Origin of the sequence: Paracoccus haematequi (genome assembly GCF_900631945.1) — a bacterium.
GTDB lineage: Bacteria > Pseudomonadota > Alphaproteobacteria > Rhodobacterales > Rhodobacteraceae > Paracoccus > Paracoccus haematequi_A.
On sequence record NZ_UZWE01000079.1, the window covers coordinates 1 to 48,700 of the forward strand.

40 protein-coding genes are annotated in these 48,700 nt (G+C 65.3%); 20 read left to right on the forward strand and 20 right to left on the reverse strand.

Annotation, left to right across the window (positions count from 1 at the left end; translation table 11 throughout):
- Nucleotides 1-100: 100 nt before the first annotated feature.
- From PARHAE_RS20100 to PARHAE_RS20115, 4 genes are all read right to left on the reverse strand, one after another.
- Nucleotides 101-1,438 carry a DUF481 domain-containing protein gene (locus tag PARHAE_RS20100; RefSeq protein WP_126156281.1) on the reverse strand — a complete coding sequence of 446 codons (1,338 nt, stop codon included), beginning with the start codon at nt 1,436-1,438 and terminating at the stop codon, nt 101-103.
- A 5-nt stretch (nt 1,439-1,443) separates the two neighbouring features.
- Nucleotides 1,444-2,046, reverse strand: a complete 603-nt coding sequence (locus PARHAE_RS20105) for a polysaccharide biosynthesis/export family protein (RefSeq protein WP_126156282.1) — start codon at nt 2,044-2,046, stop codon at nt 1,444-1,446.
- Nucleotides 2,047-2,196: 150 nt separating this feature from the next.
- Nucleotides 2,197-4,782: a tetratricopeptide repeat protein gene (locus PARHAE_RS20110; RefSeq protein WP_126156283.1), complete on the reverse strand. Its 2,586-nt coding sequence runs from the start codon at nt 4,780-4,782 to the stop codon at nt 2,197-2,199.
- A 71-nt stretch (nt 4,783-4,853) separates the two neighbouring features.
- A complete protein-coding gene (locus PARHAE_RS20115) occupies nt 4,854-5,525 on the reverse strand; it encodes a sugar transferase (RefSeq protein WP_126156315.1) in 672 nt (223 codons plus the stop codon).
- 427 nt (nt 5,526-5,952) lie between these two features.
- On the opposite strand from PARHAE_RS20115, the gene PARHAE_RS20120 reads away from it, so the two are divergent.
- The 3 genes from PARHAE_RS20120 to PARHAE_RS20130 are packed head-to-tail and all read left to right on the forward strand — an operon-like array spanning nt 5,953 to nt 9,262.
- Entirely contained in the window at nt 5,953-6,867 is a 915-nt protein-coding gene (locus tag PARHAE_RS20120) for an ExeA family protein (RefSeq protein WP_241232912.1), read from the forward strand.
- On the forward strand, nt 6,864-8,384 hold the full coding sequence (locus PARHAE_RS20125; RefSeq protein ID WP_126156284.1) for a GumC family protein: 1,521 nt from the start codon (nt 6,864-6,866) through the stop codon (nt 8,382-8,384). The genes PARHAE_RS20120 and PARHAE_RS20125 overlap by 4 nt, the downstream gene beginning before the upstream one ends.
- A 20-nt stretch (nt 8,385-8,404) precedes the next feature.
- A complete protein-coding gene (locus PARHAE_RS20130; RefSeq protein ID WP_126156285.1) occupies nt 8,405-9,262 on the forward strand; it encodes a CpsD/CapB family tyrosine-protein kinase in 858 nt (285 codons plus the stop codon).
- A gap of 18 nt (nt 9,263-9,280) precedes the next feature.
- Here the strand turns inward: PARHAE_RS20130 and PARHAE_RS20135 are convergent, their stop codons facing one another.
- Nucleotides 9,281-10,240 (reverse strand): glycosyltransferase family 2 protein, encoded by a 960-nt coding sequence (locus tag PARHAE_RS20135; RefSeq protein WP_126156286.1) that lies wholly within the window; start codon nt 10,238-10,240, stop codon nt 9,281-9,283.
- A complete protein-coding gene (locus PARHAE_RS20140; RefSeq protein WP_126156287.1) occupies nt 10,231-11,703 on the reverse strand; it encodes a hypothetical protein in 1,473 nt (490 codons plus the stop codon). Before PARHAE_RS20140 ends, PARHAE_RS20135 begins: the two co-directional genes overlap by 10 nt.
- 284 nt (nt 11,704-11,987) lie before the next feature.
- Between PARHAE_RS20140 and PARHAE_RS20145 the strand changes: the two genes are divergently transcribed.
- Nucleotides 11,988-12,977: a polysaccharide pyruvyl transferase family protein gene (locus tag PARHAE_RS20145; protein ID WP_164555334.1), complete on the forward strand. Its 990-nt coding sequence runs from the start codon at nt 11,988-11,990 to the stop codon at nt 12,975-12,977.
- 32 nt (nt 12,978-13,009) lie between these two features.
- On the opposite strand, the gene PARHAE_RS20150 is transcribed toward PARHAE_RS20145, so the two are convergent.
- Nucleotides 13,010-13,948 (reverse strand): glycosyltransferase family 2 protein, encoded by a 939-nt coding sequence (locus PARHAE_RS20150; RefSeq protein WP_241232913.1) that lies wholly within the window; start codon nt 13,946-13,948, stop codon nt 13,010-13,012.
- Between the two features lie 333 nt (nt 13,949-14,281).
- Here PARHAE_RS20150 and PARHAE_RS20155 point away from each other — a divergent pair, with 333 nt between their 5' ends.
- Both PARHAE_RS20155 and xrtD read left to right on the forward strand, forming a co-directional pair.
- Nucleotides 14,282-14,863: a VPLPA-CTERM sorting domain-containing protein gene (locus tag PARHAE_RS20155; protein ID WP_126156289.1), complete on the forward strand. Its 582-nt coding sequence runs from the start codon at nt 14,282-14,284 to the stop codon at nt 14,861-14,863.
- A 197-nt stretch (nt 14,864-15,060) separates the two neighbouring features.
- Nucleotides 15,061-16,662: a VPLPA-CTERM-specific exosortase XrtD gene (gene xrtD, locus PARHAE_RS20160; protein ID WP_126156290.1), complete on the forward strand. Its 1,602-nt coding sequence runs from the start codon at nt 15,061-15,063 to the stop codon at nt 16,660-16,662.
- 4 nt (nt 16,663-16,666) lie between these two features.
- Here xrtD and PARHAE_RS20165 read toward each other — a convergent pair whose 3' ends face one another.
- The 3 genes from PARHAE_RS20165 to PARHAE_RS20175 are packed head-to-tail and all read right to left on the reverse strand — an operon-like array spanning nt 16,667 to nt 20,384.
- Nucleotides 16,667-17,974 (reverse strand): glycosyltransferase family 4 protein, encoded by a 1,308-nt coding sequence (locus PARHAE_RS20165; RefSeq protein WP_126156291.1) that lies wholly within the window; start codon nt 17,972-17,974, stop codon nt 16,667-16,669.
- Nucleotides 17,971-19,179 carry an exopolysaccharide biosynthesis GT4 family glycosyltransferase EpsE gene (epsE, locus tag PARHAE_RS20170; protein WP_126156292.1) on the reverse strand — a complete coding sequence of 403 codons (1,209 nt, stop codon included), beginning with the start codon at nt 19,177-19,179 and terminating at the stop codon, nt 17,971-17,973. Before epsE ends, PARHAE_RS20165 begins: the two co-directional genes overlap by 4 nt.
- Complete coding sequence (locus PARHAE_RS20175; RefSeq protein ID WP_126156293.1) at nt 19,176-20,384, reverse strand: glycosyltransferase family 4 protein; 1,209 nt, start codon at nt 20,382-20,384, stop codon at nt 19,176-19,178. Before PARHAE_RS20175 ends, epsE begins: the two co-directional genes overlap by 4 nt.
- Before the next feature lie 140 nt (nt 20,385-20,524).
- On the opposite strand from PARHAE_RS20175, the gene PARHAE_RS20180 reads away from it, so the two are divergent.
- The gene (locus PARHAE_RS20180) at nt 20,525-21,616 is read left to right on the forward strand and encodes a glycosyltransferase family 2 protein (protein ID WP_126156294.1); all 1,092 of its coding nucleotides are present in this window, start codon (nt 20,525-20,527) and stop codon (nt 21,614-21,616) included.
- A 30-nt stretch (nt 21,617-21,646) separates the two neighbouring features.
- Here PARHAE_RS20180 and PARHAE_RS21270 read toward each other — a convergent pair whose 3' ends face one another.
- Nucleotides 21,647-21,823: a hypothetical protein gene (locus tag PARHAE_RS21270; protein ID WP_164555335.1), complete on the reverse strand. Its 177-nt coding sequence runs from the start codon at nt 21,821-21,823 to the stop codon at nt 21,647-21,649.
- A 281-nt stretch (nt 21,824-22,104) separates the two neighbouring features.
- Here PARHAE_RS21270 and rffA point away from each other — a divergent pair, with 281 nt between their 5' ends.
- The 3 genes from rffA to PARHAE_RS20195 are packed head-to-tail and all read left to right on the forward strand — an operon-like array spanning nt 22,105 to nt 24,711.
- The gene (gene rffA / locus PARHAE_RS20185; protein WP_126156295.1) at nt 22,105-23,247 is read left to right on the forward strand and encodes a dTDP-4-amino-4,6-dideoxygalactose transaminase; all 1,143 of its coding nucleotides are present in this window, start codon (nt 22,105-22,107) and stop codon (nt 23,245-23,247) included.
- A gap of 11 nt (nt 23,248-23,258) precedes the next feature.
- The gene (locus PARHAE_RS20190; RefSeq protein ID WP_126156296.1) at nt 23,259-23,831 is read left to right on the forward strand and encodes an acyltransferase; all 573 of its coding nucleotides are present in this window, start codon (nt 23,259-23,261) and stop codon (nt 23,829-23,831) included.
- Nucleotides 23,821-24,711: a hypothetical protein gene (locus PARHAE_RS20195; RefSeq protein WP_126156297.1), complete on the forward strand. Its 891-nt coding sequence runs from the start codon at nt 23,821-23,823 to the stop codon at nt 24,709-24,711. Before PARHAE_RS20190 ends, PARHAE_RS20195 begins: the two co-directional genes overlap by 11 nt.
- 13 nt (nt 24,712-24,724) lie before the next feature.
- On the opposite strand, the gene PARHAE_RS20200 is transcribed toward PARHAE_RS20195, so the two are convergent.
- From PARHAE_RS20200 to PARHAE_RS20215, 4 genes are all read right to left on the reverse strand, one after another.
- Nucleotides 24,725-26,149: an oligosaccharide flippase family protein gene (locus tag PARHAE_RS20200; RefSeq protein WP_126156298.1), complete on the reverse strand. Its 1,425-nt coding sequence runs from the start codon at nt 26,147-26,149 to the stop codon at nt 24,725-24,727.
- A gap of 179 nt (nt 26,150-26,328) precedes the next feature.
- Complete coding sequence (locus tag PARHAE_RS20205) at nt 26,329-27,291, reverse strand: glycosyltransferase family 2 protein (protein ID WP_126156299.1); 963 nt, start codon at nt 27,289-27,291, stop codon at nt 26,329-26,331.
- A gap of 42 nt (nt 27,292-27,333) precedes the next feature.
- Nucleotides 27,334-27,912 carry an isopropylmalate isomerase gene (locus tag PARHAE_RS20210; protein WP_126156300.1) on the reverse strand — a complete coding sequence of 193 codons (579 nt, stop codon included), beginning with the start codon at nt 27,910-27,912 and terminating at the stop codon, nt 27,334-27,336.
- Nucleotides 27,913-28,917, reverse strand: coding sequence for a replication initiator protein A (locus tag PARHAE_RS20215; protein WP_126156301.1), 1,005 nt, complete (start codon nt 28,915-28,917; stop codon nt 27,913-27,915).
- 442 nt (nt 28,918-29,359) lie between these two features.
- Between PARHAE_RS20215 and PARHAE_RS20220 the strand changes: the two genes are divergently transcribed.
- Together PARHAE_RS20220 and PARHAE_RS20225 are read left to right on the forward strand one after the other, a co-directional pair.
- The gene (locus PARHAE_RS20220; protein ID WP_126156302.1) at nt 29,360-30,736 is read left to right on the forward strand and encodes an AAA family ATPase; all 1,377 of its coding nucleotides are present in this window, start codon (nt 29,360-29,362) and stop codon (nt 30,734-30,736) included.
- Nucleotides 30,737-30,769: 33 nt separating this feature from the next.
- A complete protein-coding gene (locus PARHAE_RS20225; protein ID WP_126156303.1) occupies nt 30,770-31,738 on the forward strand; it encodes a ParB/RepB/Spo0J family partition protein in 969 nt (322 codons plus the stop codon).
- 36 nt (nt 31,739-31,774) lie between these two features.
- On the opposite strand, the gene PARHAE_RS20230 is transcribed toward PARHAE_RS20225, so the two are convergent.
- On the reverse strand, nt 31,775-34,711 hold the full coding sequence (locus PARHAE_RS20230) for a right-handed parallel beta-helix repeat-containing protein (RefSeq protein ID WP_126156304.1): 2,937 nt from the start codon (nt 34,709-34,711) through the stop codon (nt 31,775-31,777).
- Nucleotides 34,712-35,474: 763 nt separating this feature from the next.
- On the opposite strand from PARHAE_RS20230, the gene PARHAE_RS20235 reads away from it, so the two are divergent.
- The 6 genes from PARHAE_RS20235 to PARHAE_RS20260 all read left to right on the forward strand — a co-directional run bounded on the left by PARHAE_RS20235 (nt 35,475) and on the right by PARHAE_RS20260 (nt 42,914).
- Nucleotides 35,475-36,452, forward strand: coding sequence for a glycosyltransferase (locus PARHAE_RS20235; RefSeq protein WP_164555336.1), 978 nt, complete (start codon nt 35,475-35,477; stop codon nt 36,450-36,452).
- Nucleotides 36,453-36,460: 8 nt separating this feature from the next.
- Entirely contained in the window at nt 36,461-37,750 is a 1,290-nt protein-coding gene (locus PARHAE_RS20240) for a glycosyltransferase family 2 protein (protein ID WP_164555337.1), read from the forward strand.
- 163 nt (nt 37,751-37,913) lie between these two features.
- Nucleotides 37,914-39,152, forward strand: a complete 1,239-nt coding sequence (locus PARHAE_RS20245; protein WP_126156307.1) for a class I SAM-dependent methyltransferase — start codon at nt 37,914-37,916, stop codon at nt 39,150-39,152.
- Between the two features lie 42 nt (nt 39,153-39,194).
- Nucleotides 39,195-41,867 carry a glycosyltransferase gene (locus PARHAE_RS21950; protein WP_126156308.1) on the forward strand — a complete coding sequence of 891 codons (2,673 nt, stop codon included), beginning with the start codon at nt 39,195-39,197 and terminating at the stop codon, nt 41,865-41,867.
- 58 nt (nt 41,868-41,925) lie between these two features.
- Entirely contained in the window at nt 41,926-42,606 is a 681-nt protein-coding gene (locus tag PARHAE_RS20255) for a hypothetical protein (protein WP_206437038.1), read from the forward strand.
- Between the two features lie 50 nt (nt 42,607-42,656).
- The gene (locus PARHAE_RS20260) at nt 42,657-42,914 is read left to right on the forward strand and encodes a hypothetical protein (protein ID WP_126156309.1); all 258 of its coding nucleotides are present in this window, start codon (nt 42,657-42,659) and stop codon (nt 42,912-42,914) included.
- An 88-nt stretch (nt 42,915-43,002) separates the two neighbouring features.
- Here the strand turns inward: PARHAE_RS20260 and PARHAE_RS20265 are convergent, their stop codons facing one another.
- From PARHAE_RS20265 to PARHAE_RS20275, 3 genes are all read right to left on the reverse strand, one after another.
- Nucleotides 43,003-43,446, reverse strand: coding sequence for an RbsD/FucU family protein (locus tag PARHAE_RS20265; protein ID WP_126156310.1), 444 nt, complete (start codon nt 43,444-43,446; stop codon nt 43,003-43,005).
- 65 nt (nt 43,447-43,511) lie between these two features.
- A complete protein-coding gene (locus PARHAE_RS20270) occupies nt 43,512-44,777 on the reverse strand; it encodes a hypothetical protein (protein WP_126156311.1) in 1,266 nt (421 codons plus the stop codon).
- An 11-nt stretch (nt 44,778-44,788) separates the two neighbouring features.
- Entirely contained in the window at nt 44,789-45,934 is a 1,146-nt protein-coding gene (locus PARHAE_RS20275; RefSeq protein WP_126156312.1) for a UDP-galactopyranose/dTDP-fucopyranose mutase family protein, read from the reverse strand.
- A 163-nt stretch (nt 45,935-46,097) separates the two neighbouring features.
- On the opposite strand from PARHAE_RS20275, the gene PARHAE_RS20280 reads away from it, so the two are divergent.
- Together PARHAE_RS20280 and PARHAE_RS20285 are read left to right on the forward strand one after the other, a co-directional pair.
- Nucleotides 46,098-47,003 carry a DUF4422 domain-containing protein gene (locus PARHAE_RS20280; RefSeq protein WP_126156313.1) on the forward strand — a complete coding sequence of 302 codons (906 nt, stop codon included), beginning with the start codon at nt 46,098-46,100 and terminating at the stop codon, nt 47,001-47,003.
- On the forward strand, nt 47,000-47,905 hold the full coding sequence (locus PARHAE_RS20285; protein ID WP_126156314.1) for a glycosyltransferase family 2 protein: 906 nt from the start codon (nt 47,000-47,002) through the stop codon (nt 47,903-47,905). Before PARHAE_RS20280 ends, PARHAE_RS20285 begins: the two co-directional genes overlap by 4 nt.
- Before the next feature lie 6 nt (nt 47,906-47,911).
- Here PARHAE_RS20285 and PARHAE_RS20290 read toward each other — a convergent pair.
- The coding region (locus PARHAE_RS20290) for an ABC transporter permease (RefSeq protein WP_338142941.1) at nt 47,912-48,700 on the reverse strand (789 nt) is incomplete at its 5' end.

The window sequence follows — 48,700 nt, forward strand, 5'->3', positions numbered from 1 at the left end:
GGTCTTGTAGGTCGGGGCTGTCGGTCTGCTCATGCCCATCAGCTATCAAGCTGAAGTCACAAGATGAATCCCCTCAGGCCGGTTTGTGCAACAGAGCCGATCAGCGCAGGAAGCTGAAGCTGCGGTTCACGCCCAGATAGACCCGTTCCTCGTCGTCGTGGGTGCCGTCGCTGTCCTTGCTGCGGATCACGTTGGCGCCCGCGACCAAGGAAAAGTCGTTGGGCAGCGCGCGGCTGTAATCCAGCCCGAAGGAAACCGAGCGCGCATCCTCTCTGTCGCCCGATTGCACCTCGCTTTCGCGATAGCGGATATTGGCGGCGATGCTGGACACGGCCGAGATCTGGCGGCTGTAATTGGCGGTGATGTCGGTGTTCAGCGCCTCGTCGCCGTCGTTGTCGGTGACGGCCGCCCGGCGCAGCGACGCCTGCACCTGCGACATTTCGGTAAGCTTCTGGTTGTAGGCGATCTGGAAGATCGGGTCGTAATTGTCCTGGAACCGCGTCACGCCGACCTGGCCCGTCAGGGTGAAGCGGCGCAGTTCCAGCGTCCGGCCGATGTTGAAATTCTCGCGCCGCCCGGCGGTGCCGGGATCGGATCCGAAGGACAGCGACCAGTCCCCCAGAGGCCGCGACCGGGTCAGGCCCAGGCGCAGCGACGGGCCTTCGGCCTGTTCCACCGTGCCGTCGCCTTCCTCGCGCCGGATATGGGTGCGGGCCAGTTCGACATCCAGGTTGGTCAGCTTGTCCACCTGCAGGGACGCGCCCACGCCATAGCGGTCGGACCGGCTGTCGTTGACCTCGCCGTCGGTGCGGCTGGCCTCGGCCAGGATGCGGGCGCGGACCAGCGGCGTGGGTTCCAGGTAGAAGGCCACGTTGCCGCTGCGGGTTTCGCTGTCGTCCAGGTCGGGATCGGTGGTGCCGCTGTAATCGCGCCTGATCCAGGAAAGGCCGAATTCGCCGCCCAGCTTGGCCTCGCGCCCGAAGACATAGGTCAGGCGGGCATCGGTCTGGGCCACGCGGCCGCCGTCCAGGGTGACGAATTCGTTGCTGAGGTCGTCGAACAGGATTTCCTCGTCCAGGTCGTTCTCGCGATAGCCCAGTTCCGCCTCGATGGCGGAGTTGCGGGCGCCGCGCCGCAGCAGCAGCCGGGCCTGCGGATCGCCCAGGGCGAAGGACTTGTCCTCGTCGGGATCGTGCAGCCGGAAGGGCGCGGACAGCGAGAACTGGATCGTCTGGACGCGGCTGCCGGTGCGCAGGTTCAGGTCCAGCGGCGTGATGCCGATCAGGTCGCCGTCTTCCACCGCGATCTGCTGGCCGATGGTCAGCCGCGCCTCGGGGGCGGAAGGGTCGGTTTCCTGGGACTGCGCGCCAAGCGGTAGCAGGGCCAGAAGCCCCGCGAGGCCCGCCGCCGCAGTCGTCGTTGCCGTCCCGCGCCGCATCGTCGTCACTCGAACAGGCCGCGTTCGGGGACGATGATCACGTCGCCTTCGGCCAGCACGGGATCCATGTTCATGCCCGCGCCGCGCATGATCGCGGCATAGTTCACGGTGATCACCTGCCCCGGCATCGAGGCGCGGCGCAGCTGGATGCGCTTGGTCGCGGCAAAGGGCGTCAGCCCGCCCGCCTGGGACAGGGCTTGCAGGAAGGTGGTGCCCGGCGGGACCGCCTTGGCGCCCGGCGCGCTTGCCTCGCCCATGATGTAGATGTTGACCACCGCAGCCTCGACCGGGGCGGCCGGTTCGATCAGCGGGGTGGCGGTCACGAAGACCGTGGGCGGGGACGCCAGGACGCCCGCAAGGGCCTGGCTGATCCGGCTGCCCACCGCCGCGGGCGACTGGCCCGCGACCCGGATGCTGCCCGCATAGGGAAAGTCGATGGTCCCGCCCGGCAGCACCACCAGCGTGCGGTTCAGCGATTCATCCTCCAGCACCTCGACCGTCAGGCGGTCGCCGGACTGGATGCGGTATTCCTGCGCCAGGGCGGCGCGGGGAAAGGCCAGCGGCAGCGCCAGCAGCGCGGCCAGCATGAAACGCAGCAGGATCGTCATGGGTCAGTCCTTCAACACTGTTTCCCGTCAGGGCGCGCATCGCGGCGCATGTCCGTCAGGGTTTGCTTGTTACCACAATGCCATGAGCCAAAAGTGAACGGAGAGAAAAATTCGCCCCCCCTGTCACCCCGGGATCACAGCCGCCGCCCGTCAGTTGGTGGCCTGGCCCGCCGCCGGGGCGGCATCGCCTAAGGGCTCCCCCGCCGTGCCGCCGGTCGTCCCTCCGGTCGTTCCATTGGAGGCCGCCTCCCCCGCCTGGGCGGGGGCGTTCAGCCGGGCCAGGGCCTCGCGCGCGGCGGTGATCGACTGGCCTTCCTGGCCTTCGGGCAGCATTTCCAGGCCCTTTTCCAGCTGCGCCTTGGCGGCGTCGGTCTTGCCCAGGGCGGCCTGGACCACGCCCAGGTGCAACTGCACCACGGCATCCTGGGTCAAGGCGGCGGCGGCGCCTTCCAGATAGGGCAGCGCGGCGGCGCTGTCGCCGTTCAGGTGCTGGATCCAGCCATAGGTATCCATGAAGGGCGGCACGGTGGTGTCCTTCAGCCGCCGCGCCACGGCCGAGGCGCGCGCCACCGCCGCCGGATCGTCGGATTTCCAGGTCGCCAGCAGGCTTGCCAGGTTGTTGGCCACGATGATCGAGGTCGAATCGCGCGCGTAAAGCTGGTCATAGATGGCGATGGCGCCGTCGATGTCGCCCTCGCGTTCGGCCAGCCCGGCCTTGGACCACAGCAGGTCGGGATTGTCGGGAAGGGCCGCCAGGCCCTGTTCGGTCAGGGTCCGGGCCTCGTCCAGCTTGCCTTCCTGCGTCGCCAGCCGGATCAGGGCCAGGTGGGGCGGCAGGTCGTCGGGCTTTTCGGCGATCAGCGCGGTGAAGATCTCGCGCGCGGCGGGCAGGTCGTTGTTGGCCGCCTGGGTCATCGCCAGGGCCATGCGCGCGGCGCGGCTTTCGGGGTCGGCGGCGACCATGTCCTGCGCCAGTTTCAGCGCGGCGGGCGCCTGGCCCGAGGCAAGCTGCGCGCGGATCAGGCTCAGCTTGGCGCCGATATCGGCGTCGGCCGCATTGGCCTGCTGTTCCAGATAGGCAAGCGCGGCGGCCTCGCCCTCCTGGTTGGCGAGGCGGGCCAGATCCAGCCGGTCGGCGGCGGCCGTGGCCTGGTCGGTGCCGATCTCGCGCAGGCGGGTGATCACGCCTTCGGCGCGCGGCAGGTCGGGCATGGACAGATAGATCCGGCCCAGGGCCCCCAGCAGGTCCAGGTTGTCTGGGGTCCGGCGCAGGGCGGGCAGGATCGCGTCCTCGGCCGGGCGCCAGCGTTCCTCGGACATCAGCCGGTCCGCCAGGCGCAGCGTCTCGGCCGGCGCGTTGTTCGACGCGGCCGCCGCCTGCGACAGGTAATCGCGCGCCAGATCCGGCTCGCCCGCCCGGTCATAGGCGTCGGCCATCAGGCTCATCGCCTCGGCGTCCTGGGGGGCCTGGTCCAGGACCGAGCGCAGGGCCAGCACCGCGTCGTCCGCCCGGTCCTCCTGGATGTCCCAGAGGGCCTTGAGCTTCAGCGCGCCGGGCTGGCTGGCATTCTGGGCCAGCACCTCGTCGACCTGGGCTCGCGCGCCCGCCGCGTCGCCGGTTTCAACGAGCATCCGGGCCAGCTGGACCTTCACGTTCAGCGAGGTTTCCGTGGGTTCGGTCACGCCGTCCAGCACGGAGCGGATCTCGGCGATCGCCTCGGCCTGCTTGCCGTCGCGGAAATCGAAGCCCGCGCGCAGGGTGCGGAACAGCAGCGGATCGCCGCCCTCGGCGATGATGCGGTCCAGCTCAGCGCGGGCGGCATCCGCGCCGCGCTGCATCTCAACGAAGCGGACCAGGTCGGCGCGCGGCGCGGGATCGTCGGCGGGCGCGGCCTCGGCCAGGTCGCGCAGGAAGGCCTCGGCGCGGTCGGGCTGGTTCTCGGACATGTAGAACCGGACCAGATCGGCCTTGGCCTGGTCGTTGTCGGGGAATTTCGCGATGGTGGCGCGCAGATGCGCCTCGATCGCGGGCTTGTCCTGGCGTTCCGCCAGAAGCGCCAGCCGCTGCGCATAGCGTTGCGGATTGTCGGGTTGCAGTTCCAGCAGGCGCGCGGTCAGCCGGTCGGCCTCGTCCAGATCCCTGGCATTGGCCGCCCGGTCCAGCAGGATGCCCATCAGCATCGGATCGTCGGGCCGGGTCTGGGCCATCCGGGCCGCTTCCTCGCCCAGCGAGGCGCGGGCCTTGTCGTCCTCGGCCAGGGTGGCCTCGCGATAGCGGCGGGTCAGATCCAGCACCTGCACCTCTGCGTCCTGGGGCGCGATTTCCTGGGCGCGGGTGGCGTGGCGGACGAATTCGTCCGCCTGCTGGCTGTCGAAGGCCAGCCGCGCCAGGGCGATGCGGGTCGCCAGGTCGTCGGGATATTGCTCGGCCAGCCGCAGGTACTGGCTATAGGCCTGGCCGATGTCGCCCTGGGCGCGATAGGTGTCGGCCAGGGTCTTGCGGGCCTCGTAATGGGTGCCCTCGATGTCGAAGACGTTGCGGAACTGCACGATGGCGCGGTCCACGTCGCCCTGCTCCAGCAGCTGCAGCCCGGACTGGTAATATTCCTCGGCCTTTTCGGCCGATGTCTTGCAGCCGGCCAGCGACAGGCCCAGCCCCAGGGCCAGGGCCGTGGACAAAAGGAAACGCGCGCCCCGGCGGGGGGAAAGGCGGCTGGAGGAAACGTCGGCAGTCATGATGAATCACGGTCTCGCGGCTTGGGCGCGGCGGGCGGCGTTCTGACGGCCGCCGCGGGGAACACGCGACCTTAGTACCCGGTGCCGCGCAGAACGACCATCACTGTGCGCACCAAAATCTTCAGGTCAAGCCAGCCGGACAAATCCCGATGATATTCTTCGTCATAGCGGACGCGGGCCACGAATTCCGATTCGTTGCGTGCCGAGATCTGCCACAGCCCGGTGATTCCCGGCCGCAGGCGGTAATAGGCCCGCCCGTAATACAGATGCCGCTGGCCCACCATCATCGGGCGCGGGCCGACCAGCGACATGGTGCCGTTCACCACGTTCAGAAGCTGCGGCAGCTCGTCCATCGAGGTCTTGCGCAGCAGCCGCCCGACGCGCGTGACGCGCGGATCGCGCTTCAGCTTCTGGGTGCTGTCCCATTGGTGCCGGGCCTCGGGATCCTGGTCCAGATGCGCCTTGAGATGGCTTTCGGCGTCCACCACCATGGTGCGCAGCTTCCAGATGCGGAACACCCGGCCGTTGCGGCCCAGGCGCTTCTGCACGAAGAAGGGATTGCCGCCGTCGCAGGCCACCAGCAGCGCCATCAGCAGGATCAGCGGCACGGTGACGGGGGCGGTCAGCAGGATCAGCAGGGTTTCGAAGGCCCGCTTGGCGCCGTTGCGGTAAAGGCCCCGGTCCCGGTCGCTGTCGGGAAAGCCTACATCCGGCAGCACGAGATCGGGTTTGAAGTCGGTCATACGCGTATTGATCGTCAAAATTCCCTCCATCGAGGAAACAACCATGAAAAAAATGCCCCGAGGCGCGGCGCGGACTTTCGGCGCGGTCCATGGCAGCCAACCCGCTGCGGAAACGCCATCCCCGTGAACAAGGCCACGCTAGCACGCCGCAGCGGCGATCTGAATGTTTAGATTAAAAATTAGTTAAATTTTGACGCGTTTTTGCCGACTCCCCCGGACGTTCGGCGGCGTTGCGCCATCCTGGATGGCAAGACCGTGCAGGGGGCGCAATCGAGGGTTGAAATCCCCCGCCGCCTCTGCCCCGGCCGATCCGACTCAGATGATTTGTCCTCACTTTTAGGCAATCGGCCGGGCGCGGCGGGGCGCCGGACTGGCAAATGCCTGTCTGGGCGGGTATATCGTCCTCATCTTTCCCGGAGCGCGCCGTTTGAGCCAGTTCTATCTCGATCATTACGGCTTTTCGGTCCGTCCCTTCTCGATCCTGCCGGATCCCGCCATGCTGTTCTGGTCGGACCGGCACAAGAAGGCCTTCGCGGTCCTGGAATACGGGCTGATGACCCGCGCGCCCCTGACCGTCGTCACCGGAGAGGTGGGGGCGGGCAAGACCACGCTGATCCAGGCCCTGCTGCGGCGCACCGGCCCCGACATGCGCATCGGCCTGATCTCGAACGCGCGGGGCGACCGCGGCGACCTGCTGCGCTGGATCCTGAACGCCTTCGACATCGCCCCCCCGCCGGGGGCCGATTACGTCGACATGTTCCAGACCTTCCAGGATTTCGTGCTGTCCGAATACGCGGCGGGCCGGCTGGTGGTGCTGATCTTCGACGAGGCGCAGAACCTGGGCGCCGACACCCTGGAAGAGCTGCGGATGCTGACCAACATCAATTCGGGCACCGACGAATTGCTGCAACTGGTCCTGCTGGGCCAGCCCGAGCTGCGCGACATCATCACCCGCCCCGAACTGCGCCAGTTCGCCCAGCGAGTCAGCGCGACCTTCCACCTGGGCAGCTTCGACCCCGACACCTCGGCCGCCTATATCCGCCACCGGCTGCAGAAGGCCGGCGGCACGGGACAGGAAATCGACGCCGCCGCGATGGCCCGCATCCATGCGGAAGCGCGCGGCGTGCCCCGGATGATCAACAAGATCGCTGACCTGGCCCTGGTCTATGGCGCGGCGGCCGACCGCAAGACCGTCGGCGCCGACATCGTCGACGAACTGATCCGCGACGGGCTGATCCTGACGGCCGCCCCGGAACCCACCCTGCCCGAACCCGCCCCGGCCGACCGCCAGGCGCGGCTGGTCCTGGCCCATGAGCAAGAGGTCAAGCGGGACGCGACATGATCGACCTGCGATTTTACTGGTCCCTTCTGATGCGGCGCCTGCCGGTGATGCTGGCGCTGCTGATCATCTGTTCGGTCTTCGGCGCGGTCTGGGCGATCCGCGCGCCGTCCACCTATTCCACCTCGGCCCGGCTGCTGGTGGAAAACCCGCGCATCCTGGAAAGCCGCGACACCAGTGCCGATTCCGCCAATGAGATGCTGCAGGTGATCGAACAGCAGCTTCTGACCCGCGCCAACCTGATCGACGTGGCCAACAAGCTGCATGTCTTCGGCCAGGACAGCACGCTGAGCGTGGACGAAAAGCTGGACGAGATGCGCGCCAACACCCGCATCACCCGGACCGGCGGGCGGGACGAGGCGACGATGATGCTGGTCAGCTTCACCTCGCAGGATCCGCGCACGGCCGCCGCCGTGGTCACCGAATTCACCACCCTGATCCTGGGCACCAACACCCGCAACCGCGTGGGCCTGGCCGAGAACCGGCTGGCCTTCTTCCAACAAGAGGTCGACCGGCTGGGCCAGGATCTGGACGCGCAGAACGCCCGGATCCTGCAATTCAAGCGCGAGAACTCGGCCGCGCTGCCGGAAAACCTGCAATACCGCCAGGATCGCCAGTCGCTGCTTCAGGAACGCGTGGCCCGGCTGGAAAGCGACCTGGCCGTGTTGCAGGCGCAGCGGTCGGAAATGGTGCGGCTGTTCGAACAGACCGGCAACGTGCCCGCGAATGCCACGCCCCAGACCCCCGAGGAACAGCAGCTTGCCGCCCTGCGGGCCGAGCTGAGCGGGGTTCTGGGCGTCTATGCCGAGGACAGCCCCCGCGTCCGTGCGCTGAAGAACCGCATCGCCAATGCCGAACGCGCGGTCCAGGCGCAGGGGGTGCCCGCTGACACCGGCAATACCGGCAATTCGCTTCTGGACGTGAACCTGTCCCAGATCGACAGCCGCGTGACCATGCTGGAAAACGAACGCGCGCAGGCCGGGCAGGAACTGGAAGACCTGTCCGCCTCGATCAGCGCCACCGCCGCCAATGCCATCGCGCTTGGCGCCCTGGAACGCGACCAGCAGAACATCCAGGCCCGCTACAACGCCGCGGTGGCCAGCCTGGACCAGGCCCGGCAGGTCGAGCGGGTCGAAACCTCGGCCCAGGGGCAGCGCATCACCGTGATCGAGGCGGCCAGCGTGCCCAGCCAGCCCTCGGGCCCGAACCGCAAGAAGATCGCCCTGGCGGGCATCGGCCTGGGCCTGGGCCTGGCGGGCGGGTTCTTCGTGCTGATGGAGCTGTTGAACAACACCATCCGCCGCCCGGCCGAATTGCGGTCGCGCTTCCAGGTCACGCCGCTGGCGGTCATCCCCTTCATCGAGGGGCGGCGCGAACGGCGCCACCGCCAGGCGGTGCTGCTGGCCGCGATCCTGGCGGTGGTGATCATCATCCCCCTGGGATTGTGGGGGCTGCACACGCAATACATGCCGCTGGACATCTTGGCGCAGAAGATCGTCACCCGGCTGGGCCTGGGCTGAGGCGCGAAGGAAAGTCCGTCATGGAAAAGCTGCAAGCCGCCATCGAGATCGCCCGCAAGATGCGCGAGGCCGAACGCGGGGCGCCCCTGTCCCCCGCCCCGTCCCTGTCCCCGTCTTCCGCGGCATCCCCGGATGCCGCGATCCCCGCGCCGGTCCTGGATACCGATGCCCGCTGGCAGGCGCTGCCGGAAATCGGCCTGGATCCCGCCGCCCTGATCCGGTCGCGCATCCTGTCGCAAAGCGCGTCCCAGGAATCGACGCCCTTCGACGTGCTGCGCACCAAGATCCTGTACCAGATGCGCCAGAACGGCTGGCGGCGTCTGGCCATCACCTCGCCCCTGCCGAGATGCGGCAAGACCACGACGGCGGTGAACCTGGCCCTGGCGCTTGGCCGCCAGCCGGAACTGCGGTCGATGCTGTTCGATTTCGACCTGCGCGGGCCCTCGGTCGCCGGCAAGCTGGACCTGCCGCAGCCGCCCTCGATCGCGCCGCTGCTGCGCGGCGACCGCGATTTCGCCGACCACGGGCAACGGATCGGCCCGAACCTGGCCCTGGCCCTGTCGGGCGAGGCGCAGACCGACCCGACCCGGCTGCTGATGGCCGAGGCCACCCGTGACACCCTGGCCCGGATCCAGGGCGATTACGCGCCCGACATCATGATCTTCGACCTGCCCTCGATCCTGATCGGCGACGATGCGCGGGCCTTCCTGCAGCATGTCGACTGCGCCCTGATCCTGGCCCGCGCCGACCAGACCCGCTATGGCGATTTTGACAGCTGCGAACGCGAGGTCGGCGAATACACCAATGTCCTGGGCGTGGTCCTGAACGGCTACCGCCACGGCGGCGGGATGGCCGATGCCGAGGGGGGGAGCGCCTGAGAGCCAGGCGGGCCTGCCTTATTTGTATTCGATCAGCCCCGCCTGCCGGCCCGTCAGCCGCTTCAGCCGGAATTCCAGCACCCCAAGCGCCTCGGGCAGCTTGCCCAGGGTGGTAAAGACCGCCCGCAGCAGATCCCCGTCGCGGCGCCACAGCCGGACGACCTGAAGCGGCCAGGCCAGCAGCAGCGCCAGCAGCAGCGGATGGACGAATACCGCCCCCAGGATCGCGGCCAGCGGGATGCCCAGGCCCCAGGCCAGGGCGCGGCGGGTCTGCGCGACATTGTGCCGTTCCGGCGCCCGCCCGTGCAGGGCCGCGCCCAGGGCATAGGAATAGCCCGCCCGCCGGGTCCGCCGCCACCATTGCCCGAAGCGGTGCATGGCCGCGTCGTGGCGCGCCATCTCGGCGTCCAGGCGCCAGATCTGCCAGCCCGCCCGGCGCAGGCGCAGGCACAGTTCGGGCTCCTCGCCCGCGATCAGCGCCGGGTTGAAGCCGCCGGCCTCGTGGAACGCCCCGGCCCGGATCAGGGCGATGCCGCCGCAGGCGCCGACCTGCCCGACCGGGGTGTTCCATTCGTGGTCGATCAGCCGGTTGTAGAGCGATGCCTCGGGGGCGATCTCGCGCAGCCGGCCGCAGGCCACCGCCGCCTGCGGGTTGTCCGTCAGGAACCGGGACGCCAGGGGCAGCCAGCCGGGATCCAGGACGCAATCGCCGTCGATGAACTGGATATGGTCCGCAGGCGGCCCCTCCAGGGCGGCAACTCCGGCATTGCGCGCCCGTGCCGCCGTGAAGGGGCGGGCAATGTCCAGCCGCACCACTGTCACGCCTCGCGCGCGGGCCTGGGCGACGCTGTCGTCGGTGGACCCGGAATCGACGTAGACGATCTGCCGGAACCCGGCGGCCAGCAGGCTGTCCAGGCAGCGGACCAGCCGCTGGCCCTCGTTGCGGCCGATGGCCACGGCATCGTCTGTCACGGGCATGCCGCCGCCTCCTGCCGCAAGGCGGCCGCCTGGGCCGGATGGCGGCGCGTCTGCCGGGTATAGGCGCTGCGGCGGACCGGCTCCGCCGGGCCGGGCTGGTCCGCCGGGTCGGCGACGCGGCCCAGTTCCAGCCGTCCTGCCAAGGCTCCGGCCAGAAGCCATGTCACCGGGGTCAGGGTCGCGTTCGGGATCAGGTCGATCATGTTGGCCGTCAAGGCCATGGTCAGGCCGGCCGTCGCCGGGGTCAGGGCCAGCTGCTTCCAGCGCAGCCCCAGGAAGATCATCGGGATCAGCAGCAATCCGAACTGGGCCAGGTACCCGATCCAGCCCTGGGTGCCGATGACGATGATCCAGTAGCCGTCGGTGACGCTGAGATCCCTGCCCTCGGCGTCGAAGACCCGGTTGCGCCCCCAGCCCCCCCAGCCGAAGGCGGGGCGGTGATTGGCCTTGTCCAGCAGGATGTCCTCGTTGTCGAAACGAGTGCGCAGGGACGCTGCCCGGTCGGAATTGATGCCCTCGGCAAGGGAAAGCGCGGTGTCGGTGGGCACCAGGTTCGCCCCCCGCAGCATCGGAAAGACCAGCAGGGTCGCGGCCAGAACCGCGGCGCCGATGACCTGAAGGCGGACCGGCAGGAACAGGATCATCGCCCCCAGCAGCAGCCCGATGCCCAAGGCGCCGACCCCCTTGGCCAGGACCAGCGTCATGAACAGCCAGCCCGAGGCCGCAAGCCACCGGATCCTGTCCTTGCCCGAACTGCTGCGCCACAGGGCCATGGCGGCCAGGAAGGATCCGCAGAAGAGGATCGCCAGCCACAGCCCGTGGTGCAGGAAGACCACCGGGCGAAAGCCCCCGGCGCGGATGTGCTGCTTCCAGTCATGGGGGAAATAGCCATAGATGTTGCGGCTGAGCTGGGGCGAAAAGCGCACCTCGTACAGGGCGGGCAGCGAATAAAGCACCCCCGCCACGACCAGCCCGACCAGCAGGGTTCTTTGGGCATCGGGGTGGGCCAGGTACTTCCGCGCCAGCAGAAAGGGCAGCAGGGTGAACAGGGTGGTGCCCAGGAAGGATGCCGCATCATAGGGCCGCAGGGCGGGCAGGATCGTCGACCCGTATCGCAGCGCGTCGCCATTCGTCAGGACGGTGGCCACCGCGCCCGCCAGCATCATGATCGACAGGATCCGCACCACCCGGCTGCGCGGCCAAAGGCCCGGCAGCACCATGTCCGGCGCAAGGGCCTTGTGCGGCATCGGCCTGGCCATCGTCGCGGCGGCCAGGACCGCCGCCAGGGCCGGAATGGAATCCTTGTTCAGGCTGGGAACCGCCGGAAGCTCAATCGAGAAATTCCGGGGCAGCAGCAGATAGGCCCCCAGGATGGTCGCCGTCACCGCCGTCGCAGGCGTCCGGCTGGCGAAAAGCCAGAACACCACAACAGGCCAGGACAGGACGGCAATCATCGAGATCATGGCTGCTTCCTGCCACAACCCGCCCGGCGAGGCCACGGGGATCTGTACCGGCCATGACCGTGCGGAATCCGGGCGGATCTAGTGTTGCAAATGGCTCTGCCCGCCGCTGGGCCTAAGCGTATTCCTGTGGATCAATCCGTACCATGCGCCTCGGCTGCTCTGCGGCAGCAACCCTGTCCATAGGGATAGAAGCAGGGATAGAAGCCGTGTAACCCGGCTGGAACAGGCCCCAGGACGCTGGTATGGCTGCCCGAGCGCCAAGGCAGCCAAAGGAAGGGCGGGTGATGCGGCTTTATTATTCGGTGTCATCGTCGGGAAACTTCGGCGACGATATGAACGAATGGTTCTGGGACGGGCTGCTGACTGGCTGGCGGGACGCCGAACCCGATGTCACCCTGTTCGGGATCGGCACCATCCTGGGCCAAAAGATTCTGGCCGATCACGGTCGTGTCCTGGTCTGCGGAAGCGGCGCGGGCTATGGCGGCATCAACGGAATCGACCGCAGCAGGGTGGATGTGTCCTGGGTGCGCGGCCCCCGGACCGCCGCGATGATCGGGCTGGACCGCGCCCTTGCGATCACCGACCCGGCCTGCATGGTCACGACGATGCCTCGCTTTTCCGGCCTGCCCCAGGGCAGCGGCGGGGCGATCTTCATTCCGCATCGGTCGACCGCGCGGCTGGATCTGGATTGGGGCAGGATCGGCCGCCATGCGGGCTTGCGGGTGGTTCTACCCTCGGGCCAGGCGCAGGAGGTGATTTCCGAAATCGCTGCTGCGGACCTGGTCGTCACGGAATCCATGCATGGGGCGATCCTTGCCGATGCCTTCCGGGTGCCCTGGGTGCCGGTCAGGATCTCGAACGAGTTCAACGATTTCAAGTGGCATGACTGGGCCGAGAGCGTCGAGGTCCGGATGCAGGTCCAGGACGCCCTGCGCCTGCCCCGGCATGTCTGGCTGCTTCTGAAGGGCGCCAAGGACAGGATGCGGGCGCTGCGGAAAGGGCAGATTTTCCTTCCGAAGGATGCCGCCGTTTCCCCCGGCCCCGCACAGGCGGCCGCGACGGATCTGGGCGAACAGGGGCGGCGGCGCGTGAAAAGCCTTGCCAGAACCTTCGCCCCGGCGATCGAAGTCGCCCTGGGCCGCGACCTGAAGCGCGTCGCCCGGACGGCCCCCCATCTCAGCCGCGATGGGGTGGTGGCGGACAGGATCGACCGCATCCAGGACAGGCTTGCCCTGGTCCAGCGGCGGATCGACCGGGATCTGGGACGAGCCTGACCGCAGGGACAGGACCGCAGGGGCAGGGACGGTCAGGACGGGGGCTGCCAGGCCCCGGCGCGGTCCGCCTCGATCTCGGCCACGGCGCGGGCCTTGCCGGCGATCAGCGCGCGGCGCTGATAGGCGCGGATGAAGCGGCGCAGCTCGGCGTCGCCATGCTGCGTTTCGCGGCGCAGCCAGGCGCCCAGATAGCCCTGGATCGTCGCCAACCCGCCCAGCACATAGGGCGGATGGGCCATGCGATACAGCCCGGTGGCGATGAAGTACAGCGGATCCGATCCCATGTAATACTGGCCGAAGCCGTGCCGCCTGCGCCCGGTGAAGACGCTTTTCTGCGACGATCCCATGGGGCGCAGGTGTTCGAAGCGCAGGTCGTCGTCGTTCCAGCTGACCGCGATCCAGCCAAGCTGGCGGGCCTTGTGGCAGTCGATGGCGTCCCACATCACCTCGCGCACGAAGCCGCCGATCTGCCGGAAGCATTCGCGGCGATAGAACTTGGTCATGCCGACCGACATCTCGTCGCCGCATTTTTCCGAAATCCAGCGGCCGGCGGCGTTGCGGAACCAGGGCTTGCCCGAACAGGTGCCGATCCGGGGGTTTTCCTCCATCCGCGCCATCAGGATCTCGAAGTAGCGCGGCGGCAGATCCAGATCCAGATCCAGCTTGCACAGATAGGGATAGGCGTCCGCATCCACCTGATCCAGGCCGTAATAGAAGGCCTCGATCACGCCGGGTCCGACGGCGCGGTGGCCGCGATCGGGCTTGGTGACGACCTGGATATAGGGATAGCGTGCCGCGTATTCGGCCAGGATCGCGGGGGTATCGTCGGTGGATCCGTCGTCGACGATGACCCATTTCGCCGGCGGCACGCTTTGCTGGGTCACGCTGTCCAGCGTGCGCCGCATGTAGTCGGCTTCGTTGCGGCAGGGCGAGACCAGCAGATAGGCCCTGTGCGGGATCGAGGAAGACACGGCAAACCTTTCGGCGGGAATCGACGCCCCGACTTCTGCCTTTCCGCACGCCGAATCACAAGCGGATGGGGATATGCCTCCGACCAGCCGGAAGTCCTGCGGCCTGGATGGTCAGAACCGACCGCTCAGTCCGCAGAATTTCGCGCATAAAGTGCAGCGGCTTCGGGAATACAGCCCGTAGGAAGGCTCTGCCTGGAAATTTTCGGGAAGTAACCATGATAATTGTCAATAAGGCTGTATTAACCCTTTTTAAGTCTTGTTCGGCATGCTGGGGAAATGATAAAAATTTTAAGCAATGTCGGCCTGTGCCGATAACTAGTGAAAGGTGTACCCATGAACGCTTTTAAGACCCTCCTGGCCGGCTTGGTCCTTGCTGCTTCCACCGTCGGGGCCAATGCCGCGACCTACTACGCGGACAAGGTGATCAACGTTAACCGCGGTAGCTGCACCGGGAGCGATTATGGCTGCTCGGTCAACGACCGCCAGAATGTGAACAATGCCGTCGACGACAGCGACAGCACGTTCTATGCGCTCGGCTTCGGCGGCGACATCACTGTCGGCTTCCCGATCCCGCTGCTGTCCCAGCAGACCATCTCGGCCTTCGAGATCACGTTCAACCGTCAGGTTGGCCATGACGAAGCCGCCAAGGTGTTCTCGGTCCTGAACGGCGTCGAATCGTATCTGGGCACGATCACCAACTTCGAAGGCGAAAACAGCGTCGTCGCATCCGGCCCGTTCCAGTACATCAAGCTGCTGGACGTGTCGCTGAGCGTGTTCCCCAACACCACCAGCTATGACGGCTTCGACCTGGGCGCCATCAAGGTTTCGCCGGTTCCGCTGCCGGCTGCCGGTGTCCTGCTGCTGGCGGGCCTGGGTGGTCTGGCCGCCGTGCGCCGCCGCAAGACCGCTGCCTGATCCACAGGCTGCCTGAATCGCGAAAGCCCGCCCGTGCAAGGCGGGCTTTTTGCTGCCCGGCCCGCCGATGGCGCGGATCCGCAAAAAATTGACCGACCTGCCCGCATGGACAGCATGAATTCGTCATCGGAATCGGGCATGGTGGCGCTATAACGCCGGCAGGCGCCATTAAGCGGTTCGTAAAGGTATTTCAGGTCATGGCTTCCAGCGAAAATTTCACAGCCGTCCGGGACCGGATGTCGTTCAACGCGGCCGGGATGTTCCTGCTGGCCTTGGCGACGGTCGCCGCAGGCTGGTTCTTCATCGACGGGCTGGATGCGCTGCTGCTGGCCTGGCAGACGCCGGAATACAGCCACGGCCCTTTGATCCCGATCCTGTCGGGGCTGATGTTCCTGCGCGAACTGAAGCAGTATCCGCCCCAGGACGGCCCGGTCCCCGACCGCTGGCCTGGCGTCGCCGTGATCGCCCTGGCCTTTTTCTTCGGCGCCCTGGGCAAGCTGGCGCAGGTGGACGACATCGTCGCCTATGCCACGATCATCTGGGTGGGCGGCATCATCCTGGTGACGATGGGATGGTCGCGGGGCTGGCATTTCTGGCCCTCGGTCCTGCATCTGGTCTATATGCTGCCGCTGCCCGCGACGCTGTATTACAAGGTGTCGATCTGGTTGCAGATGGTGTCGTCGGAAATCGGCGTCGGCATCCTGAAGCTGCTGTCGGTGCCGGTCTTCCTGGAGGGCAACATCATCGACCTGGGCGTGATGCGCCTGCATGTGGCCGAGGCCTGTTCGGGCCTGCGCTACCTGTTCCCGATCATGTCGTTTTCTTACATCTTCGCGGTGCTGTATCGCGGGCCGAAATGGCACAAGGCGGTGCTGCTGCTGGCCGCCGTGCCGATCACCGTCTTCATGAACTCGGTCCGCATCGCCATGGCCGGGATCATCGCGAACTCTTACGGCGTCGAATGGCTGGAAGGCTTTACCCATTTCTTCGAGGGCTGGGTGATCTTCATCATCTGCATCGTGCTGCTGTTCGCCCTGGCGCGGCTGATGCTGCTGTTCCATCCCGGACGCCCGACGCTGGCCGATGCGCTTGACCTGGAAACCTCGGGGCTGCTGGCGCAGGCGGGACGGATCCGGCAGATCCGGCCCTCGGCCGCGATGGCGGCTGCGGCGGTGCTGGGACTGGCGGCGCTTGGCGCCTGGCAGCTGGTGCCGCAGGATCGCGGCCATCAGGTCACCCGCAGCGCCTTCGCGATGTTCCCCACCCGCCTGGGCGACTGGCAGCAGCGCGGTCCCGAACAGCGGCTGGAGCCCGATATCGCCAAGGCGCTTGGCGCGGACGATTACCGGCAGGTAACGATGGCGCGCGACGCGGCGACCCCCACGGTCGGGCTGTTCATGGCTTTCTATCACGACCAGTCCAAGGGCGGCGTCCATTCGCCCGAGATCTGCCTGCCCTCGTCGGGCTGGGAAATCGCCAAGCTGGAACGGGTGGACATCGCCCCGCGCCTGGGCGTGGACAGCCAGTTCATGCTGAACCGGGCGATCATCCAGAAGGGTGAATCGCGGATGATGGTCTATTACTGGTTCCAGCAGGGCGAACGCCGCGTGGCCTGGGATGTCGCGGCCAAGTTCTATCTGCTGGCCGACGGCATCCGCACCGGCCAGACCGACGGCGGCATCGTGCGCCTGACCACCCCCATGGGCGCCCAGGAATCCGAGGAATCGGCCGAAGCCCGGCTGCTGGAAATGACCCGAGAGGTCATCGCGCCGCTGCCGAAGTTCATGCCCGAGGAATGATCCGTCAGGGAACCGGGACCGGGGCCACCCCCGGCTTGCCCGCCAGGATCCATGCATAGACGCGGGCGATCTGGCGGGCCTTGGCGTCCCAGGTGAAATCCCGCAGCGCCCGGTCCCGCCCCGCCCGCGCTATACCCGGCAGGACCGAGGGATCGGCCAGCACCCCTTCCAGGGCGGCCCGCAGATCCGCCACGATCCCGTCGCGCGGCCCGATGGGGATCTTGAAGCCGGTGGCCTCGGTCACCAGTTCGCCCGGCCCGGCGTAATCGACCACCATCGGCACCACGCCGAGCGCCATCGCCTCCAGCACCACGCCGCCGCCGAATTCGCGGATCGACGGAAAGGTCAGCAGGTTGGCCTGCGCCGCGACATCCTGCACCGCCTGATGCGGCAGGTTGCCGTGAAAGGTCACGGCGTCCTCGATGCCCAGCTGCCGGGCCTGGTCCTGCAAGCCCGCCCTCATCGGCCCGTCGCCGATCACGTCCAGCACCAGCCGCCCGGCCTGCGCCAGGGGGGCGATGGCGTCCAGAACCATGTCCGGCCCCTTGTAGGGGACCAGCCGGCCGATGAAGCAGGCGCGCAGCGGGCCGGACAGATCCTGCGGGGCCAGCTTGTTGAAGCGGGCCGGGTCGATGGCGTTTTCGGGCAGCCAGATCGTCTTGTCGCGATAGCGGACGGGGATTTCGGATTCGGTATGGCGCGACCCGGCCAGGATCGCCGCCGCCGCCGCCAGACTGCGCCCGCGCAGCGGGTTCAGCTTGTAGGCGCCGCGCAGATAGGACAACCATTCGCGTTCCCGCCGCCGTTCGGCGTCGAACCCCTTGGGCCAGGGCACCCCGCCGTTCAGCGGGCCCAGCACGAAGGGCACCCCGGCGGCGGCGACCTTGGCGGCGATGGGCGAGGCGACGGTCGGCGACAGGGGCGTCACCCGATGCACCAGGTCGTATTCGCCCCCCCGGATACGGTCCCCGAAACGCTGCCAAGCCAGACGTTCGAAATAGGGATAGGACAGCGCGTTGATGGCCGTGGTCATGGTCCATCCCTTGCCCTTGCCCATTCGCAGGACTTCGGCCAGCCGGTGCAGGGGTTTGGCGATCGCCTCGCTGTCGATGGCGGTGAAATCCCGGCCCTCGACCAGGCCGGCGCGCAGGATCGCCTCGCGGTTGCGGATCTGGGTGACGATATGGACATCGGCCACCTGCCGCAGGGCATTGGCCAACGACCAGCCGACCAGCGGGACCGAGACCCATTCGGGATTGGCCGCCTCGGCGATGACCAGGACGCGGGGGCGGGATGGAGGCTGGGCGGTCATGCCCGGTCCCCAGCCAAGGCCGCGGCCAGCGCGTCGGCGCTGCGCCGGGCACTGAAATCCGCCACGATCCGCTGGCGGGCGGCCTTGCCCAGCGTCCGGCGCAGGGTCGGATCATCCATCAGTCTCTCCATCGCATCGGCAAGGGCGTGGGGGTTCTCGGGCGGCACCAGAAGTCCATCGCGTCCGTGGGTTATCAGTTCCTTGACGCCGCCTGCATCAGTGCCGATCACTGGCAGTTCGCAGGCCATTGCTTCCATATAGGCAACACCCAAGGCTTCATTTCGGCTGGGCAGGACAAAGCCATCCGCCGCATCGAGTTCTTGGCGCAAGAGAACTTGGTTGATCGAGCCAAGCAGGGTGATTCTGTCACTGACATCAGATCGAGCCAGAGCAGCCTCGACCTCGCGCCGGTATCCGGTGCCGCCATGGTCGTCCTCTCCGGCGATACGGATTCGAAAGCCCAGCATCGGATGCCGACGATGCAGGATTGAGGCAGCCTCGATCAGAATATCATATCCCTTGATCCGATTAAGCCTGCCGCATGAAAGCCACAGGAAAGGATCGGGGCTGTCCGGGCGCGGGGCTGCGGGCGGGCTGAACTGGTCGGTGTTCACCCCCATCGGCACCACCCGCACCTTGTCCATCATCGCGGGCATCACCTGCGCCACTGCAGCCCGCAGGGTTTCGGTGATGACGAAGACGAAGGCCGCGTCCTTCCATTTGAACGGCTGGTCCGGCCCGTAATCCGACAGCGGCCCGTGCAGCACCAGGCTGTAGGGGATGCCAGAGATCCGGTGGCACAGCGCGGCGATCAGGGCGAAATTCGCGCAGGAATGCACATGCAGATGCGAAAGCCCCCGCGCCCGGCAGATCCGCGCCAGGCGCAGGGCCATCAGCACGAAAGCCCAGGCCTTGGGCTGGCGCAGGATCCGGCGGGTGTCGGGATCCGCCGCAAGGCGCGGCAGGGTCCGGGCCAGATCCGGCAGCAGCCGGGCCAGTTCCGCCTTGGGAACCGGGTAAAGCTGGATCGCCCCCGCCTGTTCCACCCAGTCGTGCCAGACAGGCTTGGGCGCCAGACGGGTCGAAACGATCTGCGCGCCGATCCCGTGAAAGGCGTCCAGGGCCTCGATTTCGCGCCAGAAGAAGGAATGGGTCTGGCCCGGAAATTCCGGGATCAGGACGGCGATCTTGCGAGGGGCGGTCATGCGGAGCTTCCTTCCCGGAACAGCGCGGCCAGCTTTCCGGCCTCTTGCGCGATGTCGAATTCGGCCAAGACACGTTGCCGCCCGGCCGCACCCATGTCCGCCGCGCGGGCGGAATCGGCCAGGATGGCGCAGACCGCCGCCGCAAAGGCTGCCGCGTCGCCCGGCGGCACGATCCGGCCCGAGGTGCCGTCCTCGACCAGTTCGGGGATCCCGGCGATGCGGGTCGCGACCACCGGGCGGCGCGCGGCCATCGCCTCCATCAGCACGACCGGCACGCCTTCGGCGAAGGAGGGCAGCACGAAGACCGCCGACCGGGCCAGGGCAGCGGCCACCTCGTCCTGGCTTTGATAGCCGGTGAAGCGCACCGCATGGGCCAAGCCCAGCTGCCGCACCCGGTTCTCCAGCAGGGTGCGGTCCGGCCCGTCGCCGATCAGCGTCAGGTGCGCCTGCGGATGGGCCGCCAGGATCGGCGCCATCGCCTCGATTAGGATCGGCACGCCCTTGGCCGCGGCCAGCCGCCCGACGAACAGCAGCCCCTGCCCTTCCGCAGGGGGCGCGTCATAGCGGGCGGGTTCGACCCCGCAATGGACGATGTGCAGTTTCGGCCAGTCCCGGACCGGGCTGGCCAGCATCGCCTGCGACCGGCAGTAATGCGAGATGCAGGCGACAAAGACCGCATCGGCGATCTTGGCATCCAGCCGCCACCGCGCCGGATCGGTGAAATCGGCAGGCCCGTGCAGGGTGAAGCTGAACGGGATGCCCGCCAGCCGCGCCGCCAACAGCGCCACGGTGCCGCTGGCCTGGGCGAAATGGTTGTGCAGATGGGTGACGCCCTGGGCCTTGAGATGCTGCGCCAGGACGGTGGCTTCCAGGAAATAGAACAGCTGGTACAGCGCCGCCCGCAGGCCCGGCCCGCGCATCGACCAGGCCTTGCGCAGGGTGCGCAGGTAAAGGCCGGGCCTTTTCAGCGCCGCGACCTGGGCGCCGATCAGGCGGCGCGGGTTCTTCGCCGCCTCCAGGATGTTGAAGGTCGCCTGCGCCTCGGCCCGTTCGGCGGGACCGCGATGCTGATCAGGGGGGGATCTCCGGACCGAACAGGTCAGGATATCAAGCCCCTCTGCGCGCAGCGCCGCTACCTCCCGCAGAATAAAGGTATGCGAGACGGTCGGATAGGAACCGACCAGATAGGCGATGCGGGGTGGCATGAGGTGGCGACAACTCTTGAAAACCATTCGGCGGCATCTAAGCGGAAAATGCGCGGCAAGGCCATGGTTGCCAGGAGAAGGGATTATCCCCAAGGTCCACGACGCTGGTGAAAGGCGGCCCGACAAGCCATAGTCGCGGCATGTCCCGCATCAAGAGTTCGCCCATGCCGACCTGGTCCCTTGTGATTCCCACCTATAATCGCCGCGATGTGCTGCTGCGGGTGCTGCCGCTGGCCTTCGGACAGACAGTGCCCCCGGTCCAGGTGGTGATCGTGGATTCCTCGCAGGACTGGGAAGTGACGCGGCAGGCGGTGCAGGATCTGGCAGCGGATTATCCTGCTATAAGGCTGGACTACCTTCAGGCAGAGACGCCGTCCTCGGCCACGCAGCGCAACCAAGGGGTCGAGGCGGCTCTCGGCGATATCGTCGTGATGATCGACGACGACAGCTTCCTTTACCCCGATTATGTCGAACGGATCCTGGCGGTCTATGCCGCCGACAGCCGAGGCGTGCTGGCGGGGGTCAATGGCGTGAACGTCCCTGTCATGCCCGATGCCCGAGCCGCGACGGGCCTGGCGCGCAAGGCCGACAGCCAGGCAAAAGTTACGGGGCTGCGCGACCGGGTGATTCGTTACCGCCTGGGCCGTTGGATCAGCACCCGGATCCTGTTCCAGGACATGCACGCGCTGTTCCTGAAATACGAGGGCGAGCGGCCCTTGTCGGTCCCTGCGGATTTCGCACATCTGGATGTCACTCCGATGACCTTCATGTCGGGCCACGGTCTCAGCGTGCGGCGCGCCGTCGCCCTGGCCGAGCCCCTGGATCGGTCGCTGCGCTATTACGCGGCATCAGAGGATCTGGACGCCTCCTATCGCTATGGCCGGCACGGCATCCTGCTGCGCGCCAACGACGCCCTGTTGCACCACTTCGAGGTGGCGGGTGGCCGTGTGAAACGCCGGACCGCCACGACCTTCCAGTTGCTGAACATGCTGGTCTTCATCAAGCGCAACGCGGATCGGCCCGACGCCTGGCTGGGACCCTATCGTCGGATGCTATGGCGCCGCCTTCTGGGCGAGGCGATCAAGGACGCCCTGTCACGCCGCTGGAATTTTCCGCAGGCGCGTGGCGTGCTGACCGCCATGCGCAACTGGCGCAGGGTCTGGAAAACCCCCGTCGAGGAACTGGACGGGTGGTATCCCGGCCAGCAGCGCGCGATCCTGGACCGGCTCTGACCTCAGCTTGCGCGGACCAGAGTGCCGCCCCTATTGCGAACCTGTCATGCGTTTTTGAAACTGGTCCTCGGTCAGGCGCTCGATCCCGAACCGGTCCAAAGCTTCGAGGACGATCTCGGACGGGGTCTTGCCCGCCTCGCCGGCGGCAATGTCCAGGCCGCGACGAACATCGTCGGGCAGATCGATGGGGGGTGATGCGCTTTGCATGGGCAGGATCCTTCCGGGTTCTGCTATCGAACAGAGCTTGGAGCAACAGAGTTCCGCCCGATGGGCGCGTCCGGTCGCCGCGCGTCAGGAGGCAGGACAGCAAGCTTTTTCATGCTGCAAGCGGTTCGTGGCTGGCGCTTTGCGACAGGGACCGGATACTGTGGAAGTCTCGGCCCGAAGTTCCGCGACGAGCTGCTGAACGGCACCATATCTACCCGCTTGCCGAACCGCCGGATGGATTTTAAGGACTTGAGCTGCCCCAGGAGGTAAGTGGGATTAGTATGATAAACCGTATTCCTTTCAACAAGCCTTCGGTGGTCGGGCGCGAGTTTTCGTTTCTTGAGGAAGCTCTCGAACGGGGCCAGCTGTCCGGAGACGGCCACTTCACCAAGCGTTGTAACGAACGCATCGCCGAACTGGCTGGTTCGCCCGCTGCGCTGCTGACCCACTCTTGTACCGCCGCACTCGAGATGGCGGCCATCCTGTGCGACCTGAAGCCAGGGGATGAGGTCATCATGCCCTCGTTCACCTTTGTCTCCACGGCGAATGCCGTTGCCTTGCGCGGCGCCACGCCGGTATTCGTGGATATCGATCGGCGCAGCCTGAATATCGACCCCGACAAGATCGAGGCCGCAATCACGCCGCAGACCCGTGCGATCTTCGCCGTCCATTATGCCGGCTTCCCGGCCGAGATGGACCGCCTGAACCAGATCGCACAGGCCCACGGCCTGATGGTGGTCGAGGACGCGGCCCAGGCGCTCGGCTCGACCTACAAGGGACGGCCGGCCGGCAGCCTGGGAGACATCGCCGCCTTCAGCTTTCACGAGACCAAGAACATCATCAGCGGCGAAGGCGGCGCCCTTACGGTGAACCGCCAGGATCTTGCCGAACGGGCCGAGATCATCAGGGAGAAGGGCACGAACAGGTCGCGCTTCCTGAGAGGCCAGGTGGACAAGTATACCTGGGTCGATATCGGCTCGTCCTTTCTTCCCGGCGAACTGGTCGCGGCCTTCCTGTTCGCCCAGCTTGAACAGGAAGAAACGATCCGCCGGACCCGCCTTGGCCTTTTCGACCGTTACCGGAACGCTTTCGCCGATCTGGCGCAGCAGGAGCGGGTCGTCCTGCCCTGGCACCCTGACGACGTGACCGGCAACGGCCACATGTTCTATCTTCTGATGCGGGATATCGACGACCGCGATGCGCTGATCGGGCATCTGCGCGAGGCCGGGATCATTGCCCCGTTCCATTATGTCCCCCTGCACAGCGCGCCGGGCGGACGCCGGTTCGGACGCGCCGAGGGCGAGTTGCCCGTGACCGACGACACCTATTCCCGCCTGGTCCGCCTGCCCCTGTATTTCACGCTGGGCGACGAGATCGACCGCGTGATCGATGTCACGCGAAGCTGGCTAGGCGTGAATGCCTGAGGTCTGAAGAAATGGCTTACCTTTCGGAAGATGCGCTGCGCGCGATGGGCTTCGCCGAGCTTGGCGTGAACGTGAAGATCAGCGACAAGGCGGCCATCTATGGGGCCGAGCAGATGCGGATCGGCGACAACAGCCGCATCGACGATTTCTGCGTGGTGTCGGGGACGGTGACGATTGGGCGGAATGTCTATATCGGGCCCTTCGGCCTGATCGCCGGCGGCATGCCCGGCCTCATCTTGGAGGACTTTGCCACGCTCGCCTATCGCGTGCAGGTGTTCACGCAGTCCGACGACTACAGCGGCGAGACGATGACGAACTCCACTGTCCCGAAGGACTACAAGAAAGAGATTTTTGCGTCGGTTCGGCTGGGAAGGCACAGTATCGTCGGCGCGGGGGCGACCATCATGCCCGGCGCCGACCTTGCTGAGGGAACATCGGTGGGCGCCGCGGCACTGGTGCTGAAGCCTACGGAACCATGGTCCATCTATGTCGGGAACCCGGCGCGAAAGCTTCGCGACCGCAAGCGTGATCTGCTGGAACTGGAACGTGAATATCTGGCCAAGGAAAATCAGCTTGGCCGATAAACGAAACTACATCGTCTACACGTTTCCCTGGGACGAAAAGAATGGCGGCGTCATCTTCATGCACAATCTGGTGCATGAGCTGAACCGGATGGGGGAACGCGCTTTCCTGTGGAAGGCGGCGTCGATCTCCAAGCAGGGTCGCCGTCAACGCCTGCGCAACTGGCTGCGCCCGGAACCGATGGTTACAAACCCGCTTCTGGACACGCCGGTCGCGCAGCGGCGGGATCTGTCCGCAGACTCGATCGTCATCTATCCCGAGCTTGTGCAGGGCAATCCGCTGAAGGCGCGGCACGTCGTGCGATGGCTTCTCTACAAGCCAGGCCTCCTGCATCCTTTTGATTTCGGACCCGACGAGATGTTCTTTCGTGTCGGTCCGATAACGGACCTGCCGGGGATCACCGGGGGCGCACCGGACCTGCTCATGTGGAAGATCAATCCGGCTTACCGCAACGAGAACCGCCCCGACCGCAAGGGCGTCTGCTACATGGTGCGGAAGGGAAAGGACAAGCCACGCATCCCGGAAACGGAAGCGCCTGATGCAATCCGGATCGATGGCCTGTCCCATGCCGAGATCAACGACATCTTCAATCGCTGCGATACCTTCTATTCCTATGACGAAGCGACGATGTATTCGCAGTTCGCCGCGATCTGCGGCTGCACCAGCGTGGTCGTGCCGGGCATGTTCGCTTCCAGGGAGGAATGGGCAGGACAGCATCCGAACGGAAGGCTTGGCATCGCCTATGGGACCGATCCCGCCGAACTCGACCATGCCCGCGCCACCCGCCATCTGCTTCTGCAGGACCTGCAGCGGAAAGAAGAGGAAAGCCTCGAGACCGTCCGCAATTTCGTGACCCTGACCCGCCGACGCTTCTGGGCATAGGGCATCGGCCTTATCATCTTCCGTTCGTCCCGAACACGTCTTGCGCCGTCCAGACATCCGTCAGAGCGGGCGCCGTCGCGCGCGACATCAGGACGAAGTCGCGCAGCACTTCCCAGTTCGCCCAGATCGCCAGAGCGGCGAAGGCGAGACCGACCAGGGCAAGGACCGCATCCCGGCGCAGGTCGGTGCCGTTGTGGCGGCTGAGGAAGAATTGTTGCAGGGGATAGATGGTGATCACGATCAATCCGCTGACCAGCAGGATGCCGAACAGCCCCAGCAGCCAGAAGCCCACCAGCATATAGACAAGGGTCAGCACGGCCTGGATCACCGTCAGGGTCGCGAAGTCGCGCGAATTCCCCTCGGCCAGCAGAAGCTGCGCGTTGCCCCTGATCAGCGCGCCGGGAAAGGCCATGATCGACAGGATGACCATCATCGGCCCGGCGGCGGCATAGCGCGGGTCGTAAAGCAGCCCGATCAGCCAATCGCCGATCACCGCCAGGCTGCCCGACATGACGATCAACGTGCCTGCCAGCAGCATTCGCGCCCGCCCGATCCGGCGACGGCTCAATTCGCTCTCGGAAGGGCGGATTTCGCGATAAAGGGGGAACAGGATCCGGCTGGCCAGCATATCGCCCAGCATCCCCGGAAAGCTCGCCATGAAGAAGGCGATGTTATAGACCCCCAGATCGCCGAAACCGACCAGCTTGCCCATCAGCACCTTGTCGCTCTGGTTGACGATGAAGCCTGCCAGCGTGCTGAGGAAGATGTAGCGGCCGAACGACATCAGGGCCCGCGCGGCCGACGGATCCCACCGCAGCCGGTTCGGCACGCCCGGCATGAAGACATGTCCGGCCAGCATCCCCAGCAGGCCGCTGAACAGCGAGCCGATCACCAGTGCCCAGACCGAGGGCCAGATCCAGGCAAGGGTCACCATGACCAGAATGCCGACGCATTGGGTGGCGAGGCTGATCACGGACTGCTGCCCCAGCCGGAGCTGGCGGTTGGCCACCACGGTCTTGGTGGTCTGGAAACCCGCGATAAGCGCCGTCAGCCCCACGGCCGGCATCAGCGACAGCAGTTGCGGCTCGTTGTAGAATTGGGCTGCGGGCCAGGCCAGCGCGCAGGCGCACAGCCACAGGATCACGCCCCGTCCGATCTGGATCGTCCAGGCGGTATTGAGGAAATCCGGATCCTCGCCGCGCCGGTTCTGGATGATCGAGGGGCCGATGCCGATGTCGGAAAACATCGCCAGCCCGGTCATGAAGGTCTGGACCAGTGCCATCAGCCCGAATGCTTCGGGAAACAGCAGCCGTGTCAGGATCAGGTTCGAGCCGAGCCGGATCAGCTGCTGCGCGACCGTGGTTCCCAGGCTGATGGCGACGCCGCGCATCGCACGGCTGCGCAGCCCCTCGCCCTGAAAATGTCTCGACAGTTTCAATATCTAAACCCTAGCCGCGTTTTGCGTCCGACATACCACCAGGCCGGCGGGTTCACAGCCTTCTTGAGCCTGGCAAGCAGGATTTTTGGCGCTGCCGGCTCAAATGAGCGATTCCCTCGTTCCGTCCACGGGGCAGGCGATCGCCCAGAGGCCGATACCCCGCGCCCGCCGGGTTCTCGTCATGCAAACAGCAGCGGGCGTATGACCAGCCGGATGAAGTCGCGGAAAAAACCCTTCGGCGCACAAAGCCTGTGGCCGCGCAACGCCGCCAGCGGCGCATTCAGTCCTGCCCCTGCCATCCAGGCCAGGCCTGCCGCGACGGCCCCGGAACGGCCGCGGGTCTTGAGATAGTAAAATCGCCAGGAATCGTACCAATAGGCGGGCTTGGCCTTGCGGACAGGACCGCTCCGAACATCGGTGGCCATGCCTTCGGCATGCCTGACGCGAGCGGCAGGAACATACAGAACCTCATGCCCCGATTTTCGCATGCGAAACATCAACTCGACCTCTTCGTAATAGAGGAAGAAATCCGGGTCGAAGCCATCCAGGGACCGCAGCACCGGCAGGCGCATCATCACCGCCGCGCCCGAAACCCAGTCGACCGGACCGTCGGAATGATCGGCAGGCAGGGCGACCTTGCTGTCCTGGAACAGCCGGGTCAGAGGGCCGAAATTCACCGCCTCGACGAATTCGCTGCGCGCCGAGGGAAAGCGGAAGGCGGCCGAGACCGGCACGCCCGAAGGCAGGGCGATCCCCGCCCCCGCCGCTGCCGCCTGCGGTTCCGCATCCAGGCGGTCGGCCAGGATGGCGATCGCGTCGTTTTCTAGTTGCGCGTCGGGGTTCAGCAGGAAGACGTAATCGGGCGGTGCCGGGCTGTCCCACAGCGCGCGCAGAACAACGTTGTTGCCGCGCCCGAAACCGTGATTTTCCTTTTCCAGCCACAGGGTGACGCGCGCGCCCCATCCGCGCGCGGCATGGGCCTCGGCCAGCACTGCGCCGTCCCCGCCGGGCGAGGCGTTGTCCAGCAGATGAACCTGGACCGGATGGGCGCCGTGATCGCGCGCCAGGACGCTGTCCACGGCGGCGATGGCCAGATCGGCGGTTCCATAATTGACGACGATGACGGCGACGGAAGAAGGCATGATGACGGCTATCGGAACAAGGGCAAGGAACGGGCGGAGGACTTAGCGCCCTGATAGCCGAAAAATCCGCACGGCTCCCAGGGAAATCAGCGCCGGTCCGGACCATTCCAGGGCGGTATTGGCGCGCAGGCTCAGGACCGGCAGGCCCATGGTCAGGCCCAGAAGCCGGTCGATATGGTGAAAGCCCACGGCGCGCATCAGCACGAAGGTGCAGACAAAGACAATTCCCAGGGCCGGCAGGGCGCTGCGCGGCCAACTGCCGCGAAGCATCCGCAAGAGGACCGCCAGGAAGACCGCCGCCAGCAGGGCCAGCACGATCAGGAAGCCCAGTTGCAGCAGGCGCCGCTGCCCGTACCAGCCCTGCGCCAAGGCCAGGCAGCGCCCGGCCGCCGTGACGGCCGATTGCAGGTCAAGCTGCTTGTTGACGGCCAGCGCCAGCAATAGCAGCAGGGTCAGGCCCCAGAAGGCCCGTTCCCGCGCCCGCGTGGCGGGGGGAAAGCTTGCGCGGCCGGCCCGGAAGGCCAGGGCGGCGGCGGCCAGGTAAACCAGCACCGTCGCCCAGCCTTGCCAGGTCGGATCGCCGATCGTCGGCTGCCACCGCGCGAAGACGCAATCCAGCATTCAGGCGCCCTTCGTCCTGACCCAGCCCAGGAACGCCCGGTCGGCACTGCGCAGCCGGGCCCTGCCGGTCGCCGCCCACCAACCGCGCCATTCCGCCTGAAGCGCATGGACATCGGCGCCGGGCATCAGGGCGCGGACCTGGTCCAGGGTCTCGGGGCGCAGATGCGGGCCTTCGCCCGGCTCGATCACCGAAGCGCGGGGGATGACGCGCAGGATGTCGCCCGGCTCTTCGGACAGGAGGTAATCGGGCAGGCGGTTCTCGCGGATCATCTCTCGCAGCATGGCGCGGAAAACGCGGGTCGGGCTGGTCGAGCCGGTCTTCTTGGCCAGGGTGACGACGGACACGGACCATTCCGCCTGGCGCCCGCAATGCTTGCGCGCCAGTTCGTAGATCCGCCGCTCGAGCGGTTTTCGCATGCGAAAATAATCGCGGCTCAGCGTCAGGACCGACCGGGACAGGACCGCATTGAACAGCCATTCCGACAGGGTGATGGTAACCGAGATCATCCGGCCCGCGCGGGTCTTGCGGACGATCTCCCAGGCCTCGATCAGGCCGAAGCCATGGGTGATGTCCTGACCGCCGGTAACGATGTTGGTGGTGATGCGGGTGCCCGCCAGCCGTTCGAAGGCATCGCGCAGCCGCTTGTAGCCATCGCCCGAGGTTTCGCGTTGGGTGGCCTGCAACAGGTCATGGGCGGTCAGCGACAGCCGGCGCGACACGGCCCGGCCCTGGTTCAGCGCGGCCATCAGCTGGCTGATGCAGAAGATCAGGATATCGGCATCGAAGATCGTCGCCCGGCCCTTGACGCTGGGGGTCACGGTCAGGGTGGCGCCGTTATGTTCATAGCTCACCACCCGACGGTCGGGCCGCGTGGACAGCGAAAAGATCGGATGTTCCATCGAGGCAAGGTCGTGCTTGGGCACTGCGGCAAAGAAATCGCAGACGAAGAAATCCTGGACAAGGCCCGTCCCGGCCAGTGCCGACGCCTGGGATGATCCGGCCATGCCTCCTTGCCCTTCCTGTCCCATTCCGCGGCCAAGGCCCCCAGCCCGACCGGCTTCGTCGTTTCATTGACGTCATCCTAGTTATCCACAAGCGGCCCGTCCAGCGAGTGCCATCCCCAGGGCGGCGATTGTTTCGGGGGATCGGATTCGCCGCGACGTGGGATCAGAGTCGCCTTATCGTGGGATCGGATTCACCAAAGACCGAAAGAGCCTCGAAAACCGTCCATAAAATCAGCAGGATGCACAGGATCGGGACAAAGTTTCCCCAAGCTTAACTTAATAATAACTGGATTCTAACACGTCAGGACTGGTGAAATTGCAACAGAGCCGCAGGAAGATGCGGGGTTTTTCCTGGAAAACAGCAAAGAGATTGCGAAAATCCGTGCATGTATCGACTTTACGGGTATGATACCGAAAAACCGGCACATGAGGCGGATCTGCGATGAGCGGCCAGGACGTTCCCCCCTATTTCAACATCTCGCCCGATCGCGCCCTGTCGATGCTGGACGAGCCGACCGGCACCGAAGGCCTGGCCCGGATCGCCGCCAATTATCGCCGCGGTCGTCAGGATCTGGTCGGCCGCGGCCTGGAGGAAAACGGCGCCCGCAAGCTGCGGCTGTTCTCCACCTGGGAGATCACGCGCTATCTGATCCCGGTCGCGCCGCAGCATTTCCGGCGCGTGCTGCGCCAGAATCCCGACCTGCCGCAGGGCCGGTCCGAGACCGAGGGCGGCGCCAAATGGTTCACGCTGGACGAGGTGCAGCGGCTGCGCGCCCATTTCGGTGCCGAAGGGTCGAAGTCCAAGGAATACCTGCCCTATCGGCCCAAGGGCCTCCCCGCCAAGATCGTGGCGATAGCGAATTTCAAGGGCGGCGTCGGCAAGACAAGCACCTGCGCGCATCTGGCGATGTCGGCGGCGCTTGACGGCTACAAGGTGCTGATGATCGACCTTGACAGCCAGGGATCGCTGTCCTCGATCTTCGGGGCGCAGGTCGAGGATGAATGGCAGACCGTCTTTCCGCTGCTGGCGCGCCATTACGCCGAAACGCTGCGCATCGACAATCAGCGCCGCATCGACCGGGGCGACCCGCCGGTGGCCCTGGACGACAGCCTGTCGGATGCGCTGAAGATCACGGCGGGCGACCTGATCCGGTCGACCCATTGGCCGAATATTGACCTGATCGGCGCGCAGTTGAACCTGTACTGGGCGGAATTCCAGATCCCCGTCTGGCGCATGGCCTCGCGCGGGTGGAAGCTGTGGGACGCGCTGACCGAGACGCTGGCCGCCGACGGGGTGCTGGACCGCTACGACCTGATCTTCCTGGATACGCCGCCGGCGCTTGGCTATCTGACCATCAACGGGCTGGCCGCGGCCGATATCGTCCTGGTGCCCTTCGGGGCGTCCTTCCTGGAATTCGAATCCACCGGACGCTTCTTCGACATGCTGCATTCGACCTTCGCCAGCATCGAGGACAGCGAGAACGTCGCCGCCCGCGCCCTGGGCCGGGACGAACTGCATTTCGAATGGGATGCGGTGCGCGCGGTGATGACGCGATACGATGCGGGCCAGCAGGCGGAACTGGCCGGGCTGATCCAGTCCTATCTGGGATCCACCCTGTCGCCGCACCGGCAGGACTTCACCGCGCTGATCGGTCAGGCCGGCGAACAGGTCCATGGCATCTACGAGGCCGATTACCGCGACTTCAACCGCGAGACCTATGCCCGCGGCCGTGAGACCTTCGACCGCACCTATGCGGCCTTCAAGTCGCTGCTGCTGGGCATCTGGCGGCGCGAGGAACTGGCGAACCGACATGGCTGAGTTTCGCATGCGAAACAATGAGGGGAAAGACTGATGGCCAAACGCAAGCGGCTGAGCGCCTTTGGCATGGTGGCCGGGGACGAGACGGACGGCCATTCGGCCCCCGTTCCCCCCGTGGCGCGCATCGCGGCCGAAACCGCCACCCAGGCCGCCCTGGAGGAACTGGCATCCGAATTGCGCCAGGCCCGCGACAGCGGCCGGCTGGTGCTGGATCTGCCGTTGCCTTCGGTCAAGGCCACGCATCTTCAGCGCGACCGGATGCATATGGACCCCGAGGACATGGCTTCCCTGAAGGCCAGCATCCGCGACCGGGGCCAGCAGGTGCCGGTCGAGGTCGTGGCCCTGTCCGAAGGGCAATACGGGCTGGTTTCCGGCGCCCGGCGGCTGGCGGCCCTGACGGCGCTGCATGGCGAAACCGGGGACAGCCGCTTCGCCTCGGTCAAGGCCTTGCTGCGTCCCTTCGAGGCCGCGCCCGAAGCCTATCTGGCCATGGTCGAGGAAAACGAGATCCGCGCCGACCTGTCCTTTTATGAACGCGGCAGGCTGGCCCACGAGGCCGCGCGGCTGGGCGTGTTCGACAGTCCGGCCGCTGCGGTACGGATGCTGTTCCAGCATGCCCCCGCCCCGAAGCGGTCAAAGATCCTGTCCTTCGTGGCCCTGCACGAGGCCTTGGGCGACGCGTTGCGCTTTCCCGAGGCGATTCCCGAAAAGCTGGGACTGGCCCTGGTCAAGGCCATGCAGGGCGATCCCGATCTGGCCGGGCGGTTGCAGGATCGCCTGAAGGCCGCAGCGCCCGACAGCGCCGCCCTGGAACGGCATGTCCTGGAAGCCGCGCTGCGGCCCGATAGCGCGGGAAAAACCCAGCCTCAGCCGGAAAACGCCTTCCAGGATGTCGTCGCAGGAATCCGGTTAAAGACAAGCCCCGGCCGGGCTGTTCTGACCGGACGGGGCGTAACCGAAGCGTTCCTGCGCAACCTGCATGATTGGCTTCAGGCGCGATAGGGTTTCGCACGCGAAACTTTCGCGTGCGAAAGCTTATCAGATGGGATCGTCCGTCACCTGCGGCATGGCAGCCTGAAGATTGGACCACAAGGTCTTCAAGACCGCATCCTGGGTATAGTCGATGAAATCGGCGTCGCCGGAACTGCCGGAGCGGATCTGCCCGCTGCCCTTGCCTGCGTCGCCGACCACCAAGACCACTTCGTCCCTGACATAATCGACCCGGATCAGGGCGTCCTGGTTCTTGGCAAGGCCGGTGACGGCGATGTCGTCGAAGGATCCGATGATCTGGTCGGCGTCGATCAGCGTCCAGGTGCCGCCCTTCTGGGTGTTCAGACCTGCCAGGTTGATCTTCAGATCCCCATCCAGGCGGATGCCCGAGGTGACCTTCGACGTGTCGAAGGCGCCGGAATAGAATTCCGAGATCTTGCCTAGCCCGGTCGCGTTGGCGACGAAGGACAGGGTCGCGTCGTCATGCAGTTGCAGGGTGGCCGTCTTGCCGTCGCCGCCATCGAAACCGACCTTGGCCTTGCCGCCGGTGATCTTCAGGCTGCTGCCGGCTGCCAGGTCGAAGCGCGCGCCGGACGTGGCCAGCAGAAGTTGCGCATCCTGGGTCGCCTCGATCGCGGTCTTGCCCGCGAAAGAGCCGGTATTGGCAAGCCGCCCGCCCGCAAGCTCGATCGTCAGCAGATCCTTGTCGCGATAGCCGTCGATCCAGACCTGGCCTGCATTGTCGATCTGCAACAGGTTGCCGGTCTTGCCGGTCGAGATGTCGCCGGTGATCTCCAGCTTGCCCGAGGTCGCTTTCAACTGGCCGAAATTACCGAAGATGAAGTCGTCGACGGTCACGGTCTCGGCCCCGAACAGGACGCGGTTGCCGCCCAGGTCGACGCTGTCGCCGTCCTGGGTGCCCGGCAGATCCTCGGTCGACCAGTTCAGCCGGTTGTCCCAGCGAAGTCCGTCGGCCCGGTCATCAGGCGTGAAGCGCACGACCTCGGCGGTGTCGCGCAGGGTGGTGTCCAGGCCGAAGCCCTTGCGGAAGAAGGCATTGATCACATCGGCATCGACGACCTCGTCCAGCTTGCCGTCGGCCTGGGCGCGCAGATAGTTTGCCAGGTCGGAAATCGTGGCGGTCTTCTTGCCTAGCAGATCGGCGGTGAAGTTCTGGATGGTCGTCTGGTCCAGGACGGCTGCGGACAGGCCGGCCGTATTCAGGGACGTTCCCGCCTTCCCGCCACTGGTCCAGTTATAGACGATGGTGTCGTTCACGAAGCCATCGGTATTGGCCAGCGCCGTATGGACGATCTTCTTGAGCGCCTGTTCGGCCGGATTGTTGGGATCGGCCAGATGAGCGATGATATTGCCGATCAGCGAATTCTGCTTGCCGAAATTGTCGATGCCCATCGACAGCGCGCCATCCAGGATCGAAAGCTGCCTGTATCCGGCCGATGTGACGATGTTGCCCAAGGCCAGAGTATAGCTGTGGCCCCCGAAGAAGTTCAGGCCGGCATTGTTGTCGATGAAGGCATTGTTCTCGATGACTCCGCCCGGACGGATCTGGGCGCCGAAGGACGAGCCGCGCATGAAGATGTTGTCGCGCACCGTCACGTCGAGGTTGTCGTTCTGGACGTAAAGGTTGTGGTTGAATTTGCTGGGCGGCATGGCCGCCGATGTGGACATGGCCGGATCGTATCCATCGGCCCAGCCGTTATGGTCGAAGAAGTTGCCGCCCAGGAAAACGCCGTCGCTATTCGCCACATAGACGCCCGAGACCCTGTTCGCGCCCGCGTCCCAGATCTTCCCACCGTTGAGCGGCTTCAGGCGTGCCACGTCGATGATATCGGAATCGACCAGCGAGAAGTTCTTGACGTTTTCCACGGACATCCCGTCCAAGGTGACGCTGATATTGTCGAACAGCAGGTTCTCGCCCAGCAGCGCATTGACATTCGTAGCGTCGATATTCTGGATGACGACGTGGCTGACCTGATCCTGAAAGATCTTGATCGTACCCCTGATCAGCGGATCGTCCCCCTGGCCATAGGCGCCGATATACATCGGGTTTAGCGCGCTCTCGCCCGAGGCGCCGCGGGCCACGACCTGGTTGACATCCCCATAGTCATAACCGCGCTCGAACAGCAGCCAGTTCGAATTCGGGCCGGCCGAGCGCCCGGTCGAGGCATACCACAATTCCATGCCGATCTTGGTATCCAAGGCCTTGTCGGGCGTGGCGCCGTATTCGGGATGCTCCAGCAGCCACTTTCCCGTGACCTTGCTGACAGCGATGCCTTCGGCCTTCGCGATTTCCGCGGCCGTCAGGCCGTGGGCGCCTTCGGTCACATAGACCTTGCGGTGGTTCTCGCCATGCTCGACCACGGCGCGGCCATCTGCGCCGGTTTCCAGCATGTAGAAATCGCCTTTGCCCCAGCCGTCCGGTTCCTGGCCCGCGACCACGTCGACTTTGGCCTGGACCTGCTGGGTCTTGCCGTTCTGATAGGTGATCTCATAGCTGAAGGCGGTATCGGACTGATTGTCCGGATCCTCGCTCAGGACCAGGGACAGGGTCTTGTCAGGATTGACGCTGACATGACCATGGCTGGTCTGGGACAGGATCTTGATGCTGGCGATCCCGCTGTCCGTCGGTTCGATCGTCAGGACGCGGCCTGCCTCGGCGGTCAGGTTTTCGGTGCGCTGAGGCAGTGGCGTGGGTTCGGGATCCGGCGTCGGGACGACGGGCGGCTCGGGTTCCGGCGTTGCAGGCGGTTGAAAACCGGTCTGCTTGTAATAGTCACTCATCGCCTGACCCAGAAAGCCCGACGAGGCGGTGATATCCGGCAGGGCGATGGCCTTGGTGCTGGTCACCGCGATCGGCACGACAATCTGCGAGGCGTCCTGGACCTCTAGTTCCTGGACACGGGACGCAGTGCCGGTGGACCCGATCAGTCCGGGCAAGGCAACAAGCAGATCGCGCAGCAGCATTCGATGAATTCCTTTGGTAGCGGGCGTGGAGAAAGCGAACTAATCGGTACAGTTCACGATGGCTGCCGGTGTGTAGAAAGGATTCACACGCACAGGTAGAGAAAAAGTTAACGTCGGCAAATTCCTGCCCTTGCCGTTGCGTCACTTTGCATCTTGACCATCCTGAAACGGCTTCGGGACGATTGCGGATCGCCCCTTGGCGGAAACGGGTTTCCTGCAGGACGGGATCGTTCTTGGCATGAATGGAACATGATCGCCCGTGAAGAAAACCTGTTGGCCACGGAAGGGCCAGATCTTTTTCTGGTTAAAGTAAAGAATCTTTGTAACAATAGCTTAGATGAAGACTTCAAGGAGCCTGAAAGGCGGGCGAGGTCGGCTTCTGGGATGCTTGGAAAGTCTGGGACAGACCTGCGGGACCGATTGTCCCGATTGCGGGAACACTGAGGAAAAGCGCGATTTTCAGGCAGTATGAAGCTGTCGGACGTTTTCAGCCGATTTGCAACTTTCGGTTGATTGGCCATGCGGGTCACAACTTTGCAAGCCGGAAATCCGGCCCGAATCCTGGCGCGTGCTTCATTTTCCGCCGCCAGGCTGCGTTGGACATCGTCTAGTGGGCGGGTGAAAAGCGCGCGAAATCCCTGATCCTGCAAGATGGGTTGCATGCCCTGCCCGCCATCAAGACAGCGGTTGTATCGGTCGGGCTTTTGGGCCAGTGATGCGGCGCAATCCGGCCCGCATCGGGCTGCTTTCGGGCCGTGGCACCATGACAGACACCGACCTGACCATCGTCATTCCGGTCTTCAACGCGGTCGCTCATCTGGATGACCTGAACGAGACCATCCGGTCCATTCCCGGCCTGCGAATCCAGGCGATCTATGTCGATGACGGGTCCACGGATGGCAGCGATGCCCGGATCCGGAATCTTGCCCTGGACTGTGCCGATACCCTGGCGCTGTTCCAGCCGGTGAATGCCGGGGCAGGGCAGGCGCGCAATCTGGGCTGGAACCATGCGCGGGGCCGCTATGTGCTGTTCTTCGATGCCGATGACCGGCTGCACGGCGACGTCATCGCCCCCACGATCGCGCGCATGGACGCCGAACCCGATCTTGACGTGGCTGTCCTGGCCTATCGCAGCGAACGCCAGGACATCGCCCATTCCACCGGCATGCTTCCCAAGGACTCTGCCGCGTTCGAGGCGTTGCTGAAGGGCGCGCCGGATGCCTGCGGGTCGCCCGAGGATTTCGCCCGATTGCTGGTCGTCACCAACTATCCCTGGAACAAGATCATGCGCACCGCCCGTTATCGGCAGACGGGCCTGCGCTTTGGCGCGACGCGCGTGAACAACGACATCCTGGGCCACTGGCATGCGCTGATGTATCCGCGCCGGATCCTGCTGTCGCGGGCCGAGATCTGCACCCATGTCGTTCACCCCGGCGGTTCGAACCTGACCAACCAGCAGGGCGTCCTGCGATTGCAGATGTTCGATGCCCTGGACGAGCTTTACGACTTGCTGCTGTCAGAACCGGACCTGCGCCGCCAGTATGCGCATTTCTTCTGGGGCTTCGTGCTGACCCTGTACAAATGGGCGCGCGACAAGATCGCCCCCGAGGCGCGCAGCCGTTATAACCGGCGCATGGACGACCTGATTGCCCGCATCGACCTGGTGGACTTCGCCAGGATGCGCAATGGCCGCGCCCCAGGGGTCGCATCCGAACTGTCCGACATCCTGCTGAACAGGTAGAATTCCCCTTGCCCAAACTTTCGGTCATCGTCACCGCCTACAACATCGAAAGCTATATCGCGCAGTGCCTGGACAGCGTGATCGGCCAGACCATGACCGATATCGAGATCATCGTGGTCGATGACGGATCGACCGACAGCACGGCTCAGATCATCCACGATTATGCCGGGCGCGACGACCGGATCCGGCCGATCCTGTTTGAAAGGAACACCATCGGCGGCGTCGCCTCGGCGGCGAATGCGGGGCTGGATGCGGCGACCGGCGATTATGTGGGATTCGCCGATGGCGACGACATCTGCGACACCGACATGTTCCGCAGGCTTTATCAGGCAGCGGTCGCGGCGGACGCGGATCTGGCGATGTGCCAATACCGGCTGCTCGACGAACAGACCGGGGTCTTGGCGGAACCTGCCGACAGCCACCGCTGGGCCGGCATCGGGGCGACCGCCATCCGGGATCTGGAAGGCGACCCCGAAGGCGCAAACCGCAAGTGGCTTCTGGAATTCGTCGCGGTGCCCTGGCGCAAGATCTATCGCCGCGCCATGCTGGAGCGCGAGGCGATCCGTTTTCCGGTCGGCGACTACTTCTATGAGGATAATCCCTTCCACTGGTTCGCGGTCCTGTCGGCCAACCGGGTGGCGCTTGTTCCGCAGGCGCTGTGCCATCACCGGGTGGCGCGGGTCGGTCAGACCATGGCCACGGTCGACGACCGCCTGCTGAAGATCTTCGACCACGAAGCGACGATCCGCGCCTGGCTGAAATCGCATGGCCGCGACGATGTCTATGCGCCCGCCCTGCTGACCTGGGTGCTGGCGCAACTGTCCTGGGTCAGCCTGCGCGCCGAGGGAGAGATGCAGCGCAGGCTGTTCGACAAGCTGGCCCCGATCGTGCAGGGCTATTCGGACGGCGTCGTGGACGGCGTGGCGCAGGGCCATGTCCGGGGGAACCGTGCCGTAACCATGCTGCACGCCCTGCGGCGCAAGGACTTTGCCACGTTTTCGCGGGCGGCGGGCTATCGCCTGGCGGAAAAGTCGCTGATCGGCCTGGGTCTTCATCATCTGCGCCATACGGGCCTGCGCCACACCGCCGGGATCACCGCCCGCTTCCTGCGCAGTCGCGTGTCGCGCGGCCGCGCGGCCATGGCCGCCTATTCCCTGCCGGTACCGAAGGGACGGCTGGCGACGAAGCTGTCGGACATCCAGTTCTCCCTGGCGATCCTGCAACGCCGCCTGGATTCGCTGGAGCAGGAATTGCGCCAGTTGCGCCAGGACCGCCCCAAGGATGACGACCGGGCCTGAAGACGACGGCCTGCATCAAGAAGCAGGATTTGGTTAGTTGCTGTTTTCCTTAGCTAATAATCCGATGCAGCTCGGGGGGAAAAGGCAGCTAATTGAACATGCCACCCCGCATTGCTACTACCGCAGCGCGCCCATGTGGCCACAGGATATCAGGATCTGATTCATGAAAATCACACAGGCGACCATGACTCCGCCGGCCCCAGAGGACAGGGCTTTTCTGTCTTCGGTGATCAAGCCGATGCTGGTGCGCCCGCGTTTCCTGGAAGAATCCGATCTTCTTCTTCATGTCCCTTTCCTGTTCTGGCTGATGGCGAATGTGCGCCCGGCCAAAAGCACGGTCGTCGGCATCGGCAAGGGCGTGGCCTATCTGGCAATCTGCCAGGCAATCGAGGAGTTTTCGATTCAGGGCCGTTGCAGCGGCTTCGGCTTTGGGGACAATTCGGAAAACACGCCAAAGCCTGTACCGAAGACATTCGATAATGATGCCGAAACGCTGTATGAAGGCATAGCGGATCTGCGGGATCATGCGACGCTGGAGGAGGCGCTGTCAAATATTCAGCCGGGAAGCCTGGATCTTTTATTTGTCGATCTTTGCGAACTGGCACGGGACAAGGGATCCGATCCGGCGGACTGGACGGAAAAACTTGCGCCTGGGGGGTGCCTGGTCGCCCATGGCCTGGGCGAAGCCGACGAGGCCATGCTGTTCCTGAAAAGGAAAGTCGAGGATTTTCCCGGTCATTCCCTGCTCTTCTTCGATTTCGGGGCGGGCCTTGCGGTTATTCTGAAGAACGACATCATCACCGATGCGGCTCGGGATTTCCTTGCTCTGGGCGGGAACGGCAGCCCTCGCAGGGCGGACAGCCTGTTGTTGCGGCGACTGGGGCAGGGTTTGGCTGCCATGGCCCGAAACGGGAATATCGCCCGGCGGCTTGACGCGGTTCAGAAAGAATATGCCGCAGTGCAGACCCGCCATGACAAGGCGGAACAGGATCTGGTGGCATTGAACGCCGCCTATGAGGCACGAAACCGGAAGATCTGGGAACTTCAGGCGACGAATTTCGATCGAGAAAATGAAAACAGGAACCTTCAGAAACACCAGCAGGTCTTGAGCGATTCCGTGTCCGCCCTCAGGTCGGCCCTGGAGACGATCCAGAAGGAAAAGGACAGCGTTGCCGAAGTCCTGACGGAAAGGCTAAGGCAGGAAAAGGACAGCCACTACCGCGAAACCGGAATTCTGACCAAGCTTCTGGAACAGAAAGGCGATGGCGGGCAGGGCGACCTGGCGATGCTGCGCAGGCAGGTCAAGCAGCTGTCCGACCATAATGCCGCCCTTTTATCCAGCACGTCCTGGCGCATTACCGCCCCCATACGGAAAATAAAATCGAAGCTGACCGGCAAGTGAAATCCCGCCGCCGTCGCTAAAGACATCTTCATCGGTAGAACCATGAAAAACAAAGTGTTCAACGCCAATCTCTATGCCCGGCATTATCCCGATGTCGCGCTCAGTGGGCTTTCCCCGCGGGCTCATTACGAACGCTATGGCAGGCTTCTGGGCCGCGATCCCGCGCCGCGGCCGGTGTCGGGGCAGCCTGTCGAAAGCATATCGCATGACGACCCGGCCTTCCTGGACAGACTCTATGCGATCGGACCCATCGAAAGCGACAGCCCGGCTGTCCACGAGGAATTGGTTTCGATCATCATCCCCAGCTATAACAATGAAGGGCTGATTGCCCGCGCCATCCATTCCGCCCTGTCCCAAGACGGCGTGGATGTCGAAATCCTGGTGATCGACGACGGATCCACCGATGGATCGGTTTCGGTCGCCCGGCGGATTTCGGAAACCTGGCCCCAGGTCCAGGTCATATCGCTGCTGCGCAATTTCGGCTGCTATTATGCGCGCAACATCGGATTGATGAATGCGAAGGGCGATTACCTGACCATCATCGACAGCGACGACATCATGCCGCCGGATCGCATCCTGCGGCAGATGGATGCGCTGAAGAAAAACTCCCAGGCCATGGCCTGCCGGGGGCAGCAGCGCCGCTGGTCCGCCGACTATCGTGAAGCCCTCTCGGAACTGAAACCGGGCGAGAACAGCCTGCTGTGGAAGCGCGAGGTTCTGGTGGGCAAGGGCTGGTACGATACCGTCCGCTACAGCGGGGATATCGAATTCCGATACAGGATCCAAAGGAACTTCGGCCTGGATGCGATCATCACCATGCCGGACGAACTGTATTACACCCGCACCCTTGGCGATTCGCTGACCACGAACAAGAAAAGCGGGGTCTATGCTTTCCAGGACGGCGTCCTGGAGACGCGGATTTCCGCACCGCGCCGCCTTTACGACGACAATTTCACCGCCTGGCAAAAGCAGAACAAGCCTCCGAAGGACGGGATGAAGGGCGACATCTATATCGGCTTTCCGCTTTCGAAACGCCCCTTCGCCTTGGGCGAGCCGCAGCAGAACGCCTCTCCGTCACTGGGACAGCGCATGGTGGGCGCCATGGCCAGTTTTCCGGCCCGTCGCGAGGTTCTGCAATCCAGCATCGCATCCATCCTGCCGCAGCTGGACGAACTGGTTCTGTACCTGAACGACTATGACGATGTGCCGGACTTTGCCCGCCATCCGAAGATCCGCGTCACCCGCAGCCAGGACGCCGCCGGGGATCTGCGGGACAACGGCAAGTTTCATGACCTCCCCCAAGGCGACGATGCCTATATCTTCACCCTGGACGACGATCTGATCTATCCGCCCGATTATGTGGCCAGGATGGTGCATGCCATCGAGATGCTGGGCAGGTCCTCGGTGGTGGGCGTCCATGGGGTGATCTTCCCGGAAGGGGAATTCAACGATCTTGCCCAGAGAACCGTCTTTACCTTCTACCGGAAAGCGAACGGCCATTTCGTCGATCTTCTGGGGACGGGAACGACGGCCTGGCACAGTTCGACCCTGAAGGTCGGGTTGAAGGATTTCCAGACCAAGGGGGTCTGCGACCTGTGGTTCGCGGTCGCCGCGGCGCGGGCGGGCGTTCCGTTCTATTCGCTGCCGCGCGAGGACCAGTGGCTGAAGGAAAACGCAAGATTTGAAGTCAGTCTGTGGAACGAGGCGCGGAAACGGCCCGAAAAATATTTCGACACCTATCACGCGCACCTGGGCCCGGAACTGGAAAAGGGGCTGGTCCGCTGCCGGATGGAAGCCCATCTTGCGCGCGGCTTCGATGCCGACACCCTTGCCGCCGCAGGCATCGACCTGGTGTCGATCAAGACCGGAAACACCCCTGTTCCGCTGACGACACGCCGCCAGGTGGCCTTCAAGGGCCTGCCCGACCCGCGCCCGGATGTCCGGGCGGACGGTTCGGTGCATTTCCACATCGTCGTCAACGGCTGGAACTGCCGCGATTATGTCCCCGCCTGCCTCAGATCCATCGCGACCCAGCAGCCGGGTAACTATACCTATGAAACGACCCTGGTCGACGACGGATCGGATGACGGCACCTATGAACGGCTGGCGGCCTCGGCGATCCTGCCCGATGCCCGGCTGATCCGGGTCCGCGCCAACATGGGGCCGGCCCATGCACGGCATGTCGGCATCGTCGACATCCCCGATCCGAACACCGTCGTCGTCCTGGTCGACATGGACGATTCCCTGGAACCGCAGGCCCTGCGGGTCGTCGCCGAACGCTATGCGGCCAATCCCGCCTGCCTGATGACCATCGGAAACTGGCACGACCAGAACGGCAAGAGAAATCCCCAGGATTTCTACAGCGCCCCGGAAATCGACGGTCAGACATTGCGCGATATCGAGCTTTTCAATGCGACCCATCTGCGCACCTTCCGGCGCGTCCTCTATGACGCGATCACCCCCGAGGATCTGCTGGACCAGCACGGAAAATGGATCGAGACCTGCACCGATGTCGCGCTGATGTATCCCCTGCTTGACCAATGCTGGTCGAACGAGGTCGAATTCATTTCCGAACCGATCTATCGATACAACCGGCAGCACAGCACCGGCACCCTTGCGCGGTTCGGCAAGCCGCATAAGGTCGAAAGGCTTGCATGGTTGAAGGCAAAGCCGAAAAAGCCCCGCCTCAATCCGCGGCAGGATCAACGGAATTGAAAAATTCCGGGAACAAGGACACGCGTTCCTTTTCATAACGAATGCCGGGGGGGGAATCTTGGCGGCGGAAACGATAAACTGGCCGAAGGTCACGCTTCCCCCGGATGAAAGGAAGCTGCTGGAAAGGACGTATTCCACAGCGCGGGTCATTCTGGAATACGGATCCGGGGGATCGACCGTTCTTGCCGCGCACCAGCCGGGCACGCTGACATTCAGCGTGGAAAGCGACCGGACCTGGGCCAGAAACCTGCAACGCCTGTTCGACCGTTCGGACGTTGCCGCGCCGCCGATCCTGTATCATGTCGATATCGGCGAAACCGGCCGCTGGGGCCGTCCGCTCGACGACCGCAAATGGAAAAATTTCCATCGCTACCCGCTGTCGATCTGGCTCGAGCCGTTCTTTCGCCACCCCGATGTGGTCCTGATCGACGGGCGCCTGCGGCCTGCCTGCTTCGTGGCGACCTGCCTGCACATCCGGAAACCGGTGACGGTGCTGTTCGACGATTATGCGGACCGCCCCAGCTATCACATCGTGGAAACCCTGGCGAAGCCCGTGGAAACGGTCGGCCGCATGGCCCGATTCGTGATCGGCCCCCAGCAATGGCCGGTCTGGATCCATGCCCTTCTGAACGAGCTTTGCACCAGGATGACCTATCCCGTCTCGACCCACGGGCACGACGCGCCGTCCTATGACGTGATGCGCAGCAACGTCCTGACGCAGGCGGGACTGCTGCTTTGACATGGCGACGGCCTGTCTTTACCACGGGCATCCTGACACGGGGCCAGGCCATGAACCTTCAGGACAAGCGCGACCTTTTCCTTGCAGGGGCGCTTGTCGCCGACCGCGCTCTTGCCGCTGCGGATCTGCCCGCCGTCGGGGTGGGGCAGGCGGCCTTCCTGAAGAACATCCTGTTCGAGACGGGCGCAAGCGTCCAGTCTCCGGCGCTGCCGGCACGGGCGAGGGGCTTCTTCGGGGCGGAATCCATGCTACCACTGGGCTTTCCACCAGCCCGGCCCTGTCGGGGGGCCATGCGCTCGACTGCCTAGAAAAGCCTACAAACTAGGATCGCCCGGCTGCGACAATGACGGGATGTTCCGCTGTAAGGGATAAGCCGAGCATGGCGCCGAACCTGACCTAGAGTCTGCCTTTTACTAGGATGATGTTGCCATGCGGTCGGTTGTCATGGGTCTGCACGATGACATGGCTTTGCAGCGCCATCGCCATGAAGGTGTCGCGGTCGGCCGACTGGATGGCGGTGCCCGTCGCCTCGATGATCGGGATGGTTTCTTCCAGGGCTTCGGGAATGAAATCCGGCTCGTCGTCGACCTGCATGATCGTCGCCGCACAATCGACCCGCTTGTCCAGCGGCAACAGGCTGAGAATCGCGCGCAAAGCATCACCTGTACGCAAAGAAATCGTAATGACCCGCTTGTAGGGAAGCTGTTGGGCAATCGTATGAGCCGGAAAGGCCCGTTCGACAATGGCGATGGATTCGCCTTCGCCCATCATGGCCATGGCATGAAGGAGATCGGGTTCGATCCGGTTGTGAATACCCTTGAGCACGTCGCGTCCCGCCATTTTCCAGAAATCCTGTCATAGACCCGCCGCAAGGGCTTGTCCACAACAGGTCAATCAACTGATATTTATATATTATTCCTGGCGCCATGGCCTTTTAGCCGCGCAAGCTGCTGGGCCGCGCGGCGAAAATCCGGCGCCTCGGCCAGGGCGGCGCGGTAATTCGCCTCGGCCTGGACGGGCTGGCCCAGTTCCTCGAAGATCAGGCCGCGTTCGAAAAAGCCCTGGGCGGAAAAGGGACCGCCCTTCATGAAGGATTCATGGGCGCCGATCGCCTGATCGAACTGCCGCGTGTGGCGCAGGAAACGCGCATACAGAAGCTGTATCTCGCGAGAACGGGGCCGGTCCGAGGCATAGGGCGCGATCAGGTCGGCCACGGCGTCAGGGCTGCCGCCCTGTTCGGCGTATTGCGCAAGCGCGCGGATCACCGCCACGCTGACCGCCGCCGTCGGCTTTTCCGCCACCACGGCGCGGATCATCGCGGCCGCCCGGTCAAACCGGCCGGCCTCGGCGATGGCGCCGGCGTAATCCAGCCGCAGGGGCAGGTCGCCCGGAAACCTGTAGAGGCCGTATCGCAGCACCAGCCGCCGCAGCAGCTTGTGGCGCGACATCGCGCGGGCCAGCTCGGCGATGTAATAGCTGTTCTGCCTCATGGACGACCGGACAAGGGCCTGGGCCACGGCGATATCGACCTGGGGTTCGAACAGCATCCGGGTGACGCTGCCCAGGATACCGCCATTGTTCAGGAACCGGAACACCATGTGGCCCGCACGCGGGGTCAGGATGACCTGGACGGGACAAGCCGCCTTCAGGTCCGCGACATGGCCCCGGTCAGGCCCCTTCGGGTCATAGACGCAGATCACCCTGGTCTTTGCGGGAATCCGGGGTGCCAGGTCGGCTGCGGATCTGCCCCCGATCAGCCCCTGGTAGTCGGCGATCCAGCGGCGGTCCTTGTCGGGATGGATATTGGCCACCGGCGCCATCAGCACCAGCCGGTCCGCGTCCAGGGCCGCGGCCGAGATCAGCGCCCCGTAGGAGCCCATCGAGAAGCCGTAGAGGATCACATGGGCATAGGGCCGGATCGCATCCGCCACCGCGTCCAGGCAGGCCGCGAAATCCCCGCCCACATACCAGTCGTTCGTCAGCGACCGGATGCAGCAGAAGGCGTGGGGGGACTTGGCCAGCATTGCCTCGCCCGAGAATCCCGCCGGGGGCGGTTCCTTGCGTTCGGCGAAGGACACCACCACCGTGTCCGCCTTGTGATGGCAGACAAAGGCCTCGTGGGTGGGGCTGGCGAACAGCGTCGTCTTCATGGCGCGGCCCTGGGTCGTCATCCGTCAGGCCGTCACAGCGGGGCATGGACGAAGGCCGCAGGGCTGCGGCCCTGCGCCGCGCGGGCCAGGAAGTCGCGGCCCGTGTCCAGGGCCTCGCGGATGGTCACGTCCATGTCCAGATAGCGATAGGTGCCCAGACGCCCCACGAAGGTGACGCCCGGCGTCGCCTGGGCCAGGCGGACGTAATCCTCCAGCAGGGCTTTTTCCCGGACCAGGCGGATCGGGTAATAGGGGATGTCGTCCGGCCCCGCCGCGCGGCTGAACTCGCGATAGCAGACGCTGCGCTCATGCGTTTCCCAGGGCGAGAAATGCTTGTGTTCGGTGATGCGGGTGTAAGGCACCTCGCGGTCGCCATAGTTCATGACCGCGCAGCCCTGATAGTCGCCGTCGTAGTCGAATCGTTCGAAGTCCAGGGTGCGGTATCCCAGCCGCCCCAGGCGATAGCCGAAGAATCCGTCCAGCGGCCCGGACCAGAAGACATGGTCGTATTGCCCGGCCATCGCCGGGTCGTAGGGGGTGTTCAGGTCGGTCGCGATGCCGGGATGGTCCAGGATCGCCCGGATCATCGCGGTATAGCCCTCGCGCGGCATCCCCTGGAAACGGTGGAAGAAATAGTTGTCGTCATAGTTGAACCGCACCGGCAGCCGCCGCAGGATGCTGGCGGGCAGGTTGCGCGGGTCGCAGCCCCACTGCTTTTCGGTATAGCCCTTGAAGAAGGCCTCATACAGGTCCGGCCCCACGAAGCGCAGGGCCTGTTCCTCGAAATTTTGGGGATCGGCGATGCTGGTGTCGGCCTGGCATTCCAGGAAGGCCCGCGCCTCGTCCGGTCGCAGGGTCCGGCGGAAGAACTGGTTGATGGTCAACAGGTTGACGGGCAGCGAATAGACCGCGCCCCGGGATGTCGTCTTCACGCGGTTCTGGAAGGGCAGGAAATCGGCGAAGCGGTTCACATAGTCCCAGACCTCGGCATCGTCGGTGTGGAAGATGTGGGGACCATAGACATGCATCATCACGCCGGTCGCGGCGTCGCGTTCGGTATGGCAGTTGCCGCCCGCATGATCGCGGCTGTCGATGACATGGCAGTCGTGGCCCGCCTGGGCCAGGGTCCTGCCAATGACTGCGCCGGACAGACCCGCGCCGACCAGAAGTATCCTCATGCGAACTGTCCTTGCCTTTCCGGCCCCGCCCCGCCTGTCCGGCTATCCTGCGGGGGATTTACGCCGTTCCGGGCGGGCAGGGCAATCGCCCGCGGCCTCTCGACTTTGCGGGCGGGGATTTGCTAACGCTGCAAACAGCAGCGCAGGCAGGATCCCGGACGCGATGACATTCCCCCCTTTGCAATCCCTGCCTGATGCCCGCGTCTATGTCGCCTATCACGATGCCCGCCCCGTCCTGGAAGGCCGTCACCTGGTGCCGATCCAGGTCGGCCGGGCCCTGTCGGGAATGCTTCTGCCAGGAGTGCTGGGCGACGATACGGGCGACAGCATATCCCGCCTGAATCCCGCCTATTGCGAGCTGACGGCCCATTACTGGGCCTGGCGGAACGATCCCTCGGGCGGCCCCATCGGCCTGATGCATTACCGGCGGCTGTTCGACCTGGGCTGCCGCCTGCCGGCCCGCAGCCATCCCGAACGCCATGTCGCCGGGTTCGATGCCCGGATCTATGCCGCGGATGTCGCCCGCCATTTTGCCACGGCAGGGGCGGAACTGGTCGTGCCGCGCCCGATCCGCCTGCGCCGCAGCCTGGCCCGGCAATACGAGCGATGCCACCGCCCCGACGAATTGCGCGCCATGCGGGATGCGGTGGCCGACCGCCATCCGGATTTCCGGCCCGCCCTGGACAGGGCCTTGCAGGGAAACCGGCTGCTTCTGGGCAACATGTTCATCATGCCGCGCCCGGTCCTGGACCATTACAGCCCGCTTCTGTTCGACATCCTGCGCGCGACCGGGGACCGGCTGGCCGGGCGGGACAGGCCGCCCGGCTATCAGGCGCGCTATCCGGGGTTCCTGGCCGAACGGATCCTGACCGCCTATGTGCTGGGCGGCTACGCCCGGGCGGCTTTCCCGGATCTGCGCGTGCAGCACCGGGGGATTCTCAACATCGACACGACCGTCCCGACGGGGGCGGGCTGGCTGCGCCTGGCGCGGCTGTGCCTGGAGGGCCGCATCGGCATCCGGGACGCGCTGCGGCTGAAATCCTCGGGGCGCGGGGCTGACCGGCCATGACCGTGACGATCCTGCTTGCGACCCGCGACGGCGCCGCCTTCCTGCCCGGCCAACTCGACAGCTATCTGGGCCAGACGCTGCCGGACTGGAGGCTGCTGGCAAGCGACGACAGATCGCGCGATGCCACCCCCGCCATCCTCGAGCGGTTCCGCCGCGACCATCCCGGCCGCGTCACCCTGGCCCAGGGTCCGGGGACGGGGGCGGCGGCGAATTTCCTGTCGCTGATCCGGGCCGCGCCCGATGCCGACCACACCGCCTTTTCCGATCAGGACGACCTGTGGCTGCCGGGCAAGATCGCCCGTGCCGTGGCGATGCTGGGGCGGGTTCCGGGGGACCGGCCCGCGCTTTACGCCAGCCGGGTGACGGTCTGCGACCGGTCGCTGCGGCCCCTGCGCCTGTCGCCCGCCCCGGACCGCCCACCGGGCTTTCGCAATGCCCTGGTCCAGAACATCCTGCACGGCCACAGCATCGTCATGAACCGCGCGGCCACCGCGCTGCTGCGGCAGGCAGCGGCGCGGTGGCCGGATGTGGTGATGCACGACTGGTGGGCCTATCAGGTCGTCACGGGCGCGGGTGGGCGCATCGTCTTCGACGGCGAAAGCCACGTCCTTTACCGCCAGCATGGCGGCAATGCCGTGGGCGCCAGCCAGGGCCTGGGCGTGCGCCTGCGTCCCCTGGTCCTGCGGCGGCAGGCGCATTGGATGACCGCCAACTTGGCGGCCCTGGCGCAGACCGCCGACCTGCTGGCCCCGGATCGCCGCGCGCTTCTGGACCGGCTTTGCGCGGCGCGGGCGGCAGGCCGGGCGGCATTCGCGGCGGCCTGCTGGCGCGAAGGTCTGTGCCGCCAGGGACCGGGCGGGCGCCTTGCCCCCGCCCTGGCCGCGCTGACCGGGCGGCTGTGACCGGGATCAGCGTTCCAGCAGCCGCTTGTAATTGCGTTCCAGCAGCATCAGCCCCAGGACGAACAGCACCACCGACACGCCGATCACGTAACCGGGGCTGAGATAGTCGCCCTGATAGGTCGGATACATCCCCTGGCGCATCATGCCGATGCAATGGATCAGCGGGTTGTACCACAGGATGTTCTGGGCCTGCGGGGGCATCATCCCGTACAGGAAGAAGATCCCCGACATCAGGAACAGCGGCCGGGTCAGGATCGACCAGATCCGTTCCCAGACCGGAAAGGCCGTGGACAGATAGCAGTTCAGCGTGCCCACCCCCGTGGCCAGGATGGTGACGCACAGCAGGGTCTTGAAGATGGCGGACAGGTCGAAGACCACCGGCAGTTGATAGATCGTCACGATCGAGGTCAGCACGATCGCCATGATCGCCGTATGGGTCAGGGCGTTCAGAAGGATCCGGGCGATCAGGATGTCGACGAAGGTGACGCTGGGATAGGCCAGGAACGGTCGCGAGAAGCGGATCGCGCTTGCGACCTTGCCCGAGATGTCGTTGAACATCAGGAAGGGCAGCAGCCCGCTGGCATAGAACAGCGGAAAGTTCGTGCCCAAGCCAGGCCGGGCCAGGGTCAGGCTGAAGATCACCGACAGCAGCGCGATCCCCAGGATCGGCTCCAGGATCGCCCACAGATAGCCGCCCGCCGACCGGCCATAGGTGGTGGCCATCTCGCGCAGCATCAGCGCCATGATGATGCGCGGCATCTGGAAGCGGGGTCCGGGGCGGGACGGCCGCTGGGG

Coding starts and splice junctions, on each gene's coding strand:
- PARHAE_RS20100 (WP_126156281.1), bottom strand. CDS start 1,438: ATGCGGCGCGGGACGGCAACGACGACTGCGGCGGCGGGCCTCGCGGGG.
- PARHAE_RS20105 (WP_126156282.1), bottom strand. CDS start 2,046: ATGACGATCCTGCTGCGTTTCATGCTGGCCGCGCTGCTGGCGCTGCCG.
- PARHAE_RS20110 (WP_126156283.1), bottom strand. CDS start 4,782: ATGACTGCCGACGTTTCCTCCAGCCGCCTTTCCCCCCGCCGGGGCGCG.
- PARHAE_RS20115 (WP_126156315.1), bottom strand. CDS start 5,525: ATGACCGACTTCAAACCCGATCTCGTGCTGCCGGATGTAGGCTTTCCC.
- PARHAE_RS20125 (WP_126156284.1), top strand. CDS start 6,864: ATGATCGACCTGCGATTTTACTGGTCCCTTCTGATGCGGCGCCTGCCG.
- PARHAE_RS20130 (WP_126156285.1), top strand. CDS start 8,405: ATGGAAAAGCTGCAAGCCGCCATCGAGATCGCCCGCAAGATGCGCGAG.
- PARHAE_RS20135 (WP_126156286.1), bottom strand. CDS start 10,240: ATGCCCGTGACAGACGATGCCGTGGCCATCGGCCGCAACGAGGGCCAG.
- PARHAE_RS20140 (WP_126156287.1), bottom strand. CDS start 11,703: ATGATCTCGATGATTGCCGTCCTGTCCTGGCCTGTTGTGGTGTTCTGG.
- PARHAE_RS20145 (WP_164555334.1), top strand. CDS start 11,988: ATGCGGCTTTATTATTCGGTGTCATCGTCGGGAAACTTCGGCGACGAT.
- PARHAE_RS20155 (WP_126156289.1), top strand. CDS start 14,282: ATGAACGCTTTTAAGACCCTCCTGGCCGGCTTGGTCCTTGCTGCTTCC.
- xrtD (WP_126156290.1), top strand. CDS start 15,061: ATGGCTTCCAGCGAAAATTTCACAGCCGTCCGGGACCGGATGTCGTTC.
- PARHAE_RS20165 (WP_126156291.1), bottom strand. CDS start 17,974: ATGACCGCCCAGCCTCCATCCCGCCCCCGCGTCCTGGTCATCGCCGAG.
- epsE (WP_126156292.1), bottom strand. CDS start 19,179: ATGACCGCCCCTCGCAAGATCGCCGTCCTGATCCCGGAATTTCCGGGC.
- PARHAE_RS20175 (WP_126156293.1), bottom strand. CDS start 20,384: ATGCCACCCCGCATCGCCTATCTGGTCGGTTCCTATCCGACCGTCTCG.
- PARHAE_RS20180 (WP_126156294.1), top strand. CDS start 20,525: ATGTCCCGCATCAAGAGTTCGCCCATGCCGACCTGGTCCCTTGTGATT.
- PARHAE_RS21270 (WP_164555335.1), bottom strand. CDS start 21,823: ATGCAAAGCGCATCACCCCCCATCGATCTGCCCGACGATGTTCGTCGC.
- rffA (WP_126156295.1), top strand. CDS start 22,105: ATGATAAACCGTATTCCTTTCAACAAGCCTTCGGTGGTCGGGCGCGAG.
- PARHAE_RS20190 (WP_126156296.1), top strand. CDS start 23,259: ATGGCTTACCTTTCGGAAGATGCGCTGCGCGCGATGGGCTTCGCCGAG.
- PARHAE_RS20205 (WP_126156299.1), bottom strand. CDS start 27,291: ATGCCTTCTTCCGTCGCCGTCATCGTCGTCAATTATGGAACCGCCGAT.
- PARHAE_RS20210 (WP_126156300.1), bottom strand. CDS start 27,912: ATGCTGGATTGCGTCTTCGCGCGGTGGCAGCCGACGATCGGCGATCCG.
- PARHAE_RS20215 (WP_126156301.1), bottom strand. CDS start 28,917: ATGGCCGGATCATCCCAGGCGTCGGCACTGGCCGGGACGGGCCTTGTC.
- PARHAE_RS20220 (WP_126156302.1), top strand. CDS start 29,360: ATGAGCGGCCAGGACGTTCCCCCCTATTTCAACATCTCGCCCGATCGC.
- PARHAE_RS20225 (WP_126156303.1), top strand. CDS start 30,770: ATGGCCAAACGCAAGCGGCTGAGCGCCTTTGGCATGGTGGCCGGGGAC.
- PARHAE_RS20230 (WP_126156304.1), bottom strand. CDS start 34,711: ATGCTGCTGCGCGATCTGCTTGTTGCCTTGCCCGGACTGATCGGGTCC.
- PARHAE_RS20235 (WP_164555336.1), top strand. CDS start 35,475: ATGACAGACACCGACCTGACCATCGTCATTCCGGTCTTCAACGCGGTC.
- PARHAE_RS20245 (WP_126156307.1), top strand. CDS start 37,914: ATGAAAATCACACAGGCGACCATGACTCCGCCGGCCCCAGAGGACAGG.
- PARHAE_RS21950 (WP_126156308.1), top strand. CDS start 39,195: ATGAAAAACAAAGTGTTCAACGCCAATCTCTATGCCCGGCATTATCCC.
- PARHAE_RS20260 (WP_126156309.1), top strand. CDS start 42,657: ATGAACCTTCAGGACAAGCGCGACCTTTTCCTTGCAGGGGCGCTTGTC.
- PARHAE_RS20265 (WP_126156310.1), bottom strand. CDS start 43,446: ATGGCGGGACGCGACGTGCTCAAGGGTATTCACAACCGGATCGAACCC.
- PARHAE_RS20270 (WP_126156311.1), bottom strand. CDS start 44,777: ATGACGACCCAGGGCCGCGCCATGAAGACGACGCTGTTCGCCAGCCCC.
- PARHAE_RS20275 (WP_126156312.1), bottom strand. CDS start 45,934: ATGAGGATACTTCTGGTCGGCGCGGGTCTGTCCGGCGCAGTCATTGGC.
- PARHAE_RS20280 (WP_126156313.1), top strand. CDS start 46,098: ATGACATTCCCCCCTTTGCAATCCCTGCCTGATGCCCGCGTCTATGTC.
- PARHAE_RS20285 (WP_126156314.1), top strand. CDS start 47,000: ATGACCGTGACGATCCTGCTTGCGACCCGCGACGGCGCCGCCTTCCTG.